General features: G+C 38.0%; 58 protein-coding genes and 1 other annotated feature (2 of these 59 running past the window's edge). Of the genes, 54 read left to right on the forward strand and 4 right to left on the reverse strand.

Features of this window, described 5'->3' with window-relative positions; genetic code table 11:
- The 3 genes from GJU32_RS01145 to coaD form a co-directional block, all read left to right on the forward strand.
- On the forward strand, nucleotides 1–8 hold the 3' end of the coding sequence (locus GJU32_RS01145; RefSeq protein WP_155590120.1) for an RNA polymerase II. It extends 1,414 nt beyond the left edge of the window; only the last 8 of its 1,422 coding nucleotides appear in the window; its start codon lies off the left edge, out of view; it ends in the stop codon at nucleotides 6–8.
- A 72-nt stretch (nucleotides 9–80) separates the two neighbouring features.
- Nucleotides 81–647, forward strand: coding sequence for a 16S rRNA (guanine(966)-N(2))-methyltransferase RsmD (gene rsmD / locus GJU32_RS01150; protein ID WP_155590121.1), 567 nt, complete (start codon nucleotides 81–83; stop codon nucleotides 645–647).
- Nucleotide 648: 1 nt separating this feature from the next.
- Nucleotides 649–1,140 (forward strand): pantetheine-phosphate adenylyltransferase, encoded by a 492-nt coding sequence (coaD, locus tag GJU32_RS01155; protein ID WP_155590122.1) that lies wholly within the window; start codon nucleotides 649–651, stop codon nucleotides 1,138–1,140.
- A 58-nt stretch (nucleotides 1,141–1,198) separates the two neighbouring features.
- Here the strand turns inward: coaD and GJU32_RS01160 are convergent, their stop codons facing one another.
- Complete coding sequence (locus GJU32_RS01160) at nucleotides 1,199–2,098, reverse strand: hypothetical protein (RefSeq protein WP_230874891.1); 900 nt, start codon at nucleotides 2,096–2,098, stop codon at nucleotides 1,199–1,201.
- 118 nt (nucleotides 2,099–2,216) lie between these two features.
- Here GJU32_RS01160 and GJU32_RS01165 point away from each other — a divergent pair, with 118 nt between their 5' ends.
- Complete coding sequence (locus GJU32_RS01165) at nucleotides 2,217–3,263, forward strand: SepM family pheromone-processing serine protease (protein ID WP_155590123.1); 1,047 nt, start codon at nucleotides 2,217–2,219, stop codon at nucleotides 3,261–3,263.
- A gap of 45 nt (nucleotides 3,264–3,308) precedes the next feature.
- On the opposite strand, the gene GJU32_RS01170 is transcribed toward GJU32_RS01165, so the two are convergent.
- Nucleotides 3,309–4,520, reverse strand: coding sequence for a nucleotidyltransferase (locus GJU32_RS01170; protein WP_155590124.1), 1,212 nt, complete (start codon nucleotides 4,518–4,520; stop codon nucleotides 3,309–3,311).
- 167 nt (nucleotides 4,521–4,687) lie between these two features.
- On the opposite strand from GJU32_RS01170, the gene GJU32_RS01175 reads away from it, so the two are divergent.
- The 31 genes from GJU32_RS01175 to ileS all read left to right on the forward strand — a co-directional run bounded on the left by GJU32_RS01175 (nucleotide 4,688) and on the right by ileS (nucleotide 35,040).
- Nucleotides 4,688–5,221 (forward strand): YceD family protein, encoded by a 534-nt coding sequence (locus GJU32_RS01175; RefSeq protein ID WP_155590125.1) that lies wholly within the window; start codon nucleotides 4,688–4,690, stop codon nucleotides 5,219–5,221.
- Nucleotides 5,222–5,245: 24 nt separating this feature from the next.
- On the forward strand, nucleotides 5,246–5,419 hold the full coding sequence (rpmF, locus tag GJU32_RS01180; RefSeq protein ID WP_010858320.1) for a 50S ribosomal protein L32: 174 nt from the start codon (nucleotides 5,246–5,248) through the stop codon (nucleotides 5,417–5,419).
- A 163-nt stretch (nucleotides 5,420–5,582) separates the two neighbouring features.
- Nucleotides 5,583–6,350: an enoyl-CoA hydratase/isomerase family protein gene (locus GJU32_RS01185; protein ID WP_155590126.1), complete on the forward strand. Its 768-nt coding sequence runs from the start codon at nucleotides 5,583–5,585 to the stop codon at nucleotides 6,348–6,350.
- Nucleotides 6,351–6,460: 110 nt separating this feature from the next.
- Entirely contained in the window at nucleotides 6,461–6,838 is a 378-nt protein-coding gene (locus GJU32_RS01190) for a transcriptional regulator (RefSeq protein WP_155590127.1), read from the forward strand.
- Between the two features lie 261 nt (nucleotides 6,839–7,099).
- On the forward strand, nucleotides 7,100–8,002 hold the full coding sequence (locus GJU32_RS01195) for a ketopantoate reductase family protein (RefSeq protein ID WP_155590128.1): 903 nt from the start codon (nucleotides 7,100–7,102) through the stop codon (nucleotides 8,000–8,002).
- Nucleotides 7,999–8,394: a DUF3397 domain-containing protein gene (locus tag GJU32_RS01200; protein ID WP_155590129.1), complete on the forward strand. Its 396-nt coding sequence runs from the start codon at nucleotides 7,999–8,001 to the stop codon at nucleotides 8,392–8,394. Before GJU32_RS01195 ends, GJU32_RS01200 begins: the two co-directional genes overlap by 4 nt.
- Nucleotides 8,395–8,639: 245 nt before the next feature.
- Nucleotides 8,640–10,256 (forward strand): bacillithiol biosynthesis cysteine-adding enzyme BshC, encoded by a 1,617-nt coding sequence (bshC, locus tag GJU32_RS01205; RefSeq protein ID WP_155590130.1) that lies wholly within the window; start codon nucleotides 8,640–8,642, stop codon nucleotides 10,254–10,256.
- A gap of 254 nt (nucleotides 10,257–10,510) precedes the next feature.
- Nucleotides 10,511–10,942, forward strand: coding sequence for a division/cell wall cluster transcriptional repressor MraZ (gene mraZ, locus GJU32_RS01210; RefSeq protein ID WP_155590131.1), 432 nt, complete (start codon nucleotides 10,511–10,513; stop codon nucleotides 10,940–10,942).
- Between the two features lie 62 nt (nucleotides 10,943–11,004).
- Complete coding sequence (rsmH, locus tag GJU32_RS01215) at nucleotides 11,005–11,955, forward strand: 16S rRNA (cytosine(1402)-N(4))-methyltransferase RsmH (RefSeq protein ID WP_155590132.1); 951 nt, start codon at nucleotides 11,005–11,007, stop codon at nucleotides 11,953–11,955.
- A complete protein-coding gene (ftsL, locus tag GJU32_RS01220) occupies nucleotides 11,956–12,327 on the forward strand; it encodes a cell division protein FtsL (RefSeq protein WP_155590133.1) in 372 nt (123 codons plus the stop codon).
- On the forward strand, nucleotides 12,324–14,546 hold the full coding sequence (locus GJU32_RS01225) for a penicillin-binding protein (protein WP_155590134.1): 2,223 nt from the start codon (nucleotides 12,324–12,326) through the stop codon (nucleotides 14,544–14,546). Before ftsL ends, GJU32_RS01225 begins: the two co-directional genes overlap by 4 nt.
- Nucleotides 14,547–14,603: 57 nt before the next feature.
- Nucleotides 14,604–16,520, forward strand: coding sequence for a stage V sporulation protein D (locus GJU32_RS01230; RefSeq protein ID WP_155590135.1), 1,917 nt, complete (start codon nucleotides 14,604–14,606; stop codon nucleotides 16,518–16,520).
- A 125-nt stretch (nucleotides 16,521–16,645) separates the two neighbouring features.
- Nucleotides 16,646–17,617 (forward strand): phospho-N-acetylmuramoyl-pentapeptide-transferase, encoded by a 972-nt coding sequence (mraY, locus tag GJU32_RS01235; RefSeq protein ID WP_155590136.1) that lies wholly within the window; start codon nucleotides 16,646–16,648, stop codon nucleotides 17,615–17,617.
- On the forward strand, nucleotides 17,617–18,966 hold the full coding sequence (murD, locus tag GJU32_RS01240) for a UDP-N-acetylmuramoyl-L-alanine--D-glutamate ligase (RefSeq protein ID WP_155590137.1): 1,350 nt from the start codon (nucleotides 17,617–17,619) through the stop codon (nucleotides 18,964–18,966). Before mraY ends, murD begins: the two co-directional genes overlap by 1 nt.
- 40 nt (nucleotides 18,967–19,006) lie before the next feature.
- Nucleotides 19,007–20,086: a putative lipid II flippase FtsW gene (gene ftsW / locus GJU32_RS01245; RefSeq protein WP_155590138.1), complete on the forward strand. Its 1,080-nt coding sequence runs from the start codon at nucleotides 19,007–19,009 to the stop codon at nucleotides 20,084–20,086.
- A 21-nt stretch (nucleotides 20,087–20,107) separates the two neighbouring features.
- Nucleotides 20,108–20,941, forward strand: coding sequence for a cell division protein FtsQ/DivIB (locus GJU32_RS01250; RefSeq protein ID WP_155590139.1), 834 nt, complete (start codon nucleotides 20,108–20,110; stop codon nucleotides 20,939–20,941).
- Nucleotides 20,919–21,647, forward strand: coding sequence for a DUF881 domain-containing protein (locus GJU32_RS01255; protein ID WP_155590140.1), 729 nt, complete (start codon nucleotides 20,919–20,921; stop codon nucleotides 21,645–21,647). Before GJU32_RS01250 ends, GJU32_RS01255 begins: the two co-directional genes overlap by 23 nt.
- Nucleotides 21,648–21,754: 107 nt before the next feature.
- On the forward strand, nucleotides 21,755–22,474 hold the full coding sequence (locus tag GJU32_RS01260) for a DUF881 domain-containing protein (protein ID WP_155590141.1): 720 nt from the start codon (nucleotides 21,755–21,757) through the stop codon (nucleotides 22,472–22,474).
- A 3-nt stretch (nucleotides 22,475–22,477) separates the two neighbouring features.
- Entirely contained in the window at nucleotides 22,478–22,849 is a 372-nt protein-coding gene (locus tag GJU32_RS01265; protein WP_155590142.1) for a small basic family protein, read from the forward strand.
- Between the two features lie 94 nt (nucleotides 22,850–22,943).
- A complete protein-coding gene (ftsA, locus tag GJU32_RS01270; RefSeq protein WP_155590143.1) occupies nucleotides 22,944–24,227 on the forward strand; it encodes a cell division protein FtsA in 1,284 nt (427 codons plus the stop codon).
- A gap of 53 nt (nucleotides 24,228–24,280) precedes the next feature.
- Nucleotides 24,281–25,438 carry a cell division protein FtsZ gene (gene ftsZ, locus GJU32_RS01275; protein WP_155590144.1) on the forward strand — a complete coding sequence of 386 codons (1,158 nt, stop codon included), beginning with the start codon at nucleotides 24,281–24,283 and terminating at the stop codon, nucleotides 25,436–25,438.
- Nucleotides 25,439–25,625: 187 nt separating this feature from the next.
- A complete protein-coding gene (locus tag GJU32_RS01280; RefSeq protein ID WP_155590145.1) occupies nucleotides 25,626–26,459 on the forward strand; it encodes a sigma-E processing peptidase SpoIIGA in 834 nt (277 codons plus the stop codon).
- Nucleotides 26,460–26,472: 13 nt separating this feature from the next.
- The gene (gene sigE, locus GJU32_RS01285) at nucleotides 26,473–27,180 is read left to right on the forward strand and encodes an RNA polymerase sporulation sigma factor SigE (protein ID WP_009373518.1); all 708 of its coding nucleotides are present in this window, start codon (nucleotides 26,473–26,475) and stop codon (nucleotides 27,178–27,180) included.
- A 114-nt stretch (nucleotides 27,181–27,294) separates the two neighbouring features.
- Nucleotides 27,295–28,068: an RNA polymerase sporulation sigma factor SigG gene (gene sigG, locus GJU32_RS01290; RefSeq protein ID WP_155590146.1), complete on the forward strand. Its 774-nt coding sequence runs from the start codon at nucleotides 27,295–27,297 to the stop codon at nucleotides 28,066–28,068.
- Nucleotides 28,069–28,200: 132 nt separating this feature from the next.
- Nucleotides 28,201–28,443, forward strand: coding sequence for a PRC-barrel domain-containing protein (locus GJU32_RS01295; protein WP_230874892.1), 243 nt, complete (start codon nucleotides 28,201–28,203; stop codon nucleotides 28,441–28,443).
- Nucleotides 28,444–28,562: 119 nt separating this feature from the next.
- Nucleotides 28,563–29,267 (forward strand): YggS family pyridoxal phosphate-dependent enzyme, encoded by a 705-nt coding sequence (locus GJU32_RS01300; RefSeq protein WP_338016786.1) that lies wholly within the window; start codon nucleotides 28,563–28,565, stop codon nucleotides 29,265–29,267.
- Nucleotides 29,251–29,751: a cell division protein SepF gene (locus GJU32_RS01305; protein ID WP_155590148.1), complete on the forward strand. Its 501-nt coding sequence runs from the start codon at nucleotides 29,251–29,253 to the stop codon at nucleotides 29,749–29,751. The genes GJU32_RS01300 and GJU32_RS01305 overlap by 17 nt, the downstream gene beginning before the upstream one ends.
- Nucleotides 29,752–29,771: 20 nt before the next feature.
- On the forward strand, nucleotides 29,772–30,053 hold the full coding sequence (locus GJU32_RS01310; RefSeq protein ID WP_155590149.1) for a YggT family protein: 282 nt from the start codon (nucleotides 29,772–29,774) through the stop codon (nucleotides 30,051–30,053).
- Between the two features lie 375 nt (nucleotides 30,054–30,428).
- Entirely contained in the window at nucleotides 30,429–31,217 is a 789-nt protein-coding gene (locus GJU32_RS01315; RefSeq protein WP_155590150.1) for a YlmH family RNA-binding protein, read from the forward strand.
- 95 nt (nucleotides 31,218–31,312) lie between these two features.
- The gene (locus GJU32_RS01320) at nucleotides 31,313–31,837 is read left to right on the forward strand and encodes a DivIVA domain-containing protein (RefSeq protein ID WP_155590151.1); all 525 of its coding nucleotides are present in this window, start codon (nucleotides 31,313–31,315) and stop codon (nucleotides 31,835–31,837) included.
- 94 nt (nucleotides 31,838–31,931) lie between these two features.
- Nucleotides 31,932–32,156: a binding site (T-box leader), on the forward strand.
- Between the two features lie 115 nt (nucleotides 32,157–32,271).
- Nucleotides 32,272–35,040: an isoleucine--tRNA ligase gene (ileS, locus tag GJU32_RS01325; protein ID WP_155590152.1), complete on the forward strand. Its 2,769-nt coding sequence runs from the start codon at nucleotides 32,272–32,274 to the stop codon at nucleotides 35,038–35,040.
- 109 nt (nucleotides 35,041–35,149) lie between these two features.
- Here the strand turns inward: ileS and GJU32_RS01330 are convergent, their stop codons facing one another.
- Nucleotides 35,150–36,355, reverse strand: a complete 1,206-nt coding sequence (locus tag GJU32_RS01330) for an AraC family transcriptional regulator (protein ID WP_155590153.1) — start codon at nucleotides 36,353–36,355, stop codon at nucleotides 35,150–35,152.
- A 204-nt stretch (nucleotides 36,356–36,559) separates the two neighbouring features.
- Here GJU32_RS01330 and GJU32_RS01335 point away from each other — a divergent pair, with 204 nt between their 5' ends.
- The 14 genes from GJU32_RS01335 (at nucleotide 36,560) to pyrE (ending at nucleotide 51,938) form a co-directional block, all read left to right on the forward strand.
- Nucleotides 36,560–36,895, forward strand: a complete 336-nt coding sequence (locus GJU32_RS01335; RefSeq protein WP_155590154.1) for a DUF485 domain-containing protein — start codon at nucleotides 36,560–36,562, stop codon at nucleotides 36,893–36,895.
- A gap of 23 nt (nucleotides 36,896–36,918) precedes the next feature.
- Nucleotides 36,919–38,487, forward strand: coding sequence for a sodium/solute symporter (locus GJU32_RS01340; protein ID WP_155590155.1), 1,569 nt, complete (start codon nucleotides 36,919–36,921; stop codon nucleotides 38,485–38,487).
- Nucleotides 38,488–38,652: 165 nt separating this feature from the next.
- Entirely contained in the window at nucleotides 38,653–39,132 is a 480-nt protein-coding gene (gene lspA, locus GJU32_RS01345; protein WP_155590156.1) for a signal peptidase II, read from the forward strand.
- Nucleotides 39,129–40,040, forward strand: coding sequence for an RluA family pseudouridine synthase (locus GJU32_RS01350; protein ID WP_155590157.1), 912 nt, complete (start codon nucleotides 39,129–39,131; stop codon nucleotides 40,038–40,040). Before lspA ends, GJU32_RS01350 begins: the two co-directional genes overlap by 4 nt.
- A 240-nt stretch (nucleotides 40,041–40,280) precedes the next feature.
- Entirely contained in the window at nucleotides 40,281–40,829 is a 549-nt protein-coding gene (pyrR, locus tag GJU32_RS01355; RefSeq protein ID WP_155590158.1) for a bifunctional pyr operon transcriptional regulator/uracil phosphoribosyltransferase PyrR, read from the forward strand.
- A 14-nt stretch (nucleotides 40,830–40,843) separates the two neighbouring features.
- On the forward strand, nucleotides 40,844–42,154 hold the full coding sequence (locus GJU32_RS01360; RefSeq protein WP_155590159.1) for a uracil-xanthine permease family protein: 1,311 nt from the start codon (nucleotides 40,844–40,846) through the stop codon (nucleotides 42,152–42,154).
- A 316-nt stretch (nucleotides 42,155–42,470) separates the two neighbouring features.
- A complete protein-coding gene (locus GJU32_RS01365) occupies nucleotides 42,471–43,349 on the forward strand; it encodes an aspartate carbamoyltransferase catalytic subunit (protein WP_155590160.1) in 879 nt (292 codons plus the stop codon).
- Between the two features lies 1 nt (nucleotide 43,350).
- Nucleotides 43,351–44,628, forward strand: a complete 1,278-nt coding sequence (locus GJU32_RS01370) for a dihydroorotase (RefSeq protein ID WP_155590161.1) — start codon at nucleotides 43,351–43,353, stop codon at nucleotides 44,626–44,628.
- The gene (locus GJU32_RS01375) at nucleotides 44,628–45,728 is read left to right on the forward strand and encodes a carbamoyl phosphate synthase small subunit (protein ID WP_155590162.1); all 1,101 of its coding nucleotides are present in this window, start codon (nucleotides 44,628–44,630) and stop codon (nucleotides 45,726–45,728) included. Before GJU32_RS01370 ends, GJU32_RS01375 begins: the two co-directional genes overlap by 1 nt.
- The gene (gene carB / locus GJU32_RS01380; RefSeq protein ID WP_155590163.1) at nucleotides 45,721–48,918 is read left to right on the forward strand and encodes a carbamoyl-phosphate synthase large subunit; all 3,198 of its coding nucleotides are present in this window, start codon (nucleotides 45,721–45,723) and stop codon (nucleotides 48,916–48,918) included. The genes GJU32_RS01375 and carB overlap by 8 nt, the downstream gene beginning before the upstream one ends.
- Before the next feature lies 1 nt (nucleotide 48,919).
- Entirely contained in the window at nucleotides 48,920–49,693 is a 774-nt protein-coding gene (locus GJU32_RS01385) for a dihydroorotate dehydrogenase electron transfer subunit (protein WP_155590164.1), read from the forward strand.
- The gene (locus tag GJU32_RS01390) at nucleotides 49,690–50,601 is read left to right on the forward strand and encodes a dihydroorotate dehydrogenase (RefSeq protein ID WP_155590165.1); all 912 of its coding nucleotides are present in this window, start codon (nucleotides 49,690–49,692) and stop codon (nucleotides 50,599–50,601) included. Before GJU32_RS01385 ends, GJU32_RS01390 begins: the two co-directional genes overlap by 4 nt.
- Complete coding sequence (gene pyrF, locus GJU32_RS01395; RefSeq protein ID WP_155590166.1) at nucleotides 50,601–51,305, forward strand: orotidine-5'-phosphate decarboxylase; 705 nt, start codon at nucleotides 50,601–50,603, stop codon at nucleotides 51,303–51,305. The genes GJU32_RS01390 and pyrF overlap by 1 nt, the downstream gene beginning before the upstream one ends.
- A gap of 3 nt (nucleotides 51,306–51,308) precedes the next feature.
- Nucleotides 51,309–51,938 (forward strand): orotate phosphoribosyltransferase, encoded by a 630-nt coding sequence (gene pyrE, locus GJU32_RS01400; protein WP_141903423.1) that lies wholly within the window; start codon nucleotides 51,309–51,311, stop codon nucleotides 51,936–51,938.
- 77 nt (nucleotides 51,939–52,015) lie between these two features.
- On the opposite strand, the gene GJU32_RS01405 is transcribed toward pyrE, so the two are convergent.
- The gene (locus GJU32_RS01405) at nucleotides 52,016–52,804 is read right to left on the reverse strand and encodes an MBL fold metallo-hydrolase (protein WP_155590167.1); all 789 of its coding nucleotides are present in this window, start codon (nucleotides 52,802–52,804) and stop codon (nucleotides 52,016–52,018) included.
- 759 nt (nucleotides 52,805–53,563) lie between these two features.
- Between GJU32_RS01405 and GJU32_RS01410 the strand changes: the two genes are divergently transcribed.
- The 5 genes in view from GJU32_RS01410 to GJU32_RS01430 are tightly spaced (at most 35 nt apart) and all read left to right on the forward strand, a layout consistent with a single transcriptional unit that may run on beyond the window.
- Complete coding sequence (locus tag GJU32_RS01410; protein WP_155590168.1) at nucleotides 53,564–54,577, forward strand: ABC transporter ATP-binding protein; 1,014 nt, start codon at nucleotides 53,564–53,566, stop codon at nucleotides 54,575–54,577.
- Nucleotides 54,574–55,509, forward strand: coding sequence for an ATP-binding cassette domain-containing protein (locus tag GJU32_RS01415; protein WP_155590169.1), 936 nt, complete (start codon nucleotides 54,574–54,576; stop codon nucleotides 55,507–55,509). Before GJU32_RS01410 ends, GJU32_RS01415 begins: the two co-directional genes overlap by 4 nt.
- A gap of 1 nt (nucleotide 55,510) precedes the next feature.
- Entirely contained in the window at nucleotides 55,511–56,473 is a 963-nt protein-coding gene (gene opp4B, locus GJU32_RS01420; RefSeq protein ID WP_155590170.1) for an oligopeptide ABC transporter permease, read from the forward strand.
- A 35-nt stretch (nucleotides 56,474–56,508) separates the two neighbouring features.
- Nucleotides 56,509–57,408 carry an ABC transporter permease gene (locus GJU32_RS01425; RefSeq protein ID WP_155590171.1) on the forward strand — a complete coding sequence of 300 codons (900 nt, stop codon included), beginning with the start codon at nucleotides 56,509–56,511 and terminating at the stop codon, nucleotides 57,406–57,408.
- Between the two features lie 17 nt (nucleotides 57,409–57,425).
- Nucleotides 57,426–57,671 carry the start of an oligopeptide ABC transporter substrate-binding protein gene (locus GJU32_RS01430; RefSeq protein WP_155590172.1) on the forward strand. It continues 1,590 nt past the right edge of the window, so the window shows 246 of its 1,836 coding nt (coding positions 1–246); the start codon lies at nucleotides 57,426–57,428; the stop codon falls past the right edge of the window.

A 57,671-nucleotide genomic window follows, 5' to 3' on the forward strand; every position in this document is an offset into this window, starting at 1 on the left:
AACAATAACTTTTGCAGCGGAGGGCCATCCTTTCGCTGCAAAAATATTTTATATGGATGAAAGTACGGTGATATGCTGATATGAGAGTTGTAGCAGGAGAGCGCAAAGGAATGCCGCTAAAAGCAATAGCTGGGAATACGACAAGACCTACGACTGACAAAGTAAAGGAATCGATATTTAACATTATTGGACCGTTTTTTGATGGAGGTATCGCGCTTGATTTGTTTGCTGGAAGCGGTGGTTTGGGTATTGAATCCCTAAGTCGTGGAGCAGAGCGCGCTATTTTTATTGAAAAAGATGCAAAAGCATTCCAGGTGCTACAAGAAAATATTAAAAAATGTCGCTATGAAGAGGATACAGAGCTTTTTCGCATTGATGCAAAGCGTGCTGTGAAAGCGCTATTAAAACGTGATATTACGTTTAAACTAGTTTTTTTAGATCCACCTTATCATCAACAAGAATATTATGACTTAGTACAGATTCTCGTTGACAACGATAAAATTCAACAAGATGGTATTATTTTATGCGAACATGCGAAAGAGGTACAATTACCTCAAAATTTTGGTGAGTTCGTTTTAACAAGACAAGAAATGTATGGCGGAACAATTATTTCTGTTTATCGCTGTACAGAGGAAGAGGGAGAATAAGTTGCCTGAGAAAATTGCTGTAGTTCCTGGAAGTTTTGACCCTGTAACATTCGGCCATTTAGATATTATTAAACGTGCGGCGGATGTGTTTGATATAGTCTATGTAGCAGTATTAAACAATTCATCTAAGAATCCTTTGTTTTCTGTAGAAGAACGTATGGCTTTAATGGCTGAAGTAACAAAAACATTACCGAATGTTCGTATAGAGAGTTCTTCGGGCCTTCTTATAGACTATGCGAAGGAGAAAAAGGCAAAGGCAATTGTTCGTGGCTTACGAGCGGTTTCAGATTTTGAATATGAGATGCAAATTACTTCCATGAACCGTTTTCTAGATGAAACAATTGAAACATTTTTCATTATGACGAAAAACCAATATTCTTTCCTAAGTTCCAGCATAGTAAAAGAGGTTGCAAAATACGGTAGTGATGTTCGTGAGCTAGTTCCTGAATGTGTCGTAAAGGCTTTAAAAGATAAATATGATTTTGCGCAATAAGTTTGTAGAGGATGTCAATTTAAAGGTGACATCCTCTTTTTGGTATTTAGAGCTATCATTATTTCAGAAAAAATAGAGCATAAATAGTCGGAACAATGATTATGCTAAGGAGGCGAAATTTTATATAGGGTCTGACAGAAAGTTTTGCAGATTTTGCGATAACAAAGATTTGCAAGTGAATACTTATACTTTGCATGGTCAACAAAATCACAACTAACAACGTGATATACGGATGATCTGGAAAGGCTGTGACCGTCATTTTAAGGCCGTTTGTGACCTCAAGAATGGCTGCTATGGAAAGTTCAATCGTAGAGGGGAGTTTTGGTATTAGTTGATCTAAGCCCTGTTGGACAATGGTTTGAATCGTTGTGAAAAAGATAATGGTTGTACCAACTAACAGAATTGTTGGAGCTGTTTCTTTAATACTTTCTGAAAAAGGAGCACTATATAGTGGCGTGTTGTGTACAGAGATACTAGGTGGGTCTGTTTTGCGAAATAAAAAGTAACCAGTTACTAAGCAACAAATATTAAACATATGTAGTAAACATAAAAACAACCATCCGAACGTATTACTGTGTAGTAAATCAAGGCTTACAAAACCTAAAACGAACAGTGGACTTGGTGCATGACAAACAGCAAGTAGAAAATTTGCCTCTTTGGGGTGTAATTGACCACTATTTTTTAAATAAACAATGGTCGTTGCCCCTGTTGGATAGCCTCCAAGTGCGCTAATGATGTAGGCTTGTACGTATAATGAGGCCCTTTTCGTTTTTGTACGCATAGGGGCAGTTAAACGCAAAAGCCATTGTGTTAATACCAGATACGGCAATAAATACGGAAAAAGTGCTTCCATAAAAAGATTTACGCCTAAATCAGTACCACTATGAGCGGTTTGTGGGAATAACAAGAGTAAGAGAATTAGAATTACGCAGAGCACTATTTGAATTGTAGCAAACATGTTATCAACTCGTTTCAACTTTTTGTCATTCACATAGGCAAATGCTAAAATCAATATATGTGAGAAAGGCAAAAACAAGAACGTATGGTTTTGCAAGCGTCCTAGGAGGTGTTTTCAAGTGAAGAAAAAAATTGGTATTTATGCAGTGTTAATAGTCGTGATTTGTTTTATGATGTTATACCGACTAGACGCGTATATTATGAAACCAGGAAGTGCGTATGATGTCAGTAAATTTGTTACTGTTGATAGCAAAGAGGCAGATAGTATAGGGTCTTTGAGTTTAATGACTGTTGCGATGCAGCAAGCCACACCATTTTCGTATTTATGGGCTAAAGTTCAAAAATATCAAAAGTTAATGGATATTGAACAAGTACGTAATCCTTTAGAGGATGACGAGGAATATAATATTCGACAGTTAAAATTAATGTCTGATTCCCAATTTAATGCGAAATATGTAGCTTTCCAAAGAGCTGGACTAGAGACAAAGGTTCTTTTTAATGGTGTATTTATATTAAACGTGTTAGATGGTGGAGCATCAGATGGTATCTTAAAGGCTGGAGATGAAATTATTGAGGTTGATGGTCAAAAAATAACGAGTCAGCAAATGCTAGTAGACCTTTTAAAGCCTAAACAGCTTGGAGATAAGGTAACCATTCAATTTATACGTAATGAAGAACAACAACAGGAGACTATTACTTTACAGGAGATTCCGAATGCGCAAGAACATAGGGCAGGTCTAGGTATTTCATATACAGAAAACAAGTCAATTGAAACAAATCCAAAAGTGACAATGAAAACAGAGGATATCGGAGGTCCATCTGCTGGTTTGATGTTTACACTTGAAATATTAGATCAACTTCTTGATGAAGATTTAACGAAAGGCTATGCCATTGCGGGTACTGGTGAAATGCTAATAGATGGCTCTGTTGGTAGAATTGGCGGAATTGATTATAAGGTCATAGCTGCTGATCGTGACGACATGGAAATCTTTTTTGCACCAGATGATGAAATATCTCAAGAAATGAAAGCAAAGTATCCGGAGCTAGAATCAAATTATGCGACTGCAGTTAAAACGGCAAAAGAGATTAAAACAAAAATGAAAATCGTTCCAGTGAAAACAGTTGACGATGCCATTAGCTACTTAAAGCAACTACAACCGAAATAACATGAAAGGGATACTAGAGAGGTTCTAGCATCCCTTTTAATGCATTTAACAACGGATAGGTGGTGTTTGATAATCCTTAGGTAGTGTCAGATCTTTTGTTCCTTGTTCAACACTTAAATTGTATAGCTCTGCAGCATGAATATCGATTGCTAACATCGCATCATTAGTGGCTGCAACTCGGCTAATTAAAGGCAATTCGATATCCTTTTTTCGCTTTCCTAAATAAGCTTGACCCATAGAGCTCATACCTAGCAGCCGAATAAAAGTGGGTGCTTCAAAACTTTGTAGCTGCTCTTTTGTAAACCCTGTGTAGATGTGTGTGATCATGCGTTGAAGGCGAGTCCATGTATAACGTTTAGATTTTATTTTTTCCATAAAGCTATTGAATGAGGAACTGGTTTTGGCTGCCTTCACAATCGCGTTTTCAATTCCCTCAGTTACTTCTGCATAACGAGTAAGTTCTGAAGGGGTGTGTCTTATGATGGTGAACTGTAATAAAGGCCAAAACGCTTCCCAACTTGCAAATTGGTTATACTTATTGTGCCAGTCTGTTAAATAGTCAAAAGTTGTCTCAGGGACAACTTTTTGAACACTCTGTAAAGAACTTGTAGCTACAAGGGCCTTACGTATTCCAGTGGCACTTGCGATAGATGCGTCTTCCTTTAGTGCATCATGGTAACCTGCTGCAATCCGAGGAATTGTTAGTGGTTCGATGTTACGGTCAAGTGACTTCGCTGCTTCAAGATAATGAAAGCCAAGTATATTATTTGGTTGTGCAAGATCGATGTATGGAGCAGGGAATTTCTGAGAAAGCTGTTCGTAAGCATAATGTAAGCTTTTAGGATAGCTTGTACCTGTTTTGAGACTGTCTTTAATGAGATTGTCATATTCTGCACGGTGATTGTCAATCAGCTCAAAAGTGTTCAAAAAGGGTTGAATAGAACCATCTTCACTTCCAAAGGCAAAAGAGTCACAGCCAACAGCGCTTAGTAAGGAAATGGCTCCTTTTGCGAAATCTGTAGCAGGTGCTGTACTATAGATATAAGGTAACTCAATAACAATATCCACACCGCCAGCAAGAGCCATTTTGGTACGTGTCCATTTATCCACCATGGCAGGTTCTCCACGTTGTAAAAAGGTTCCACTCATGACGGCGATGACGATATCCGCTTGTGCTACTTTTTTAGCCTGTTTTAAATGATAAGCATGTCCGTTGTGAAAAGGATTATATTCAACAACAATTCCAACTGCTTGCATGCTTTCCCCCCTTATAATTTTTGTCTTTATTTTAAACTGTTAGGAGCAAATATACTTCTCATAGTATATAATTATAAGTGGGTTTTAAAGTGGTGACAAGAAATTATCTTGACATCTATTTTTACACATTATATAATCAACAGTGTTGTCTCGAGGTGATTAAACGAATGAAATGGTCAATTCATCAATTATCTAAATACCGCCAAAACGGGATGCCGATCGATGCCTTTGTCCAGCTGGACGAGGTGATGGAGCGAAACCAGGATATTCGAGCAATTTCGCCCGTTCATGTAAAAGGGCTATGTACTTTCGGTGCATCGCAAATGACTTGTCAGCTAACCGTGACAGCGACGTTAACACTTCCATGTGCACGCACGTGGGAAGATGTTGAGTTTCCTATCGATGTTGAGACAGTTGAAATATTCAGCTGGATTGACGAAGAAAAAAGAGGGGAAGATGACGGAGATATTCACTATCTTGATGGTGAAGTCATCGACATGAAACCAGTTCTTGAGGAGTTAGTACTTCTTGAGGTGCCTTTGCAAGTATTCAAAGAGAATACCGAAGGACAAGTGCATGGTGGTAAAAACTGGTCTTACGCAACAGATGAAGACGTGCAGCTACACAAAAAAGCTGACGAACCAAAAGTGGATCCAAGACTAGCTGATTTAGCTAAGTATTTTGATCAAACAGACGAATAGACGATCTGTAAGGAGGTGCCATCAATGGCTGTACCATTTAGAAGAACTTCTAAAACTGCAAAAAGAAAGCGTCGTACGCATTTCAAACTATCTGTACCTGGTATGGTAGCTTGCCCAAACTGTGGTGAAGCAAAATTATCACACCGTGTTTGCAAAGCTTGCGGACAATACAAAGGTAAAGAAGTAGTAAGCAAATAATACAGTGTTTGCTCACTTAAAAGGCTAGTAGAGAGACCATGGCTCTTTACTAGCCTTTTTGTTAGATATAAAAGACGGAATATTTCGTCGATTGCTTAGTTCTATACAATAGTGAAATAATTATGTGATACAATTTATTCATTGAGACAAAGGGGGGATAGGTGTGTCTTATACAATTGATAATCATGATGGCATTATGACGTTTACGATTAATCGTGAAGAGAAACGAAATGCTGTCAATGATGAGGTGATGGATGGTCTTCAAGAAGTCATCACATATATTCGTAAGCATGAAGATGTGCGTTTCTTAGTAGTGACAGGTGCTGGAGACAAATCGTTTTGCTCGGGTGGGGACTTATCTGAGTTTCATTCACTTGAAACAGAGGATGAGGCATTTGGTATGTTAAGTAAGATGGGAAAAATATTATACGATCTTGCAACACTATCTGTACCAACTATAGCGCTTATAAATGGTACTGCTGTAGGCGGAGGGTGTGAGATTGCAACAGCTTGTGATTTTCGTCTAGTGGCTAACCATGCGAAATGTGGTTTTATTCAAGGGACCTTAGCGATTACAAGTGGCTGGGGTGGCGGTACATATCTGTTCGAACGAGGCTTACGTCATGACCGTGCAATGAAGATGCTAGTGGATGCAAAGCCATATCCTGCACAATTGCTATATGAAATAGGGTGGGCAATGCGTGTTTTTGAAGGCTCGAAAGAAGCAGCATTGAATGAATTTATTGAACATATGAGAAATATCCATCCTTCCGTTCATAAAGCCTATAAGGAAATTGAACTTCGAAAATGGCGTGAACGCAATATGTTTGAACGGGTGATGGAGGAAGTTCGCACCTGTGCAAAGTTGTGGGAAAGTGAAGCGCATCACCAAGCAGTTAATAATTTCTTGACGAAGAAAAATAATAAGTAATGTATAAAGGCAGTGATGAGAGAAAAACATGATCACTGTCTTTTTTCGTGCAATGATTCTATTTTGCTCGCATCTGCATATAGTAGTAAAAAATGCGAGGGTGATAGATTATGGAATTGAAAAAAAGAAAAGATCAATGGACAAAGGAAGACGATGAAAGACTAGCAGAAATTGTCTTGCATAATGTGCAAAATGGCAAAACGCAGCTGGAAGCATTTGAAATGGCAGCTATAGAACTAGGTCGTACAAAACAAGCTTGTGGTTTCCGCTGGAATAAAACTTTGCGTGGTCAATATAGTCAGTCGCTATTAGCTGTACGAAACCAGCCACAACAATCTATGCGAAGTCACTTGAAATTGGCTTTGACAAGTTTTGACGAATTAACAGATGCTTATCAAACTCTTGAAATGAAACACCGTGAATTGCAAAATGAGCATGATAAATTAGTAAAATGGCTGCAACAAGGTTATTCATTAATGAAAGATTAAAGTCGCAATTATATAGTTATTGAACGTGAAATACATTGCTTTTCTTTCCTGGAGATAAAACCCTTTTTCTATATCGTCAATAATAAGTCTATCCTGTATAATAGAAGAACCTGCATAGAAGGTGCCTTAGATGTATTCTGAGGCACCTTATTCTTATAGCTTTATCTTTGTTCGGTAAATGTTTTTTGTACTGAAAGCGAAGTGACAGCGGCAATAATGCCATGATGTAATTGATGAGTGGAGATGGAAAGGGTGTAGACGATGAAAGTAGCGGTAATTGGTGCTGGGGCAGTAGGTCAATTAACAGCGAGTTTTTTAGCGGAGTCTGGTGTGACGGTAACATTAGTTGCAAGAAGACAGGAACAGGTGGATGAATTAAATATCAATAAGTTAACACGTGTGAATGTCGATGGAACCAAAACTGTACTAAATGTTGCTTCTACCACAAATTTGGCTACTCTACCAACGCAAAATTTACTAGTGATTACCGTTAAATATGGTCATTTGCAAAAGCTCTACAAACAATTAGCCTTAATTTCAAGTGATATTCCATTGCTTTTTATGCAAAATGGCTTAGCGCATTTTGAGGAGGCACTAAACTTACCACAAACAAATATCGCTTTTTGTTCTGTGTCTTTTGGTGCTCAATTGATAGGACAAACAATGGTTCAACATAGAGGGGTGGGACTGTGTAAAATAGCGGTAGAGCGAGGGGACCAACATATCTTTCGCAAGCTCCTACAATTACAAAATTCAATGTTTCCTATTGAAATGGTTGGAAATGCTGAGCAGATGCTTTTTGCAAAAGCGGTACTTAATAGCTTAATTAATCCGTTAACTGCTGTATTGCAAGTGAAGAACGGAGAGTTAGTGACGAATAAACAAGCGTTTTTGCTTTTGGAAAATATTTATCGAGAGCTTACTGAAGCTTTTGAAGATATTGAACACACTATATCTTTTGGTGATGTGGTAGACTTATGTAGGAAAACAGCCAAGAATACCTCATCTATGCTTGCTGATCGTCTGCAAGGTAGAAAAAGTGAAATTGAAACAATTGTTGGCGTCATTCTAAACAAAGCTTTGGTAAATGGTCATAATTTGCCTACTTTGCGTACTTTATATCACCAAGTACTTGCAATAGAGGAGAGCGGTGAACGAAGTTGAAAGACCTATTACATATAGTTATTAGTATCATCATTTTTTGTCCAATTGTTCTTTTTGTCATTGTTTATCTAGTTGGCAGAAAAGTTAAAATTCCTGGTACACATGCTTTTGGAGCAGCTTCCGATGCTACGACATTGTGCTTGTTTTTTTCTGTCCCTTTAGCCATTGGAGTATTGTGGCATGTAAATGTAGGGGCACTTTTAGTCATACTTGCGATAATGATGGCTATGATTTTTACATATATTGATTGGCGTACTAAAAAAGAAATAGAAGTGAGACCATTATTAAAGAAAATTTGGCGTTTTTTATTTTTAATACTTAGTACAGCGTATGTAGTGATTTGTATAGTGGGTGTCATTCAATCCATAGTAGAATATTTACAGGTTGTCTAAGCATTTTCTTTTCATGTTGAAGCTATAAGCGTTAAAATAATAACATTAAAAAGAGTTAGTAAAAAATCATTCCAAATAAATGGGGATATTAATTGAATTCACGTACCTTAGTATTAGATGCATAGTTCAGTAATGCTGTGATATGGGCTAAAAACATTTATCCCATTATGTGCATAGTATGAATTGGAATCAATTTCTCGTTATTAGTAAGGAAATGATTTAGTGAGTAGAGGAGTTTATGTTAAATGAAACTGGAGTCTATCCAAGTACCTATAAAAAATCATGTGCTAGCAGATTACTGGTCACCAAATACTGCCATCCGTCAGTTTTTTGAGTACGATTATAATGATCAAGCTTTCGAGGAAAGAGCGAAGTATTTAGCACAACAAGCCAGTGGCCAAAAAGAACTAACAGCAATCATTCGTCACTTTATGGAGCCGCTTGGGCTATCTGAAAAAGCGAATGAACATTTAGAACAACTAGAGCAAGGAGCTATGGTAATAGTCGGTGGACAACAAGCAGGTATCTTAACTGGTCCTCTTTACTCAGTTCATAAAGCTATTTCAGTTATAGCATTAGCGAAAGAGCAAAGTGCAAAACTTCAACAGCCTGTTGTCCCTGTTTTCTGGATAGCTGGAGAAGATCATGATTTAGAAGAAATTAATCATACTTATACAGTACACGGAGAAATACTGAAAAAGCGCGCGTATAATGAACGCTCTAGACGTAAAACAATGGCTTCTGCAACAACTCTAAATAAAGAGTCGATGACACAATTGATTAATACCGTTATTAGAGACATTGGTGAAACAGAGTTTACAGAAGAGCTGATTAAGCAATTGGTGGACGCACTAAACGATAGTGAAACATTTACGGATTTCTTTGCCCGTCTGATGAATCAATTGTTCAAAGAGGAAGGCTTGTTGTTAATCGATGCGGCCGACTTTCAATTCCGTCAATTTGAAAGCAAATTTTTTGCACAAATCATTCAGTGCAACGAAGAAATTGCTAGAGTAGTAACAGAAAAAGAAGATGAGCTTGAGCATGCTGGCTATGGTAAGCCTATTTTGGCAACATATGAAGCAGCCAACTTATTCTATATCGAGGATGGGGAACGCCACCTTTTAGAAAGAAAAAATGAGATGTTTGTTAATTTAGCGGCGAATCTCAAATTTACACAAGAAGAGCTGTTGGAAATTGCAGACAAACACCCCGAGCGTTTAAGTAATAACGTAGTGACTCGTCCGTTGATGCAGGAAATGACATTGCCTGTGCTTGCGTTTGTTGGCGGGCCAGGTGAATTGGCGTATTGGGCAACACTGAAAAATGCATTTTCAGCATTGGATTTACAAATGCCGATTTTTGCTCCTCGTCTTCATATCACCATTGTCACACGTCATGTAGAGCAATTATTACGTGAACATCAACTAACCGTTACAGATGTTTGGGAAGGGAAAGCGTTGGAGTTGAAAGAACGCTTTATTGATGATGTCCAGGATAGCGAAGCAAAACGTCAAATTCAAGCTATGCAGCAGTTGTTAACGGAAAAATACGAGGAGCTAGCATCTTATTTAGAAAAGCAGCATCTGCATTTAGATAAGATTCTTGTGAAAAATCAAGAAAATCATGCGAAACAATTTGATTACCTACAGCAAAAAATTGAAGAAAGCGTATTAAGTAAGCATGAAACCACTATCCGCAAATTTATGACACTGCAAAATGAGTTGTACCCAAATGATGGTTTCCAAGAAAGAACCTATAATCCTTACCAATATTTCAATGAGTTTGGACCTATGCTAATTGCTGAAATGCTGAAGCAAAATTATAGTATTGGTAAACACCACTATTTACTTTATTTATAAACTCGTGAATTAGATACTTTATGCCTAAGTAATAATTTGATACCATGTGGATTTGATAAATTATGTGGAAATATATAGTATAAACGGAGCTATCCTACTAAGGGTAGCTCTTTTTTTATGTCATTTAGCATATATCGAAAGAAATTCCAAAGGTCTAATTGCACATTAAGTGATAAAATGTCAAGTTTTTTTTAAAAAAAGTGGAGGAAAGTGGGGGGATGTGGTACATTATTTAATAAAGTGGGGTGAGTAGTATGTTCATGGGAGAATATCAACACTCCGTTGATGCGAAAGGGCGATTAATCGTACCGGCAAAATTTCGTGAAGCTTTAGGCGAAACGTTTGTTGTCACAAGAGGTCTCGATAACTGTCTATTTGGCTATCCTATGAATGAATGGCGAAAACTCGAAGAAAAATTAAAAGGTTTACCGATGACCAAAAAAGATACACGTGCATTTGCAAGGTTTTTCTTTTCTGGAGCAACAGAGGTAGAAATAGACAAGCAGGGGCGCATTAATATCCCAACTACTCTTATGCAACATGCACATCTGATAAAGGAATGTGTGGTGCTAGGCGTTTCAAATCGAATTGAGATTTGGGCTAAGGATGCTTGGGAAGCTTACTTCAGTGAGTCTGAACAATCTTTTAATGAAATTGCAGAAAATATGATTGGCTTTGATTTTTAACTTTTAATAGGCATTACAATGCAATAGTTGAATGAGGTTAGAGCCTGAAAGGAGCGTGTGGTATGTTCGATCATACAACCGTGTTATTAAAAGAAACTGTTGATGGGTTGAACATCGATCCTGATGGTGTTTATGTGGACTGTACACTAGGTGGTGCAGGGCATAGTGAATATTTAGTACAACAATTATCAAACAAAGGCCGTTTAATTTGCTTTGACCAAGATATGACGGCTATCGAAAATGCGAAAATTCGATTAGCGCCCTATATTGAGCGTGTCACATTTATCCATTCGAATTTCCGTTATTTAAAAGAAGAGCTATTGGCTCATGGTATCGAGCAGGTTGATGGCATTTTATATGACTTAGGCGTATCTTCCCCACAATTAGATACACCTGAACGAGGCTTTAGCTATCACCATGATGCACCACTTGATATGCGTATGGATCAAACGGCGACACTTACAGCATTTGATGTTGTCAATAAATGGGCATACGAAGATCTTGTTCGTATATTTTTCCGTTACGGTGAAGAAAAGTTTTCAAAGCAAGTTGCTCGTAAAATTGAAGAAGCACGTAAATTAGCATCGATTGAAACAACTGGTCAACTTGTAGAACTAATTAAAGAGGGTATTCCAGCAGCGGCACGTCGAAAAGGCGGACATCCGGCAAAGCGCATTTTCCAAGCAATACGAATTGCTGTCAACGATGAGTTAGGCGCAGCAGAGGATTCATTAGTCGATGCAATTGATATGATTAACGTAGGGGGGCGCATTAGTGTCATTACGTTCCATTCATTGGAGGACCGCCTATGCAAGACAATCTTTAAGGAAGCGTCATCATTACCAGAATTACCACCAAATTTACCTGTAATTCCTGATGACATGAAGCCAACTTTAAAGCTTATTTCTCGAAAGCCAATTATTCCTTCTGATGAAGAATTGGCAGTCAATAATCGTGCGCGTTCAGCAAAGCTTAGAGTGGTGGAGAAAATTAACGACAAAGGGCGTGAGTAAATGGCAGCAGTTCGTGTAAGGCAACAGCACCAACATCAACAAGTGCAACAACCGACAACACCACCTAGTCCACAACCCACTATCATACGTCGTAAAAAAACGAACCAGAAATTTGAAAAGACAATGCTAATTGTTTTTATTGGCATTATTGCTGTATTAGGAGTACTAGTGCTAAATAAACAAGCAGCTATTCAAACAACGAGTATGGACATTCAAAAAATCGAATCAGAAACAGAAGAGATTGCGAAACAGAATGTTGACTTAACGGTTCGTGTAAGTGAACTTTCTACATACGAAAACATATGGAAAAAAGCCAAAGAACTCGGTTTAACTCAAAATGAGAAAAATGTAAAGGTAGTGCCGGGAGAATGAAAAAAAAGAGATTTCGATTCCAATGGGGAGCCTTTCTATTATTAATTTTTTATGGAGGGCTCTTTTTTCTATTATTCACAAGAATGTTGACGATTCAGGTAACAGGCGAAGCAGAAGGACAAGAGCTTGCAGCCAGAGCAGCAGCCAAGTATGGTAAGGAAAGTGTTATTACAGCAAATCGTGGGAAGATTTATGATCGAACTGGTCAAGTTATTGCGGAAGATACATTAAGTTATCGCATGATTGCTATCGTAAGTGAAGCGGCTACAACAAATCCAAAGAAGCCAAGACATGTTATAGATGCCGAAAAAACAGCAAAAGTTCTTGCTGAAAATATACCAGCCTTGAAGGAAGAAGATATCCTTAAGAAATTGAATAACCGATATAGAAGTGACGGTGAACCTTTATACCAAGTTGAGTTTGGGAGCGCAGGCCGTGGCATTAGTCACGAGGTCATGAGTAAAATAAAGGAAGAAAAATTGCCTGGAATCCTATTTATTAGTGATTTAAAGCGTTATTATCCAAATGGTGTATTTGCCTCTCATCTAATAGGTTATGCACTGAAAAAGGACAATGATGATGGAACGGTTACAACAAAAGGAGAGATGGGCCTAGAATATACGTATGATAAAGAATTGACAGGTGTCAACGGTAAAGTTGAATATGAGACGGACGCATATCATTACTTACTGCCGAACAGCGAGAAAATGATAACGCCTGCTAAAAATGGGGATGACATTTATTTAACGCTCGATAAAACAATTCAAAGCTTTTTAGAGGAAAAGATGACAGAGGTTGAAAAGGAATATAATCCTGAATCCATGACAGCGGTCGTAGCGGACCCAAAAACAGGAAAAATTTTAGCGATGTCTCAGCGTCCAACGTTTAATCCAGAAACACGTGATAACCAAAACATGAAATGGCTGAACGAGGTAATTGAAGAAACGATTGAGCCAGGTTCAACGATGAAAATATTCACGCTTGCGTCAGCTATTGATACAAATACATGGGCACCAAATGAGAAATTCCAATCGGGTTCTTATACAGTACATGACCGAACAATTCGAGACCATAATCAAGTCGGCTGGGGACGTATTAGCTATTTGCAAGGTTTCCAACGATCTTCGAACACAGCAATGGCAAATCTATTAAAATTGATTGGCGATGATGTCTTCATTGAATATTTAGATCGATTCGGCTTTGGTCACAAAACAGGCATTGATTTACCGAATGAAGCAAAAGGTACAATATTATCTAAGTATCCAATCCAACGAGTGACAACAACTTATGGACAAGGATCAACCGTAACACCTATCCAAATGATCCAAGCGATGACTGCTATTGCGAATGAAGGTAAGATGATGCAGCCATATGTTATCGACCGTATTGTCGATTCCTCAACGGGTAAAGTTATTCAAAATCATGAACCAGTTGAAAAAGGACAACCAATTAAAGCTGATACAGCGAAACAAGTACGAGAAATCCTTGCCTCCACATTAACATCAGAATTTGGTACGGCGAAGGATTTCGTCCTGGAGGATTACGAGGTTGCAGGAAAAACAGGGACAGCGCAAATTCCAAGAGCAGATGGTACTTATTCTTGGGGTGCTAACCAATTCCTATATTCATTTTTAGGAATGGCTCCTGTTGATGATCCACAGTTAATCATGTATGTCTCAGTGAAAAAACCTAAGTTAAACAATGAGCTTGGATCTGTGCCAGTGTCAAAAGTATTTAATCCAGTTATGTTAAATAGCTTAAAGCACCTTAATATTAATCCGGATGATGTACAGCATGTGAATAATATAAGCATTCAGGACTATACAGGTCAAAATGCTGAGGCGATTCAAGTAGAGTTAACGAATGACGGATTACAACCAATCGTTGTTGGCGGTGGTGGTAAAATTATTGATCAATATCCAAAAGACACAAAAAAACTAGTAAAAGGTAGTTTAGTATTTTTAAAGACGGATGGTGATATTACATTACCCGACTTCACGAATTGGTCATTACGAAATTTACTAGTGTTCAAATCCATGACAGGGCTAGAGATGGAAATATTCGGTGAAGGTTTTGTGGCGAGTCAAAGTGTATCAGTAGGAACGGTTATCACTGATAGTTCACCGATTGTTGTCAAGCTCAAAACGCCTGCGGAAAGTTTTGTACAAGACGTTGAAGCTGCCTCGGAGGGTGAAATAGAACAAGTAGAGGATGAATAATACTGAATAGAAGTCCACTTTATTTCATACGTTGTAAAAAACAAGGTGTGATGTCGAATGAAGTGGATTTCTATCCATTCTAAAAAACGTTTACGTATTTTATATGTGTTGTTTATGTGTGTAGCAGTGGCGATTATTGTTAGGCTGTTCTTTTTGCAAGTATTGGATCAAAGAGAACTGACAACGAAGGCTGAAGAGAATTGGGACCGAGAAATTCCGTTTGCGAATGAGCGGGGGCACATTACGGATCGAGATGGTGAAAGCATTGTAACTAATAAGTTAGCACCAACTTTATATTTCATGCCCTCACAAAGTAATGATATCGAAGGAGCTGCCGAAAAAATTGCGCAAGTTCTGGAAGTAGATAAAGGGAAACTATTAGAAAAAATGAAGAAAAAAGCTTATTTGGTAAAGCTAGCGCCTGAAGGGAAAAACATCCCTTATGAGAAAGCGGTAGAATTACAAGGTATGCAAATTGAAGGGTTATATAGTGGTGTTGACTATTCTAGGGATTATCCTTATGGCACAATGTTATCTCGATTTTTAGGCTTTACTGGCTATGATGCACAAGGCTTAGCTGGAATTGAATATGAATATGATAAATTTTTGCAGGCTAATTCTTCTGCTATCCGTCTATTTACAGATGCAAAAGGTAATAATTTACCAAATGTTTCAAGTGCTTGGAAAGCAGGCGAGGATGGCGCAACAATTGAGCTAACAATCGATGTCGATGTGCAACAGGTCGTTGAGCGCGAATTGTCACAAGCCATGAAACGCTATGAAGCTGACCAAGCATTGGCCATTGCGATGAATCCAAATAATGGTGAAATTTTGGCATTATCTTCCTATCCGACTTTCAATCCAGCTGAATATCAATTAGTGGAGCCTGCAATCTACAATCGAAATTTACCTGTATGGATGACGTATGAGCCAGGTTCGACCTTTAAAATTATTACGCTTAGTGCGGCCTTGGAAGAAAATTTAGTGGATTTAGAGCACGAAACTTTTTACGATCCAGGTTATACGATGGTTGCTGGAGCAAAACTTCGATGCTGGAAACGTGAAGGACATGGGCATGAAACGTTTTTAGAGGTAGTTGAAAACTCCTGTAACCCAGGCTTTATAGAATTAGGGCAACGACTAGGTAATGAGCGGTTGTTGCAGTATATTAAAGATTTTGGCTTTGGTCAAAAAACAGGTTCTAATATTGCTGGTGAAGCTTCAGGGATTTTATTTTCTAAGGAAGCTTTTGGACCAGTAGAGCAGGCCACAACCTCATTTGGCCAAGGAGTAGCTGTGACGCCAATTCAACAAGTTCAAGCGGTAGCTGCTGCTATCAATGGAGGCAAGCTGTATACGCCATATGTTGTGAAGAAGGTATTTAACCCGAATACAGGGGAAGTTATACAAGAGACTGAACCGGTTGTAAAAAACCAAGTAATTCGTGAGGAAACTTCAGCTAAAGTTCGAGGTGCTTTGGAATCAGTTGTGGCGAATGGTTCAGGTCGACAAGCCTTTAGAGATGGTTTACGAATTGGCGGTAAAACAGGAACAGCACAAAAAGTGGAAAATGGTCGTTATAAAAGTGGAGAATATATCGTATCTTTTATTGGCTTTGCACCAGCGGATAATCCGCAAATTGTTGTCTATGTGGCAGTAGACAATCCGAAAAAGACGACACAGTTTGGTGGCGTTGTAGCAGCACCTATTGTTGGGCAAATTATTGAGGATGTTGCACCTTTTGTAGGTATTGAAAAATCGAAGGAACAGCTTGAAAAGGATTATCGTTATGGTGATCCAATTACTGTGAAGGTACCGAATTTTATTGGTCAAACGAAGGATGATATTGCCAAGCAATTTTATCCATTCCGAATAGAATGGCATGGTGAAGGGACTAAAATTGGTAACCAATTACCTGAAGTGGATAGTGTTATCAAACAAGATGGTACCATTCATTTATATTTGGAGAACTAAAATAACTTTACCTTTAAAAAATGGGAAAGAACCACTATTATTATGAAGGGTAGTAATAAATAAATGAAAGTTTATGCTTTTTTCTTAAAGAAGAAAGTGAAACAAGATTTAAAGGAGATTTTTCAATGAAACTCGCAACAACACTTACCATTTTAGCTCTTGCTTTTATAGTAACAGTTATCCTGGCACCAATTAGCATTCCACTTCTTCGTCGTCTAAAGTTTGGGCAAAGTATTCGTGAAGAGGGACCAAAATCACATATGAAAAAAGCTGGTACGCCAACAATGGGAGGTATCATTTTCTTAATTTCTATCCTCCTGACAACTGTTGGTGTAGGTAGCTTTTTAGATTTATTAACAACACAAACAGTAGTACTTTTATTAGTATTAGCAGGGTTTGGTTTAATAGGCTTGTTGGATGATGGTTTAAAAGTTGTATTTAAAAGAAATTTAGGGTTAACCTCTCTTCAAAAGTTGATTGGTCAAATTGTTATTGCTATTCTTGCTTACTTCTTACTGCATGTAGGTTCGTTTGATACAACGCTCGCAATTCCATTTACAGAGTGGACAATTGATCTTGGGGTATTTTATGTAGCCTTTTTAATTTTCTGGTTAGTGGGCTTCTCCAATGCGGTAAATTTAACAGATGGATTAGACGGACTAGTGGCAGGTACTGCTTCAATAGCTTTTGCGGCATTTGGTGTTATTGCGCTATTCCAAAGTCAAGCAGATATTGCACTATTTACATTTGCTGTAACAGGTGCTCTATTAGGGTTTTTACTCTTTAATGCCAATCCTGCAAAGGTATTTATGGGGGATACGGGTTCATTAGCATTAGGTGGAGCATTAGCTATGGTATCTGTGTTAGTAAAAGAAGAGTTCTTGCTTTTACTAGTTGGCTTGGTGTTTGTAATCGAAACATTATCCGTTATTTTACAGGTAGGTAGCTTTAAGCTTCGTAAAAAGCGTATTTTTAAAATGAGTCCTATCCATCATCATTTTGAATTATCAGGTTGGTCAGAATGGAAAGTTGTGCTTGTCTTCTGGTCAACTGCCCTAGCAGTAGCATTGATTGCAGTCTTATCGGAGGCGTTCTAATGAAAAACTATACAGAATTACAACATAAAAAAGTACTTGTGTTAGGTCTAGCAAAAAGTGGTGTGGCAGCTGCTGAAATTTTACATGAGCTTGGCGCCTTTGTTACAGTCAATGACTCTAAACCATTTGATGAAAGCCCAGATGCACAAGGGTTATTACAAAAGGGGATTACCGTGATTTGTGGTCGCCATCCCGAAGATTTACTTGATGAGGGCTTTGAACTAGTAGTCAAAAATCCTGGGATTCCTTATAGCAATCGAATTGTGGCAGATGCCATTAGTCGTGAGATTCCTGTCTGGACAGAGATTGAGCTTGCTTATTTAATTAGCGAAGCACCATTCATTGGTATTACTGGATCAAATGGTAAAACAACGACGACTACTTTAATATTTGACATGTTAAACAACGGAAGTAAAAATCCATTGATTGCTGGGAATATTGGAACAGTTGCTTGTGGTGTCGCAAAAGATGCCACTATAGATGACATTATTGTAACGGAATTGTCTTCGTTCCAATTGATGGGGACAAAAACATATAAACCTAAAATCGCTATTTTAACAAATCTTTATGATGCACATCTTGACTATCATGGAACTTTTAACAATTATGCAGAAGCTAAATTTGGTGTTACTCGTAATCAAGATGACAGCGATTATTTTATTTATAATGCTGACCAGCCAATTGTGGTTGGATATGCGGCACAATCAAATGCTCAAAAAGTTCCATTCAGTTCAAAGGGACGTACTGCAAACGGCATCAGTGCAGATGATACAACAATTTATTGGCAAGGTGAACCGTATATGGATCGGGCCAATATTGCATTGCCTGGTAAGCATAATTTAGAAAATATTTTAGCAGCAGTAGCAGCTTGTATTTTAGTTGGCTGTGATAAAGGGAAAATGGAAGAGGTTTTAGCGACTTTTGGTGGAGTTCGACACCGTACTCAATTCGTACGTGAATGGAATGGAAGAAAGATTTACAATGACTCGAAGGCAACAAATTGCTTAGCGACAAAGAGTGCTTTAGATGCTTTCCAAGCACCTATTATTTTACTCGCAGGTGGCTTAGATCGAGGACATTCTTTTGAAGAACTTCGCCCTTGCATGAATCATGTAAAAGGTGTTGTTGCATTTGGAGAAACTGGCTTACGCTTTGTAGAATTTGCAAAATCGTGTGGTGTCCAAAAAACAGTCATTGCTCAAAATGTAGAAGACGCTGTACACTATGCAGCACCGATGTCTGCAGAAGGAGATATTATTTTATTATCTCCAGCATGTGCAAGTTGGGATCAATATGACAGCTTTGAAATACGCGGAGATGTTTTTATTGATGCTGTAATGAAGCTGTAATGAGCCTGTAACTATTTTAGAATATACTTGACTTGGAAGGATGGCATTACTGAGAGGTAAAGAAAGCTACTTATTGCTCGTCACAACTTTGATGCTATCAATAATCGGCATTATTTTCGTCTATTCTGCAGGTACCTATTGGAGTGCTGTTCATTATAGTGGAAAAATGCCGTTTTATATGAAGCAAAGCGTATACTTTGTGGTAGCCATTGTCGTGTTTTTAATCACGATTCGATTAAATATTTTGAGAGAGCAGTCCTTTTGGAAAATGGCCTATATATTTTCGTTAGTTTTACTCGTTCTCGTATTGATTCCAGGTATTGGTCTTGTGCGAAATGGTTCTCAAAGCTGGATTGGTTTAGGTCCATTAACAATTCAGCCAGCGGAACTAACGAAAATTACAGTCATTGTGTACTTGAGCCATATATTAGCGCAACATAAGACAGGCACACCGGTTGTTAATTGGCGTCACGGGTTCATCCTGCTATTACCTGTTGCTCTTATCATGTTGCAGCCAGATTTTGGCTCGGTATTTATTCTTGTTGTATCTGTGTTTTTATTATTTTTTGTCGCGGGCTATCCTTTAAAACTTTATGCCATGATTATGTTTGCTGGTGTTGCTGGATTGGCAGGACTCATTGCGACAGCCCCATATCGTCTAAAGCGTATAGAAGCATTTCTTGATCCATGGGCCGATCCCTTGGTGAGTGGATTCCAAGCGGTGCAATCCTTAATGGCAATAGGTCCAGCAGGGATATTTGGTCATGGTTTTGGACAAAGCCGTCAAAAGTTTTTGTACTTACCAGAACCTCAAAATGATTTTATTTACGCCATTATTTTAGAAGAAGTCGGATTGATTGGTGGTCTCGCTATTTTAGCGCTTTTTGTACTGACAATTTATGCAGGTTATAAATTTGCTGTACAGGCTAAAAATCGAACATCCTATTATGCGATTATAGGGCTTGTCACGATGCTAATGGTGCAAGCATTTCTTAATATAGCTGTAGTTATAGGTTTAGTGCCAGTAACGGGTGTTACACTACCCTTCATTAGCTACGGAGGAACATCTTTAGTAACAATGTGGTTAATAATAGGTATTATTTATCAATTAGCGAAATAAATATAAAGGAGGAGTACTTTTATGGAGAAAGTAATTGATATAGAAGATCGCATACCTACGCTAAAAAAGCGACGAAAAAAGCGTACAAATCGGAAATTTATAGTGCTAATATTACTTTTCTTTATTGTGTTAGCAGTACTCCTTTATTTTCAATCTCCATACAGTAAAATCGATAGCATAACGGTCAATGGTGCTAAGCTTTCCAATGATCAATATTATTTGGAGGCAAGTACTCTTACATCAGGGAAGTCAATGTGGGGTTTTAAAGTAGAAGATATTGAGAAGATTTTATTAAAGGATAAATGGGTAAAAGAAGCGCATGTTAAACGTAACTGGCTGCAAGGTGTAACGATTGATATTAAAGAATGGAAAAAAGTTGCCTATTTAGCTGGGGACGGCACCTATTATCCATTATTAGAAAACGGCAAACGCTTTGAACAAGCGGGAAATGATACGCCAATTGATGCACCTGTTTTTATTGGTATAACTGGAGAAAAAACAATTAATAAGCTTGTTGAACAGTTAGCGCAATTAAAGCCAGAAGTATTAGCTTTAATTTCTCAGGTTAACACAAATAGTAATGATGCCAATCCGAATGCAGTAAAGCTTTATATGAATGATGGCTATGAAGTACGTGCTGTCATTCAGACGCTAGCGGAAAAGTTAAATTATTACCCCTCAATAGTAGCGCAAATTGCCAACTTAGAAAAAGGTGTGATCGATTTAGAGGTTGGTTCATATTATCGTCCTTTTAACGAGGAGTACAACAAGATAAGTATTGACATGGAAGCGAATGCAGATGGGGAAATGGTTAACCAGGAAGTGACAGAAGATGAACAACAAGAAGACGAATAGCAAAGGGAGTTTTATTACTAGAAAACAATTTGAATTACTAATTGTTTGTATAACAACAGGGTTTATTATTGGCTATTCATACAACCAAGCGAAAGATAATCGGGAAGCAGGTACTATTGATTCAGAGCTTTTTGAGCAAGAAGATTCCTATCGTGAAGAATTAATCACACAACAAGAACGCAATAAAGAGCTCTCAGATGAACTAAATAATTTACAAGAACAGATCCGAAAGTACGAAAAATCGTTTGCCTCAAACGAGAAGGACTATAAGAAGCTTGTTGAACATGCAGAGGATTTACGGCTATTACTTGGAGAGCTGAAGAGTGAGGGAAAAGGAATACGTGTGACTCTTCAAGATGGAGATTATGACCCGAAATCATTGAATCCAAATGACTATATCGTCCATGAAAGTCATGTTTTTAAATTGCTGAATGAACTAAAAATTTCAGGTGCTCAAGCCATTGCCATCAATGGGCAACGAGTTATGGCCAATTCCTATATTCGTTGTAATGGTCCAGTAATAACAATTGATGGTACACAGCACCCTGCTCCTTTTGTGATAGAAGCTGTAGGTGATTCAGAAACGTTAATGGCTTCTTTAAATTTAAATGGTGGTGTAGTGGATCAGTTATTAAATGACAATATTGTTGTGTCATTAGAAGAAAATCAAAAACTTTCAATGCCAAAAGTAAAAATAGAAAGTTAAGGACAAGTTCTATATTTCATGTTTAAAGTCTAGTTTATCCCCCAGGTATATAAGTCTGATAGCAATCGGATTCTGAGGGGCATACGATACGTCTAGGAGGGGCTATTTTGCAAAGAAATATGTACACCCGAATAACGATCGTGCTATTTATTATCGGTTTGATGATAGCGGTACAATACAATACCATACAAAAACCAGCTGAGCGAGATACACGAGATATTTGGGCAATAAGAGAGGAATTAGCACAAGAAAAGCAAAGACATTCCGCATTACTGGCAGAAATTCGCTCACTTCATGAAGTAGTGGATCGCTATGAGCAATCTGAAAAAGTAAATCAGCAAGCGGCCTTAAATGAAACATTGAATCGTTTAAAGCTACAGGCAGGATTATCAGAAGTAATAGGGCCAGGTGTCATACTTCGTGTTGAACCTGCACCTGAATTAATTGAAATGGGTTATGAAATAAAAGAAATTTCACCCGATTTGTTAACTCAATTATTAAATACGCTTTTTAAAAACGATGCTACTAGTGTCTCAATTGATGGTAATCGAGTAGTTCAGACAACAGCCATTCGGGATATAAATGGTAAGTCAACAGTGAACAGTATACCACTGTCTTCACCGTCTTTTGAAATACATGTTGGGACAAGCAATTTTAAAGCAGCTCAAAAATTGTATAATTCACTACAAGCCTCAACATTTATTGACTCATTTTATTTAGATAATTTTAACTTAGTGATTGAAGAACCGACCGACCAGTTACAAATTCCAGCATTTGATCAGCCATTGACAAATGATTATTTAGCAGAGGTAAAAAAAGGAGATTAATATATGTGGCTACCATTTTTAGGTTTGATATTTGGACTTGCCCTTGGTTTGTTAACAAATATACAAATCCCCTCTATGTATGAAAATTATCTGTCAATAGCTGTTTTAGCAGCTCTAGATACATTATTTGGTGGTATTCGCGCTCAATTACAGCAAGTTTACGACGATAAAGTTTTTGTATCAGGATTCTTTTTTAATATAGTTCTAGCAGCAGGCTTAGCCTTTATAGGCGTGAATTTGGGGATAGATTTGTATTTAGCAGCCATCTTCGCTTTTGGAGTACGTTTATTCCAAAATATAGCGATTATTAGGCGTATTTTACTAACTCGCTTAGATGATAAACGTCACAAGAGAAAAAAAACTTCCATAGAATGAGAGAAAAATTGACAAAATTACTCGATTTGCTTAGACATTATGCCAAATTTACAATAGAATGAAAATAAGAGCATTTTCAAGGAGGTGCAGCGAATTGAATCAGCAAGATTTATACATTTCTCTTGATATAGGGTCCTCCTCTATCAAGGTATTAATAGGTGAAATGAGTGACGGGCAATTACATGTAATTGGCGTCGGAAATGTAAAGTCGAATGGCGTTCGAAAAGGTGCAATTGTTGATATCGATGCAACAGTACAATCTATTCGAAAAGCAATTGAACAGGCCGAACGAATGACAGGTTATCAAATCCATGAAGTCGTTCTAGGCGTTCCAGCTAACCAGACGATGTTACAGCTAGTTAAAGGTGTTGTCGCTGTAAATAGTGAAAACAGAGAAATTACAGATGATGATTTAGACAGAGTGGTAGAATCTGCACAAGTCATGTCAATACCTCCTGAACGTGAATTAGTTAACATCATTCCAAGACAGTTTATTGTGGACAACCTTGATGAAATTAAAGATCCTCGTGGTATGATTGGCATCCGACTTGAAATGGATGCGACAATGATTACGACATCCAAAACTCTTTTACACAATGTACTTCGTTGTGTCGAACGAGCTGGTTTAAGTATACGAGAAATATATTTACAGCCATTAGCATCAGGCTACTTTGCATTAACAGAAGATGAAAAAAACCAAGGGACTGCCTTTATAGACTTAGGGGGCGGATCTACAACAATTACAGTATTTGAAGAGGGATTGTTAACTCATACTGGTGTCATACCAGTTGGTGGTGATCATATAACGAAAGATATTTCGATCGTTTTAAAAACACCAACAGAACAAGCAGAACAAATCAAACACCAATTTGGACATGCCTTTTATGATGATGCATCTGATGATGAACTCTTTGAAGTGCCTATCGTAGGTACAGATTCTACTGATCAGTACAGCCAGCGTTTTATATCAGAAATTATTGGTGCTCGTTTAGAAGAATTATTGGAGTTAGTTATTGATGAATTAGCGCGTTTAGGTGTTCGAGATTTACCGGGTGGCGTTGTGCTAACAGGTGGTGTTGCAAAGCTTGAGGGTATCGCCCAATTAGCACGTCAAATTCTACAAACGCGTGTAAGAATCTATACACCCGATTATATTGGCGTTAGAGAGCCATCATTTGCGACGGCAGTTGGACTTATTCGTTACGCCTATTTAGAAGATGATTTTTACGGTAAAAGTACGAATACGCAACCTGTTGAATATGCAGTTGTAGGTGCTCAAACAGCTATCAATAAAAAGCAAGAGTACTCTACACCTTCAGAACCAAAAGAAAGCGTAATCGGGAGAGCAAAAAAATTATTTGATAAGTTTTTTGATTAACTAGAATGCGTAATGATTGATACAGAGTCGAGTTACCGTGGGAGGAAAAAGAGATGTTAGAATTTGATACAAGTGTTGATGAACTTGCAGTAATAAAGGTCATAGGTGTTGGTGGCGGCGGTAACAACGCTGTCAATCGAATGATAGAACATGGTGTACAAGGTGTTGACTTTATCGCAGTGAACACAGATGCACAAGCATTAAACTTATCTAAAGCGGAAATAAAGCTACAAATTGGTGCTAAATTAACGCGTGGACTAGGTGCAGGTGCAAATCCAGAAGTTGGAAAAAAAGCTGCAGAAGAGAGCAGAGAACAGCTAGAAGAAGTTCTTCGTGGTGCAGATATGGTATTCGTGACAGCCGGTATGGGTGGTGGAACGGGCACTGGTGCAGCACCAGTGATTGCACAAATTGCACGTGAATTGGGATCCCTTACAGTAGGGGTTGTCACACGCCCGTTTACTTTTGAGGGACGTAAGCGTCAAACACAAGCAATCGGTGGAATTGGTGGTATGAAGGAAGCGGTAGATACACTGATTGTGATTCCAAACGACAAGCTATTACAAATTGTGGATAAATCAACGCCAATGTTAGAAGCATTCCGAGAAGCTGATAATGTTTTACGTCAAGGTGTACAAGGTATTTCTGACTTGATTGCAACACCTGGTCTTATTAACTTAGACTTTGCTGATGTGAAAACGATTATGTCTAACAAAGGTTCAGCATTAATGGGGATTGGTATCGCAACAGGCGAAAATCGAGCTTCTGAAGCTGCAAAGAAAGCCATTTCAAGTCCATTGCTTGAATCATCAATCGACGGTGCTAAAGGTGTCCTAATGAACATCACAGGTGGTTCAAATCTTAGTTTATTTGAAGTACAAGAAGCTGCAGATATCGTAGCTTCAGCATCAGATGAAGAAGTAAATATGATTTTTGGTTCTGTTATTAATGAAAATCTTAAAGATGAAATCATTGTTACAGTTATTGCGACTGGCTTCACAGAGGAAGCTTTACATCAACAACGTACTACAGCAAAACCGACACTCAACATGAACAGACAATCTGCTCAACAACAACAGGCGCCAATTCGTGAACAACGACAAGAAACGCATGTACAACAAGAGCAGCCACGTCAAAATCAACAACATTATGCACAGGATGACATGCTTGAAGTCCCAGCATTTTTACGTAATCGCAAAAATCGCGGATAAAACAAGCATAAAACTTCTAGAAAGCTCGTATTCTACATATGTAGGGTACGAGCTTTTTATATTTATATGATGTTCAAATGTGTAAGGAAACCATGTTTTTTGTCAAAACATTTTCAGGAAATGATGCGATTGTTTGACAATATTTGTGGGAGTAACGTGCTAACTTTGTTAGTAGGAGGCGGCTGTTATGTATGGAGAATGGCTGGTGCTCATTAATACACTTTTTAATCTAGCGATACTCACGTTTACAGCAAAAGTAACAGGGGTCTTTGTGAAGAATTCAAGATTATTAATGAGTTCATTTTGTAGTAGTTTAGTAGCTGTCATTGGTGGTCAAATGCTGTGGACGACGGTGCTTAGTTTTATTTTGCTAATTGGTATTGCTTTTCACTTCAAGATTCGAAGCTTTCAAAAACAAGGACCTATTGTGTTAACAGCAACGATCGTTATTGGCGGATTGTTAACAGCACTACAACCTTTTTTAAAAAATCTTTCTGTTACCCATTTTATAATGATTTGCTTTTTACTTGCAGTTTTAAATCTCGTTTTGTTTTATAAGCAATGGGGTTTTGTAAAGCTAGAGCGTTTAAGTGGTCAGTTTGTATTTGAAACAACTTTATCAATTTTTGGCGCAACAATACCGCTTTCTGCCTTTGTTGATACTGGAAATCAAGCCATTGAGCCATTATCAGGAAAGCCTGTGCATTTTGTTTCTTATTCAGCTTTGCGACCACATTTACCTACAGTGTTCTGTAAATCATTAATAGAATGGCAAGAAAAAGATCCGTACAATGTTTCTATGTTTTCAGAGGATTTTCAGCGTTATATACGATTTATTCATGTCAATACAGTACAGCAGCAAACGGTTGTACTTGGTTTTCGCTTTGATGAGTGGCATATAAAGGGGGAGCCTTCACAAGTGAAAAAGAATGAATATATCGTTTTAACAAAAAAAGCTAAAAATTTTCCGCATAGCACAGCAGCAATTTTACATTTTTCAGCGCTTTCAAATAACTCATAGAGGGGGAGAACTATTGCTTCTTAGGCTACTTGCTAGCTTGAAAAAATTATGGAGTAAGTTTCGGAGTCGTGAAACGTACTATATAGGGGGAAATGATTCATTGCCAGTGCCATTAAGTCGAGAAGAAGAAGTTACAGTCATTGCATCCTTTATGAACGGTGATTTACGAGCTAGAGACACACTAATTGAACGTAATTTACGTCTTGTTGTTTATATTGCTAGACGTTTTGATAATACGGGAACGCCAATTGAAGATTTAATCAGCATTGGCTCCATTGGTTTAATAAAAGCGATTGAAACGTTCAATACGGATAAAAATATTAAACTTGCAACATATGCATCACGCTGCATTGAAAATGAAATTTTAATGCATTTACGAAAAACAAGTCGTATGAAGGGTGAAGTTTCTTTAGATGAACCACTAAACTCTGATGCAGATGGAAATGAATTATTACTGTCAGATATTTTAGGAACAGAAGAGCATATTATTCTAGATAATGTGGAGAAGAAAATTGAACGTCAGCATATGTTCCATGCTATTAATTTACTAGGTGCGCGTGAGCGATATATTATGGAGTGTCGTTTTGGTCTCAATGGAAAAGTGGAAATGACACAAAAAGAAGTTGCGGATCATTTGGGCATATCGCAATCATATATTTCTCGATTAGAAAAGAAAATTATTCAAGATTTACGTGAAAATTTAAATCAACCAATATCGTAGAAAGGGAAATTTAACCTACCTAAAATTGGTCGCAGCTTTTTTGCATATTCTTGTTTCTCTCGGACAAACTGATGTCACGGTTTAGTCAGAGAATAACATCCGGAGGAATCGAATATGCGAACAAAAGTAGATCTTTGCGGCTTAGATACATCGACTTTGCCAATATTAAAGCACGAGGAAATGAAGGAACTCTTCATCCGTTTGCAAGCTGGAGAAACTGAGATCAGAGAAGAGCTTGTGATGTGCAATTTAAGGTTAGTGCTTAGTATTGTCGGTAGATTTGCCTATCGGGGTGAACAGGCAGATGATTTATTTCAAGTAGGCTGTATTGGCCTCATGAAAGCCATTGATCATTTTGATTTAAAGCATAATGTACGATTTTCGACATATGCTGTACCAATGATCATTGGTGAAATTCGTCGCCATCTGCGTGATCATCATGCTTTACGTGTATCTCGCTCTCTAAGAGATATAGCATATAAGGCAATGCAGGCGAAAGAGCAATGGATAACCGAGAATTTGCGAGAGCCAACGATTGAAGAAATTGCAGATATGATTGACATGAAAAAAGAAGATGTTTTATTTGCTTTAGATGCCATTCAAGACCCAGTTTCATTACAAGAGCCCATTTATTCAGATGGTGGAGACGCTGTTTATATGATGGACCAATTACGTGATGATGATGTATCAGAGGATCAATGGGTTGCCTACGTGTCGGTAAAGGAAAGCTTGCAAAAGTTAGATGAACGTCAGCAAATGATCGTTGCTAAACGCTTTTATTATGGAGAGACCCAAACTGAAATTGCTAAGGAATTAGGGATATCTCAAGCGCAAATTTCACGTCTTGAAAAAAATGCAATTGAAACAATGCAAAAAGATTACAAATAAAAAAGTGCGCATCGGATTATTCGGTGCGCATTTTATCTTCATTCAATGAACAAGTGATACATAAATATAAAGTGACAGCAAAGTTTGATGATAGAAATGGATGGATGCACTAAAGTAATAGATAGAGGAGGTATGACATTGCGTTTTTCGATGTTACAGCAAAAAGAAGTAATAGAAGCAGGGAATGGGCGATTTATAGGATTTGTGATAGATGCCGAAGTATCAAAAGAAACGGGCTATGTTACAGCTTTTTTGATTGCAGAGCCGCGTAAATATCTTGGTTTTTTTAAAGGGGAAGAGTCTGTAAGAAAAGTGTATATGAAAGATGTACTTGTCGTTGGCAAGGACGTCATTTTAGTCAAAGCACTTTCATAAGACATAAGATCAATAAATTTGAGGTGAATGTACGCTGACATAGGTCAGGCTATTCATTGATAAATCAAGCATTGCTTGTTACAATAAAAGAAACTATTGTTGTAAAGTTGGGAAAAACAGTGACAAAAATCTTAACAAATTTAAACAAACTACATGATTTAATAACAGCAGCAGAAAAAAAAGCCAATCGTGAGGGCAACGATGTTCAAATAATTGCCGTGACAAAAGAAGTTTCTGTTGAAAGAACGCAAGAAGCAATTGATGCCGGGCTCATTCATTTAGGAGAAAATAGACCTGAAGGCTTAAATCGTAAAATTTCAGAGATTCAAGCTAATGTACATTGGCATTATATCGGGTCACTTCAAACGCGGAAAGTAAAGCAAGTGATTAACTACATTGATTATTTGCATTCCTTGGATCGTTTGAGTTTGGCAGAAGAAATTGAAAAAAGAGCAGAAAAACCTGTTAAATGTTTTGTACAAGTAAACGTGTCAGGTGAAGAATCAAAACATGGTTTAACGATTGAAGAAGTTTTACCGTTTGTAGAAGCATTAAAAAGTTTTACAATGATTCAAGTTGTAGGTTTAATGACAATGGCACCAAATACAGAAGACGAAGCTAGTATTCGCTCTGTTTTCAAGCAATTAAAACAATGTCAACAGCAAATAGCCGAGCAAGGATTCGCACACGCACCTTGTACCGAGTTATCAATGGGCATGTCTAATGACTTTGAAATTGCGGTAGAGGAAGGGGCTACTTTTGTTCGAGTCGGAACGGCTCTTGTTGGAAATGAAAGAGGGGAACAGGATGAGCATGAAAAATAAAATTAAAAACTTCTTTTACCTTGAAGAAGAATTAGAAGAAGAAATCACGCAAGCTCCTATTCAGCAGCAACAACCCATACAACAACAGCAACCGATTCATTCCGTAAAGCCTAAAAAAACGATTAAAGAACGTAAGGCAGCTATTCATGAAATTGTGCCACAAAGTACAGCAGCAACTCCTAACAACATTGTTAGTTTGCAGGCAGCTATGAGTTCTAAAGGAGCAAAAGTGGTCTTGATAGAGCCTAGAGTCTATGCAGAAGCACAAGATATTGCAGAGCATTTAAAAAATAAGCGTGCAGCAATCGTCAATTTACAGCGTATTGAACGAGAGCAAGGAAAACGCATTATTGATTTTTTAAGTGGGACAGTTTACGCACTTGCAGGGGATATCCAACGTATTGGTAAAGATATTTTCCTTTGCACGCCAGATAATGTAGAAGTAACTGGTGAAATTACAAACTTTATTTTAGACGATAATTAATAGCGAGGATTGTAGTTTATATGACTTTTTTTATAATACTTGGTTATGTATCATTAGCATTTAAGATTTATTCATTTATGCTAATTGCATATATCTTAATGTCTTGGGTGCCTGCCGCTCAAAATTCAGCTATTGGTCGAATGCTTGAAAAAGTATGTGAACCATATTTGGGGATTTTCAGAAAGTTTATTCCGCCTCTTGGTATGATTGATATTTCACCAATTGTGGCCATCTTCATGCTGAATTTTATAGAACGAGGGCTTTATATAGTCATTCAGAAAATATACTTTATGTTAGTTTAGAAGTAAATCCTCACGCTTTGGTGGGGATTTTTTATTTATCTTGATTCCGCTATGCTTTCGGTTCAGAAGATTTCCTCCACTGTAGGAGGGGATATGAATGTTTGTTTAGCCTTTTTCAACGGGTGTTTCAATGCCTGTTGCAACGCTGGTGTGATCAACATCATGTCCAAACCCACCGGCGGATGTAGCCAATTTTAAAGAGAGGTAGATGCAGATTAGTTAACCGTTGTCACAAATGTGGTGGTTTTAGGTTAAGTTCAACTCATCAGCTCGAAAAAATTTGGACGCAATGATGCTGCGGCGTCATTGATTGGGAATACTATGTTCATCCAAGCAACAAAGCAAATAGGAACTAATGAAAGAGGAGACAACAAGATGGAACACTTAATCCAGCATTTTCGAAAAGATGAACAACCTTTTATTGAGCAGGTTATAAGCTTGCAGCGTGAAGTTGAAGATCGCTATGCGCCTAAGCTGACAGATTTTCTTGATCCGAGACAACGTTTTATTGTGTCTTCTATTATCGGACAAGATTATACCTTAAAAACAGCATGTGCAGGTTTATTTGATGTGGCAGAGAGACAGCGTATGCTCATTTTTCCTGCTTACTATGAAGCGACAGAGGAAGACTTTCAGCTGACGGCATTTACAATTCACTATCCTGTAAAATTTGTTCAACTACGACATCCAGATGTTTTAGGTGCGTTGTTATCATTAGGCTTAAATCGTGGTAAGTTCGGTGATATTCGTGTCAATGAGCATCAACTACAATTTGTAGTAGCTCAGGAGGTGGCAGATTATGTAAGGATGCATTTGACAGGTATTGGTAAAGTTAAGGTGCATGTCGAATCCCTAAAAGAAAATGAGCCACTCCTAGTTAATGAAGAAGAATGGTTTGAGGAATCACACACTGTTTCTTCCATGCGTTTAGATGTGATTATTGCGACCGTTTTAAAAGTGTCGCGTCAAAGGGCCCAAGCTTTAATTACTGGCAATAAAGTCCGTGTTAATTGGACAGAGCGGGATACAGTTGCTTTTGAATTACAAGAGGGAGATATTTTATCGATACGAGGAAGCGGTCGAGTGAAAATAATTATGACAGAAGGCCGTACAAAAAAGGATAAAATTCGTCTACAAGTCGGTCGTTTGGCCCAAAAAAGCTGAAAGTGAATTAAATTTCATTAATTTTTACTGCTAAGTTGACGGAACAATTGTATAATAGGAGATACGAATGTACATGTAAAGGAGAGAAGGATTGTATGCCATTATCACCTATTGATATACATAATAAGGAGTTTACAAAAGCCTTCAGAGGTTATGCTGAAGATGAAGTAAATGAATTTTTAGATCAGATCATTAAAGACTACGAAATTTTGTTGCGTGAAAAAAAAGAAGTCGATAAGCAATTAGAGATGTCCTTAGAACAAGCAAGGCATTTCAACTCCTTGGAAGAAACATTGCAGAAGTCCATTGTAGTTGCACAAGAAGCTGCCGATGAGGTGCGAAGAAATTCACAAAAAGAGGCAAAGCTCATTGTGAAAGAGGCTGAGAAAAATGCTGATCGAATTGTCAATGAAGCTTTAACGAAAGCTCGTAAGGTGACAATTGAAATTGATGAGCTAAAAAAGCAATCTAAGGTATTCCGTAACCGTTTCAAGATGCTTGTAGAGGCACAGCTTGATTTACTTAATGCAGATGACTGGGATCATTTGCTTCAGTATGATATTGATTTAACAGAAATTCAATCATCTGTCGAGGAAGCACAGGAATCCGAAGAAATTTAACTTTCATTTTGCTGTGAACAACCTTAAATGAAACTTGACGCGATTGTTTGAATTCCATATACTTTGTAATAGTAATTATTTTGAACAGATATGCATATAAGCAGAGACGAAGACAGTATTTGTTAGGCGTGGTGAAGCGATTTGGGGATAGTGGAAGCCCAAACAAGCAACTAACATTGAACATCACTTCTGAGCTAAATAACTGAAAAAAGTAAGTTATTTCGCGATGCACGGCGTTAATGTGCTTTTAAGTGGTAGCGCAAGCTAAATTGTGCTACAAGTAGGGTGGTACCGCGAGTAGAAGCTTCTCGTCCCTTAGTGGGATTGAGGGCTTTTTTTGTTTGTCAGCGAATCGTTTTAGTTGAGTTTGCCAATAACTGTCCTATGAGAAGAGAGTCTACATGCTGTTTGTGTAAAATAAGGGAGGAATTTTAATGGTTGAATACAAAGATACTTTATTAATGCCAAAAACAGATTTCCCAATGCGTGGAAATCTACCGGCAAATGAGCCGAAGATGCAAGAAAAATGGAATGGCGTGGATATTAACAAATTACAGATGGAACGTACTGAAAACCGTCCAGAATTTGTCCTACATGATGGTCCTCCATATGCAAATGGTGATATCCACATCGGGCATGCATTAAATAAAGTATTAAAGGATATGATTACACGACATCGTTCAATGACTGGCTACCATGTTAATTATATTCCAGGCTGGGATACACACGGATTACCAATTGAGCAAGCATTGACAAACAAAGGTGTAAAACGTAAAGAAATGTCAGTAGCTGCATTCCGTCAACTTTGTGAAGAGTATGCGTATGAACAAATTGACAATCAACGTTCTCAATTCCGTCGTCTAGGCATTCGAGGTGATTGGGAAAATCCTTATATTACATTGAAGCCTGAATTTGAAGCACGTCAAATTGAAGTGTTCGGTAAAATGGCAGAAAAAGGATATATTTATAAGGGATTAAAACCTGTTTATTGGTCGCCATCTTCTGAATCGGCTCTTGCAGAAGCTGAAATTGAATATAAAGACATCAAATCACCATCCATTTATGTAAGCTTTGCTATTAAAGATGCAAAAGGCGTTGTTCCAGCAGATGCTAAATTTATCATTTGGACAACAACACCTTGGACATTACCAGCAAACTTAGGGATTTCTTTAAACCCTGAATTTATGTACGTAGTAGTTGCAGTGGCAAATAAAAAATTCATCATTGCGAAAGAATTATTAGAGTCAGTAGCAAATGCCCTAGGATGGGAAGACTATGAGGTTGTACAGGAAGTAAAAGGTGAGGCACTGGATCGTGTTGTAGCTCAACACCCATTCTATGATCGTGAATCTCTTATTATGGTTGGTGAACACGTAACAGCTGAAGCGGGTACAGGCTGTGTTCATACGGCACCTGGACACGGGGAAGACGATTATCATATCGGTAAACAATATGGCTTAGGCATTCTTAGCCCTCTTGATAATAGTGGTTGCTATACAGATGAAGCACCTGGCTTTGAAGGCATATTTTATAATGATGCCAATAAACTAGTAACAGAAAAACTAAAAGAAGTAGAAGCATTAGAAAAGCTTGATTTCTTTACGCACTCATACCCACATGACTGGCGCACAAAAAAACCTGTTATTTATCGTGCGACACCACAATGGTTTGCATCAGTTGAAGCATTCCGTAGTGAGTTGTTAGAGGCTGTTAAAGCAACAACATTTACACCAGCTTGGGGAGAAACTCGTCTTTATAATATGATTCGTGACCGAGGTGATTGGGTAATTTCACGCCAACGTGCATGGGGTGTGCCAATTCCAATTTTCTATGCAGAAAATGGTGAACCAATTATTACACCTGAAACAATTAGTCACATCTCAGCATTATTCCGTGAGAATGGGTCAAATATTTGGTTCCAAAGAACAGCAAAAGAATTATTACCAGAAGGCTTTACACATCCAGGTAGCCCGAACGGTGAATTCACAAAAGAAAATGATATTATGGACGTATGGTTCGACTCAGGTTCATCACACCAAGGCGTACTTGTAGAACGAGGCATGAAGTATCCAGCTGATCTGTATTTAGAAGGCTCTGACCAACACCGTGGTTGGTTTAACTCATCTCTTATTACATCTGTAGCTATTAACGGCTATGCACCATATAAAGGACTTTTAACACATGGTTTCGTTCTTGATGGTGAAGGACGTAAAATGAGTAAATCATTAGGTAATGTGATTATTCCACAAAAAGTAATGGATCAGTATGGAGCAGATATTCTTCGTCTATGGGTTGCTTCTGTTGACTATACAGCTGATGTGCGAATTTCTATGGATATGTTAAAGCAAGTATCAGAAGTATATCGTAAAATTCGTAATACGTTCCGTTTCTTACACGGCAATATTGCTGATTTCGATCCTATGAAAGATCGTGTAGCCTACGCAGAACTTCGCGAAATGGACCAATACGTGTATATGCGCTTACAGGATGTTTTAAAAACTGTACGTGCTGCGTATGATCGTTATGATTTTGCTGCTGTCTATCATGTAGTCAATAATTTTGTAGCTGTAGAGCTTTCTTCATTCTATTTAGATATTGCAAAAGATGTTGTCTATATCGAAGGTCATGACAATAAAGACCGCCGTGCTATGCAAACGGTCATTTACGATACATTAATGACATTGGTTAAAATTATGACACCAATTATCCCTCATACAACAGATGAGATGTGGTCTTACTTACATGCTCAAAGTATAGTAGAGGAAGTTTCTGTTCAATTAACTGACTTCCCTTCAGTAGATGAACAAGCGAATTTTGAAAGCCTTCGTACAAAATGGGAAAAAATTATTGATGTACGAGATGATATCTTAAAAGCATTAGAGGAAGCTCGTAATGCTAAAACAATTGGTAAATCACTTGAGGCAAAAGTGACAGTATATGCGAAAGAGGATGTTGTAGCATTATTGAACGATGCGAACATTGACTTTGCACAACTTTCCATTGTTTCTGCTTTTGAGGTAGCTACAATAGATGAAGCGCCAGCCGATGCTTTGGCACTTGAGCATGTTTCAATTGTTGTAGAGAAAGCAACAGGCGAGAAATGTGAGCGTTGCTGGTCAATTTCTGAAACAGTTGGTGCAAATGAGGAACATCCAACTGTTTGTGCGCGCTGTGCAGAAGTTGTAGAAAAATATTACGCTTAAGTGATTCCTATGAATAACAAGAATCTACCTTCTATGTAGGTGAAAAGCAAGTCTCCTTTAAGGGGACTTGCTTTTTTCATGGGGGCTTTGCAGATTCTATTAGATAAAACTATTTAAATACAATTTCTTTCGTATTGCGGTAGTCTGTTGGTGAGATTCCTACATATTTTTTAAAAGTGAGACTGTAATAATTAGGTGTGTTGAATCCACAGGTGGAGGAGATTTTTTCTATGGTATAATCGAACTTTCGTAAAAAGGGTAAAGTTTTGATGATGCGAGTAAAAGCAACATAGTCAACAAAATTGCGACCAGTCTCTTTTTTAAATAGCCTACTAAAATGTGTCGGGCTAAAGTTTATATATTTTGCAACATCACTAATTGTAATTTGCTCGTCATAATGCTCTTCAATATAATGAATGGCTTTTTGAAGTTGCGCATGCTTCGTTAAATCTTCGTAATATCTTATATGAATGTTATCGATAGGTGGTTTTCTACGTGCTTTACGAGCTTGACTATAGGACTCTTTTACTTGCATAGTGTCTTGAAATACACCACCAACCCCCATAAAAAGATGGATACAATAGTCTTTTTTTAGTGTCTCGATGGCCTCCGATAGCCAAGTTTCTCCCTCTGACCAATGCTTGAAAGAGTTGTACCCACTCGGAATTCGCATGAGAAGTAGTAAGTAGCGTTCAAAATGTAAAAAGGACAATGGTGCTTTATCGGCAAAATGTTGGCGAAAAACATGTGTAATGATACTACTCGCATCATGTGGAATAGCCATCTTATCATTTCCATCGATATAGCCCTGAATTAAGAACACAATATTAGGAATACAGTTTGTTGATAAAAATGACGCAGATTGTATAATTTCTTGTTCATCGTCAATTTCTCCACGTATAAGACGTTTTAAAAAAGCTTCCCTGAACGGTGAGGTATGATGTTGGGATACTTGTTGCGATAGCTCAAGCATTGTGAGTGTACTAGCTTTTTTTTCCTGATAGGATGTGTACAGCTTTTTTACAATTCTTAAAAATTTTGATTTTTGTAATGGTTTTATGAGAAGAGCGGGCAAAAATAACTCAATTGCTATACCAGTCGAGTAGGTGAGGTGTTCTGTAACAATTGGGACAATTATACTATTAGGATAATTTCTTTTTAATCGATTAACCTTAACCCAGTCAAATAACCGATTTACTTCATAGAAAATAATGATCTCATCTTTTGGTTTTGGTACTTTACTTTCCTCTAAAGCATTTGGTAAAACCTCTTTCAACCAGTCACGCATTTGTTGTTTGTTAAATGAGCTTTCCATATACCATACCACCTTCAAAATACTACCATCCCCCTACGAATAATAAAGATAGAAATATTTTACCTTAAAATAGCATTTTTTTGTACTAATACAGCAATATTTTATATCTATATTGAAGTTGAAATAGAATAAAATAATCGTAGTGAATAATAATTAGAAATTTCAGATAATTATTTACTGATAAGAAAAAGGGGGAGTTAGCTTATGGCGGAAGTAGGCAGTCATGATTATGACTATGTAGAGGCAGGAACAATTGATGTGAAAGATCTACCACCTCTAGATGCAGCAACGAACAAAATTATGAAAGATGAATTTACAACAGGCTTAGGCTTATCGGTATTTTACTTTATTTTGATTTTTAGTATCCCTGTTATGAATTGGTTTGCTCCAGAATTTGCATTTAAGAAAATTTGGGGTGGTATAACAGTAACGTGGTTTGTGACAACGATTGTGATGATGGCTATGGCATTTATTATTGCTTATGTGCATACTGCCATGTATGAAAAACGCCTAAAAAAATACGATATTGCAAATAAGTAGTTGGACAAAGGGGGAAATGTTGAATGATGGAAGCTCTTTTAGAACCAAAGATGTTAATGACCATTGCTTTAATGGGAACGATTGTATACATTACGTATTTAACAAAAAGAAATGCAACAGCATCGGACTTCTTTGTGGGAGGTCGAAGCTTCGGATGGTTTACGAATGGTTCTGCCATTGGTGGGGATTATTTAAGTGCAGCAACATTCCTTGGTATCGCTGGTTTAACCTTTCAACTAGGCTATGATGGTGCTTATTATGCTTTCTGTTTCTCGATTGGTTTAACATTATTAGCAATATTCGTAGCTGGGCCTTTAAGACGTTTTGGCGCATTTACAGTTGCTGATTTTTTAGCTTATCGTTTTCATAGTAGAAGAGCTCGATTAGTAGCAGTTGCTGTAGTTTTAGCCATTTCAGGCTTTTATGCGGCTCCTCAATTATTAGGTGCTGCACAGATTTTAAGTATGTTTTTTGGCACTTCTTATGAATTTGGCATTATCTTTACTTGTGTTGTAATGATTTTCTATGTAGGAATTGGTGGAATGAAAGGCACAACGATCAACCAAGCTTTAGAGCTGTGGATTCGTCTTGGAGCCTTTGTTGTGATGTTAATTGCCGCGGTTTATAGTGGTTTACATTATGATAAAATTCTTGCTGCCATTAATTCATTTAGTGGGCCTATCACAGGTACTTCACCGTATGCCTTAGATGGCAAGGATGTAAATTTTGATGGTGCTGCTTGGACAGGCACAGGCTTCTATTTTCCGACATTTTGGCAAACTATTAGTATGACCATTGGTTTAGCCTTGGGAACAATTGGACTTCCGCATATATTATTACGTTTTTATACAAATCCAAGTGCGAAAGCAGCTCGTAAATCGGCGCTTATGGCTATTGGGATTGCCAGTACGTTCTTCTTGTTAGCTGTTTATTTGGGCGTTGTGGGTCGATCTATTTTCATTTCTGGAACAGCTAGTGAAGAGGTTATGCGCGATTTAGTACTAGGTGGGAATAACATGGTAATTCCTACTACAGCTCTTGCGCTAGGCGGTAAATGGCTACTTGGATTAGTTATAGCCGGAGCTTTTGCAGCGATTTTCTCAAATCTTTCAGGGCTCTTTATTACAAGCTCAGGTGCGCTAGCTCATGATTTATATGCCAACATAATGAAAAAAGATATTACGCAAAAACAGCGTGTTGTCGCTGGGAAAGTGGCTATTGTCTTATTAGGCATTTTATATGGGGCACTGGGATTACTTGTGAAGGATGCATCGATTGGTCATTTAGTCGCGCTCGCCTTTACAGTAGCAGCAAGTACATTCACACCAATATTTATTTTAGGTATTTGGTGGAGAGGTATGACAGAGAAGGGAGCCATCGCAGGATTACTAATTGGTCTTGGCGTGTCGATGTGGATGATCTTTTTACCAGGAACATTACCAAGTTTCTTGCAGTTTAAAATTCCAGGTATTGTGACAGTACCTGTTGGTTTCTTGTCTGTAATTATCGTGTCATTACTAGATCGTAAAGTACCTGCTGATGTGAATGATTTCATGAAGCGGGTGCATTCAAAAGAATCTGAAACAGTATAAAACAATAAATTATGGCTATTTCTATTACTTGATAAGTGATAGGAATAGCTTTTTTATATTAGTCAAGGGATTTGGAATCCGTCATATTTTGATGTGATAATAGTTATTGTGAATGGTGCTGTTATGGTAGAATAGGTAAGATGTTGAGTGAACGGAGGAATGTCTGTGTATAAATATTATGGATTAGCTGCTTTTGTCGTTTTATTGGACCAATGGACAAAATGGCTAATTGTGAAAAATATGGAATATGCTGAACGTATTGCTGTATGGGACCCTTGGTTTGGCATTTTGTCTCATCGAAATAGAGGCGCAGCATGGGGAATGCTTGAAGGACAAATGTGGTTGTTTAGTATTGTGACAGTTGCTGTTATCTGTGCTATCCTCTACTATTATCATAAAGAAGCAAAAGGGAAGCCCGTATTTCAAGTAGGTTTAATGCTGTTACTTGGTGGAGCATTAGGAAACTTTATTGATCGTCTATTTAGAGGTGAAGTAGTCGATTTTGTAGATGTCTTAATTCCAATTATTAATTATGATTTCCCTATTTTTAATGTGGCAGATGCTGCATTAACAATAGCAGTTGTCGTGCTTATGATTGGTTTGATTATGGAAGATAAAAAAGAGAAGAAACAGGTGAAACAATGACGCAAGTAACATACACAATAGAAGAACAGCAGAAGGGAGAGCGCATTGATAAAGCACTTTCAAGCTTACAATCAGAGTGGTCACGCTCACAAATTGGTAACTGGATTAGTGAGGGTATCATCACAGTAAACGGCGATGTTGTAAAAGCAAAATATAAGGTGAAAGCTGGTGACTTCGTTGCTATTGATGTACCAGAAGTTGAACCACTGGATGTTATTGAAGAAAATTTAGATTTGGATATTGTTTATGAGGATGCAGATGTCCTTGTAGTGAATAAACCAAAGGGCATGGTGGTTCATCCAGCGCCAGGACATTTGACTGGTACATTGGTAAATGGATTAATGTATCATTGTAAGGATTTATCAGGAATTAATGGTGTTATGCGACCTGGGATCGTCCATCGTATCGATAAAGATACATCAGGCTTATTAATGGTTGCTAAAAATGATACAGCTCATGAATCGTTAGTGAATCAGTTGGTTAATAAAACGGTTACTCGTAAATATATTGCACTTGTACACGGGCATATTGCACATGATAAAGGGACAATTGATGCGCCAATTGGTAGAGATCAAAAGGATCGTCAAAAACAAGCTGTAGTCGATAATGGTAAACACGCTGTCACACACTTCCAAGTTGTAGAGCGTTTTGGTGACTATACACTTGTAGAATGTCGTTTAGAAACGGGACGTACACACCAAATTCGTGTGCATATGAATTATATCGGTTTCCAACTGGTAGGAGACCCAAAATATGGTCCAAAAAAGACAATTGACTTTGGCGGACAAGTTTTACATGCAGCGACTTTAGGATTCGATCATCCTTCATCGGGAGAATATTTAGAGTTTGAAGCACCACTTCCTGCTGATTATGAGCAATTATTAAATGATTTACGAAATAGGCATTGACGGAATCAAAAAGAAAGTCTATACTAACGTCAGTGAATGAACAACATAACTAAATATTCACCTTTAATGACAGTCCAGAGAGGCTGAGAAGGTACATGTGATAGTGTTGCAAAAATTTGTGCTGCAAATTTTTCCAACATGCTTTTTCAACACGTATACAACCCTCTCAGGCTATTCGCCTCGAGAGGTTTTTTTATGGACACATGGCCGACAATAGATTGAAGAGAGGAGGAAACGGATATGGCACAAAATGAATTATTAGATGGCCCATCAATGGCAAGAGCATTAACACGAATTGCCCATGAAATTATTGAACGCAACAAAGGAATCGATGAATGTATTTTAGTTGGCATTAAAACACGAGGTGCTTTTCTAGCCAAACGATTGGCACAACGAATTGAAAAAATTGAAGGTAAACCAATTCGTACTGGGGAACTTGATATTACGCTTTACCGAGACGATTTAACAACAAAGCATGAAAATGAACAAGCACATGTGGAACAAGTTGATATAGAGTACGTAGTGAAAAATCAAAAGATCATTTTAGTGGATGATGTACTTTATACAGGACGAACAGTTCGTGCAGCATTGGATGCTATTATGGATTTAGGGAGACCTGCTCAAATTCAACTAGCCGTTCTAGTGGATAGAGGACATCGAGAGTTACCAATTAGAGCAGACTATGTAGGGAAAAATGTTCCGACTTCTGGCTCAGAGCGCATCATTGTCAATTTACAAGAAGTAGATGGAGAAGATTGCATCATTATTTTTAAAGAAGACGAACAATAAAGTGAGGAAACAGTATGTCAAATGCAGTTTTAGATATTCATGATAAACCGACTCCACTTCAACTAGTGACATTAAGTTTCCAGCATATGTTTGCCATGTTTGGATCAACGATCTTGGTGCCACAGTTAGTAGGTCTTAGCCCAGCAATTGCTCTTTTAACGAGCGGGATTGCTACGATATTCTTCCTATTAATTACGAAATTTCAGGTACCAGCTTATTTAGGATCATCCTTCGCCTTTATTGCACCTATCTTACTTGCTGCAGGCGGTTTAAATGAGGACGGCTCCAGTGTAAACCCAGGGCATGCTATGGTCGGCGCGATGGCTGTCGGGATTACATACGGAATAGTATCCCTAATCATCTGGAAAAGTGGCTATAAGTGGATTATGAAAATTTTGCCACCAATCGTGGTAGGTCCAGTTATCATGGTTATTGGACTTGGTCTATCGGGTACGGCCGTGAATATGGCGATGAACGTCAATGGAGAGTATAGCTTTTTACACTTCTCAGCAGCTTTAGTCACAGTCTTTACAGCCATTATCTTCACGATTTTCTTTAAAGGAATTTTAAGCACAATGCCCATTTTAATGGGGTTAATCGTAGGGTACATTTACTCGATGATTATCGATATAGTGGATTATTCACCGATTGCCAAAGCAACATTCTTCGCAATGCCAGATTTCTTAATACCAGGTATCCATTATGAATTCGAAATCACAAGTAAAATCCTTCTAATAATGGTACCAATCGTTATTGTAACGATTTCTGAACACATCGGACACCAATTAGTATTGGGAAAAGTAGTAGATCGAGATTACATTAAAGAACCAGGGTTACATCGTTCTCTATTGGGAGATGGACTTGGAACATTTGTGAGTGCTTTAATTGGGGGTCCTCCGAAAACAACATACGGTGAAAATATTGGTGTACTAGCCATTACGCGAGTGTACAGTATTTACGTTATTGCAGGTGCAGCAGTGGTTGCCATCTTACTATCATTCTTCGGGAAAGCAATGGCAGTGATAGCAACAATTCCAACAGCAGTACTTGGTGGAGTTTCCATCTTGCTCTTCGGTATTATCGCAGCTAGTGGCTTACGCATGCTAGTAGACAATCATATTGATTTTGGTAATAGCCGTAACTTAGTCATTGCCTCAGTTATTTTAGTCATTGGTATTGGCGGTGCAAAGTTCGTCATCTCAGAGTCATTAAGTGTTGAGGGGATGGCACTAGCGGCGATTATCGGTGTGCTGTTGAATGCTATTCTACCAGGTAAGAAAGAAGCCGATATACCCGTACCATCCAATCAAAATAAAAATTCATAGTAGTACCTTTTAATGAATTGTCCAGAGAGGCAAAAAAAGGGAAGTTGTGGACATGCTGAAGCGGGGATTATTTCCTGCTGTAGTTTGTCACGCCTCCTTATGCCTCGTTGATGACATCAACGGGGCTTTTTTATCTAAATTCACCCTACCTCTGAAGGTGGTGAGATGAATGAAGATAAAGTCTCCGGCGGTTGGCACGGATTTAGAAATGTGCTTGCACAATTCTAAATCCAGACGCAGTTACGCCAAGGCGAAATTGATATAGAGAACGTCAAATATAGACGTTCATGACACACAACCTAATGGAGGTCACATGATGAAGAACTTATTATCGATGGAACATTTAACAACAGAAGAGATTAATCAAATCCTAGATCTAGCGCAAGCATTTGAAAATGGTGAAACATCATCGTTATCTCGCATATACAACGTTGCCAATTTATTTTTTGAACCAAGTACTCGAACAAAAACAAGCTTTGAAATGGCAGAGTACAAAATTGGCTGTCATATAATCCCTTTCGATGCAGGGTTTTCGAGTGTTACGAAAGGGGAAACGTTGTACGATACTGTAAAAACATTAGAAATGATTGGTTTAGATGCAGTCATCATTCGAGCGTCAGAAGATGAATATTACAATGAGCTACTGGACGGCATTAACGTAGCAGTTATTAATGCAGGAGACGGTGCTGGGCAGCATCCCTCACAATCATTATTGGATCTTTATACAATCAAAAAAGAGTTTGGTTATTTTGAAGGGTTGAATGTCACAATTGTTGGAGATATCTCTCATAGCCGAGTAGCGAAATCAAATGCAACGGCATTACAGAGCCTAGGGACAAATGTTCACTTCCTTTGTCCAGAAGAGTGGACGGGAGGTTTTGAGGCGCATCATTCATGGGATGATTTAATCGAAATAAGTGATGTCATTATGTTACTACGTGTACAACATGAACGCCATAAAGAGAATAATAGCTTTTCGAAAGAAGGCTACCATCAAGAATTTGGTTTAACGATTGAACGAGAAAAACAAATGAAAGAATCCGCCATTATTATGCATCCAGCACCAGTTAATCGCGATGTCGAAATTGCTTCTGAGCTAGTAGAGTGTGAACGCTCTCGAATTTTCGAACAGGTGAGAAACGGAGTCTACACACGGATGGCTATTATGGAAACCATTTTAAAGGGGAGAGAATAACATGACAAAGGTACTTCAAAACGTACAAATGTTAAATGAGCAAGGTGAACTGCAGACAGTTAATATCGCGATGGTAGATGGGAAGATTACGGCTGTTGGACAGGATGTAAATGTAGCAGGCGCTGAAATGATTGAAGGAAATGGTTTTATTGTGGCACCAGGCTTTATCGATGTTCATACACATTTACGTGAGCCAGGCTTTGAGCATAAGGAAACAATTGCTACTGGCTCAGCATCTGCAGCAAAAGGCGGTTTTACAACAATTTGTGCGATGCCTAATACAAAACCGGTACCCGATTCAGTGGAAAACATGCAACTCATCAATGGACTAATCAAAGAAAGTGCTGTTATTCGAGTACTCCCATATGGTTCCCTTACAAAAGATATTTCAGGTGAAGTTCGGACAAATATCGAAGAATTAAAAAATCATGGAGCAGTAGCATTCTCTGACGATGGCGTAGGCATTCAGCTTGCGTCTACAATGTACGAGCAAATGAAGGAAGCAGCTCAGCACGATATGGTCGTTGTGGCACATTGTGAGGACAATTCATTAATCTATGATGGCGTGATGCATGAAGGAAAGCGTAATAAAGAGCTTGGTCTTCCAGGTATACCTTCCATTTGTGAATCAGTGCAAATTGCTCGAGATGTTCTACTAGCAGAAGCGGCAGGTGCACGCTACCATGTTTGTCATGTATCAACAAAGGAATCTGTTCGTGCGGTAAGAGATGCAAAGGCAGCTGGAATTCGTGTAACAGCAGAAGTTTGCCCACACCACCTACTACTCGAGGAAATGGATATTCCATCTGATGATGCAAACTGGAAAATGAATCCACCATTACGTGGAGCTGATGATAAGGATTCACTACATGCAGCGTTACTTGATGGCACAATCGACTGTATCGCAACAGATCATGCACCGCATACAGTAGAAGAAAAATGCTGCGGTATGGTTGGAGCACCGTTTGGTATTGTAGGCTTCGAAACTGCTTTCCCACTACTGTATACACAATTTGTTGAAACTGGAAAATGGACTTTAAAACAATTAATTGATTGGATGACAGTGAAAGCAGCTGAAATTTTTGATCTACCATATGGCACATTAGAAGTAGGTGCTTCAGCCGATATGATTTTAATAGATATTCATAAAGAACAAACAATTGATGCAGAAGGCTTTGTATCAAAAGGACGTAATACACCATTTAATGGATGGGTGGCAAAAGGTTGGCCAGTGTTAACTATTTTTGAAGGCAATATCGTATATCAGGAGGCAGAGTAATGAAAAAACGTTTACTAGTTTTAGAAGATGGCACAGTATTTACAGGTTCAGCATTTGGTAGTGAGCGCGCTTCACAAGGTGAGGTTGTATTCACAACAGGTATGACGGGATATCAGGAAACAATTTCAGATCCTTCATTCTATGGACAAATTGTTACATTGACTTATCCGTTAGTAGGAAATTACGGCATTAACCGCGATGACTTTGAATCGATTACGCCAGCTATTCGTGGATTCGTTGTCCGTGAACTAGCTAAAATGCCTTCTAACTTCCGTTGTGACTTAACGTTAGATGACTATTTAACATCAAAAGATATCCCAGGAATTGAGGGAATTGATACGCGAAAATTAACACGTATCATTCGCAGTAAAGGGTCCGTGAAGGCGATCTTAACAGCAGCTGATGAAGAAGTAAATGTCGATGACATTATTGCACAATTACAAGCAACACCAGCCATTACTCATCATGTACGTGAAGTGTCACCAAAAGCAGCCTATCCATCACCTGGACGTGGTAAACGAGTGGTCTTAATTGATTATGGAATGAAACACGGAATCCTTCGTGAGTTAAACAAACGTGATTGTGACGTGCTTGTGGTTCCTTACAATACATCAGCTGAGGAAATTTTAGCTTGGCATCCAGATGGCATCATGTTGTCGAATGGACCAGGGAATCCTGAAGATGTCCAAGAAGGTATTGAAACAGTACGTAACTTAATTGGCAAAGTGCCAATGTTCGGTATTTGTTTAGGCCACCAAATCTTTTCATTAGCTAGTGGAGCGAAAGCCTTCAAATTACCGTTCGGTCACCGTGGTGGTAACCATCCAGTAAAAGATTTACGCACAGGCCGTACAGATTTAACATCTCAGAACCATGGCTATGCAATCGACATCGAATCATTAAAAGATACTGATTTAGAATTAACACATATCGCATTAAATGATGGTACATGTGAAGGTGTCCGTCATAAGAAATATCCAATTTTCACAGTGCAGTATCACCCAGAAGCATCACCAGGACCAGAGGATTCAAATCACTTATTTGATGAATTCATCGAAATGATGGAAGTAGAAGCAGGGAAGGGGAAACAACATGCCTAAACGTACAGATATTGAAACAATTTTAGTAATCGGCTCAGGCCCAATCGTCATCGGACAAGCAGCAGAATTTGACTATGCAGGAACACAAGCTTGTCTTTCATTAAAGGAAGAGGGCTACCGTGTTATTTTAATCAACTCAAACCCTGCAACAATCATGACAGATACAGAAATTGCGGACAAAGTATATATCGAGCCAATTACACTTGATTTCGTATCCCGTATTTTACGTAAAGAACGCCCAGATGCTATATTACCAACACTTGGTGGTCAGACAGGTCTGAACATGGCGATTGAATTAGACAAATCAGGCATTTTAGACGAGCTTGATATTGAAATACTTGGTACTAAACTAGACGCTATTCATAAAGCAGAAGATCGAGATTTATTCCGTAACTTAATGTATGAGTTAGGTGCTCCTGTACCAGAATCAGATATTATCCATTCCTTAGATGAAGCGAAAAATTTTGTAGTGAAAATTGGTTATCCTGTCATTGTTCGTCCAGCCTTTACGCTTGGCGGTACAGGAGGCGGGATTTGCTACAATGATCAAGATTTAGAGGAAATCGTGACATCTGGGTTAAAATATTCTCCAGTAACACAATGTTTATTAGAAAAATCAATCGCTGGCTATAAAGAGATTGAATATGAAGTAATGCGTGATGCTGCTGACAATGCCATTGTAGTATGTAACATGGAAAACGTTGACCCAGTAGGTATTCATACAGGTGACTCTATTGTAGTAGCACCAACGCAAACACTGTCAGATCGCGAAAATCAAATGCTACGTAATATTTCATTAAAAATTATTCGTGCACTTAAAATAGAAGGTGGCTGTAACGTACAGCTTGCACTTGATCCATATAGCTTTAATTACTATGTAATAGAAGTAAATCCACGTGTATCACGTTCATCTGCATTAGCGTCAAAAGCAACTGGTTATCCAATTGCTAAGCTAGCAGCTAAAATTGCAGTTGGTTTAACATTAGATGAAATTAAAAACCCTGTAACAGGATCAACATATGCTTGCTTTGAACCTGCACTCGACTATATCGTAGCTAAAATTCCACGCTGGCCTTTCGATAAATTTGAATCGGCAAAACGTAATCTTGGTACACAAATGAAAGCTACTGGTGAGGTTATGGCACTAGGTCGTACATTTGAGGAAGCCATGCTTAAAGCGGTTCGTTCACTTGAAACAGGTCAAGTACATTTAGAACTAAAGCATGCTGAAGAAAACTCAGATTCTTGGATTGAAAAACGTATCCGCAAAGCTGGAGATGAACGTCTATTCTTCATCGGTGAAGCTTTACGCCGTGGTGTGACAATTGAGCAAATTCATGAATGGTCAGCTATTGACTTATTCTTCTTAAATAAATTTAAAAATATTGTGGATATGGAACAAACGCTTGCTGATAATGTAAATGATAAAGACGTATTGCGCACAGCAAAACGTTTAGGCTTTGCAGATAAGAAAATTGCTGAGCTTTGGGCAACAACACCAGAAGCAGTTTATACGTATCGTAAAGAGAACGGCATTATTCCAGTGTATAAAATGGTTGATACATGTGCAGCAGAATTTGAATCAGAAACACCTTATTTCTACGGCACATATGAAGACGAAAATGAATCAATTAAGTCAGAAAAACCTTCTGTTGTGGTACTAGGATCAGGTCCAATCCGTATCGGTCAAGGGGTAGAATTCGACTATGCAACAGTACATTCTGTATGGGCGATTCAAGAAGCTGGCTATGAAGCAATCATTATTAACTCAAATCCAGAAACAGTGTCAACAGACTTCTCAATTTCCGATAAACTATACTTCGAGCCATTAACAATTGAGGATGTTATGCACATTATCGACTTAGAACAACCAATTGGTGTTGTTGTTCAATTCGGTGGTCAAACGGCGATTAACCTTGCCGATAAATTAGCTTCAAATGGCGTGAAAATCTTAGGGACTTCTTTAGAGGATATCGATCGTGCAGAAAACCGCGATAAATTTGAGCAAGCTTTACGTGAATTAAACATTCCGCAGCCACTGGGGGAAACAGCAGTTTCTACAGAGGAAGCTCTTGCCATTAGTGATCGTCTAGGCTTCCCAGTACTTGTTCGTCCTTCTTATGTGCTTGGTGGACGTGCAATGGAGATTGTCTATAACAAAGATGAGTTACAACACTATATGGACAACGCAGTAGAGGCGTCTCCAGACCATCCTGTTTTAGTAGACCGTTACTTAACAGGTCAGGAAATTGAAGTAGATGCTATCTGTGATGGTGAAAATGTGTTAATTCCAGGTATTATGGAGCATATCGAGCGTGCGGGGGTTCACTCTGGTGACTCGATTTCTGTCTACCCACCACAAAAATTAACACAGGTACAAAAAGATACATTAGTCGACTATACAACTCGTCTTGCGAAAGGTCTCGGCATTGTCGGCTTAATGAACATCCAATATGTAATTTCACAAGGTGAAGTATTTGTGATCGAGGTGAATCCACGTTCATCACGTACAGTACCGTTCCTAAGTAAAATTACAAATATCCCAATGGCTAATATTGCAACAAAAGCAATTCTTGGGAAATCAATTGTAGAGCAAGGTTATCCAACAGGCTTAGCTCCTGAGCAAAAAGGTGTATTTGTCAAAGTCCCAGTGTTCTCATTTGCAAAATTACGTCGTGTAGATATCACATTAGGGCCTGAAATGAAATCAACTGGTGAAGTAATGGGGAAAGATGCAACGTTAGAAAAAGCCCTTTATAAAGGCTTAGTTGCAGCGGGTATGGAAATTCGTACGGAAGGTACAGTATTGTTTACTGTGTCAGATAAAGATAAAGAAGAAGCGATCGCATTAGCAAAACGCTTCTCAACAGTAGGGTATCGCATTGTAGCTACTGAAGGTACGGCAAAAGCATTTGAAGAAGCAGGAGTACGCACAGATGTTGTCGGCAAGATTGGTGCGAAAGGACAAACATTGATTGACCTTATCCAAAATGGTGAAGCTCAGCTTGTCGTCAACACATTAACAAAAGGTAAGCAACCAGCTCGTGATGGTTTCCGAATCCGTCGTGAGTCTGTAGAAAATGGCGTACCTTGTCTAACATCTTTAGATACAGCAGAAGCAATGGTACGTGTCATTGAATCCATGACATTTACAGCAGAACAAATGCCAAAAGCGGAGGTAGTACACTAATATGATACGTCAAGAGAAAATGACGGTCGTCTCTCAAAAGCAAATTGCGACAAACATTTTCGAACTGACACTTCATGGTGAACTGGTTCAGGAGATGACTCCTGGCCAGTTTGTCCATGTAAAGGTGTCAGATTCATTGGAGCCGCTTTTACGTCGACCAATTAGTATTGCAAATATAGATAAAGACAACAATGAATTTACCATGATTTATCGTGCTGAAGGTCGTGGTACGAAAGTGCTGGCGACGAACCGTGAAGGTCAACAGGTTAACGTACTTGGACCAATAGGGCATGGTTTCCCAGTAGATGCAGTACAAGAGGGTGGCACTGCGCTATTAGTAGGCGGTGGAATCGGTGTACCACCTTTACATGAACTATCCAAACAATTGAATGCGCGTGGTGTGAAAACCATCCATGTACTAGGCTTTCAAACAGAGGATGTCTGCTTTTATGAGAATGAATTTAGTGCACTTGGTGAAACGCATTATGTGACTGTGGACGGCTCAAAAGGCACAAAAGGCTTTGTGACAACTGTATTAGAGTCACGTGCCCCAGAGTTTGATGTCTTTTATTCCTGTGGTCCATTACCGATGTTAAAAGCGTTAGAAGGCTTTTATCCAGAAAAAGAAGGCTATTTATCATTCGAAGAGCGTATGGGCTGTGGTATTGGAGCTTGCTTTGCATGTGTATGTAAAACAACGGACCAAGTTGAAAAAGGCTATGTCAAAGTATGTTCTGATGGTCCAGTTTTCCCGAAAGGAACGGTGGCATTATGAGTCGTTTAACTATTAAATTACCAGGCTTAGATTTAAAAAATCCTATTATGCCAGCTTCAGGTTGCTTCGGCTTTGGGCGTGAATATGCACAGCTTTATGATTTGTCAAAACTAGGTGCTATAATGATTAAGGCAACAACTGTCGAAACTCGTGCAGGAAATCCAACCCCACGTGTTGCTGAGACAGCTGCAGGAATGTTAAATGCAATTGGGCTACAAAATCCAGGCATCGAAAAAGTAATGAATGAAGAATTAAAATTTTTAGAGGGCTATGATGTGCCAATCATCGCCAATGTTGCTGGTACAGAAACGGCTGACTATGTAGAAGTAGCACGCCGTATTTCAACAGCATCTAATGTCAAAGCATTGGAACTAAATATTTCGTGCCCTAACGTTAAGTGTGGCGGTATTCAATTTGGGACAGACCCAGCTACAGCACGTGAACTTGTAAAGGCCGTCAAAGCTGTATCGGAAGTACCAGTCTATGTGAAACTATCACCAAACGTTACGAATATTGTTGATATCGCTTTAGCTGTTGAAGCGGGTGGAGCAGATGGTATTACGATGATTAACACATTGGTTGGTATGCGTTTAGATGAACGTACAGGAAAGCCAGTAATTGCTAATGGTACAGGTGGGCTATCAGGTCCTGCTGTAAAGCCAGTAGCAATACGAATGGTTTACGAGGTGTACAAGGCGGTCAATATTCCGATAATTGGCATGGGTGGTGTAACAGAAGCACAGGATGTCATTGATTTTATGTCTGCAGGTGCTTCAGCTGTAGCAGTAGGAACAGCTAACTTTGTTGACCACTTCGTCTGTCCAAACATTATTGATGAATTACCAGCAAAGCTTGACGCATTAGGGGTAGAACATATAACAGATATTATCGGAAGGAGCCATCGTTGATGAATACCAAACCTATATTAGCACTAGATTTTCCAGGAGAAAAAGAAGTGTTTGATTTTCTAAAACAGTTCAATGAGCCTCTTTTCGTGAAAATTGGTATGGAATTATATATGCAAGAAGGGCCTGACATTGTTCGAAAAGTAAAGGATTTAGGTCATGATATTTTCCTTGATTTAAAATTACATGATATCCCGAATACAGTAGGTTCTGCTATGAAGGGTCTAGCGAAACTAGGAGTAGATTTAGTCAATGTTCATGCGGCAGGCGGACGTCCTATGATGGAGGCGGCACTTGGCGGGCTAGAAGCAGGGACACCTGCTGGCAAAGCAACTCCGGCATTAATTGCAGTCACACAATTAACATCAACAACTGAGGAACAAATGCAAGCGGAGCAAAAAATTGCTCTTTCTTTACAAGAATCTGTCTTGCATTATGCAAGTCTTACAAAACAAGCTGGCTTACAAGGTGTTGTTTGCTCTGTACACGAGGCTAAAGCGATTGCAGAGGTGTGTGGAGAAGATTTTCTACGAGTGACACCTGGCATTCGCCTAGCAGGTGGTGACGCACACGATCAAAAACGTATTGCAACACCAGATGGTGCGAAACGTGACGGTTCATCACTCATCGTTATTGGGCGTGCCGTAACAGGAGCCCAGGATCCAGTAGCAGCATATAAAATCGTAAGTGAATTATGGGAGGCATAAAGAATGACATTACAAAATGAAATTGCACACGCTATGTTAAAAGTAGGTGCAGTAGAATTAAACCCAACAGAATTATTTACATGGGCATCTGGTATTAAATCACCTATTTATTGTGATACACGTCTAACAATCTCAGACCCTGTTATTCGTAAGCAATTAGCGAATGGCTTAGCAGCAGTGATCAAAGAGAACTTTGGAGCGACAGAAATCGTTGCAGGAACAGCTACAGCAGGCATTCCACATGCAGCATGGGTAAGTGATATTTTAGAATTACCAATGGTGTATGTGCGCTCTAAAGCGAAAGAACATGGCCGTGGCAATCAAATCGAAGGAAAATACGCAGCAGGTCAAAAAGTGGTTGTAGTGGAAGATATCGTTTCTACAGGCGGTTCATCGATTACAGCAGTAGAAGCATTACGTGCAGCTGGCTGTGAAGTTTTAGGGGTTGTTTGTGTTTACACTTATAATCTTCCACGTGCAGAACAGGCTTTTGATGAGGCTGGCATCCAATATGTATCGTTAACAAACTTCGATTATTTAATTGAAGCGGCAAATGAATCAGGTGCTATTAAAGAAGAAGATATTCCATTCTTAAAAGAGTGGCATGGAAAGTTAAAAGCTGGAGAGCTATAATTGAAAGCTGTTCTATAGGTCATGATAAGCGACCTGTGGAACAGCTTTTTTCTTTCTATTAAATAGGAAGAGAGTATTTAAAATTGAATACTAAACCCTTTAAAACGATGAATGCCTGTACCAAATTGTACAAGATTATTTTCCCGTAGCGTAATAACTGCCTTTTTTATTTCTAATAAAATAGCAGGATCAAGACCTACTGTGTGATGGGAACCGAAAATTTTTGTAACAGAAGTTAATTGCGCTATTCTTTCTAAAGAATGAACTAAATCTTCAGGGCTGGTAGTCGGGAAAAAAGCATAAATAGGTGCTTGATCATACAATAAATCTCCAGTAAATAGATAACCATATTTCGAATCCAAAAGAGCAATATGCCCAGGAGAATGGCCTGGCGTATGCAGTACAGTCAATTTTCGGTTCCCGATATCAATGATATCTCCATCTTCTAAAACGCCTGAGGGCTGTCCCTGAAAAGGTTTGTAGTTGATTGGATCAAATGTATGTGGTGTAGGTAATGTAATATCACGCCCAACATCTTTTCTAATCTGATCAATAGATAATTTGGGTATTCCATGAACTAACCAATCAACTTCATCTCTGTGTACATAAATATCATCAAACTGTTCATGACCACCAATATGATCCCAGTGAACATGTGTTGTGAGGACAGTAATAGGCAGCGAAGTTAATTGTTTAGTAATTCTTCTAATATTATCAATCCCTAACCCCGTATCAATCAGAACAGCTCGTTTGTCCCCTAATAATAAAAAGGAATGTACTTTTTCCCAATGACCGTATTCACTTATAGCGTATGTTTCTGCGTTTATTTCTTCTACTGTAAACCAAATATCATCAATTTTTACCATGACGGACAACCTTTCTGTGTATAGTGGTTCTCATACAATATTTAATAAAACTTTGTTGTAGAAAATTTTAACATATAAACAGGTAATTTACTTATTTAATATTCTAAATAGTATTTCTATATCGAAAATTAAGGCAAAAAGTATACAACTAGGAATACTAAAGAAGTATGGTTTAAAATTATATAATTTTAGACATAAATTATTTTTTCAAAGTAATAATATTTAATTTAAAATACTAGCACTTCAACGCCCGAAATTATTTATTGAAAACAAAAATGAGTTAGATATAACATTTTCATAAAAAGCATTTATTTAATAATTTAGTTAAAAATGCAGAATTAATCGAATTTTACGTCATTTTACAAATGTGAAAAATTATAAAGTAAAATACAATTTAATATATTTGTATAATATTTTTTTGTGAGATTTGTAACTTTGTAAAGAAAAAGTAAAATATTTCTTAAATCTAAAAAATAAAATTTATAGTTTCTTGATGGAGATGTACGGTGGGAATTTATACTTTGGTTTGTAATAATTTGAAAAAGACACTTGCGTTTATACATGTTTTCTAGCTAAAATAATATTACAGTTTAATTTTCAGATAATTCTATCAGTGATTTAATGATTTAAAGCAAAAAAATTATTAAAATCACACTTGTCAAAAAAGAAGAGGAGAGGATAGGAGAGAAAAGTTAAATATGATTCTGATATAAGTAATGAATATATTTTCAGAATATTGAATAACAAAGGAGAGATTGTTTGAATACAGCAAATGACTTATTAACAATTCGAAATTTAACAACTAGTTTTCGCATCAAAGATACATACCACGCTGCTGTAGATGATGTCTCACTCTCGCTTAACAAAAATGAGGTATTAGCAATAGTTGGAGAATCAGGTTGTGGTAAAAGTACATTAGCAACTACAGTTGTAGGCTTGCACAATGAAGTCAATACAAAAGTTTCTGGTGATATTTTTTATAATAATCAAAATTTAGCTAAATTGAATGAACAACAGTTTAATAACTTGCGTGGCAATGACATAGGATTTATCTTTCAGGATCCACTTTCGGCTCTTAACCCTTTAATGAGAATTAGTGAACAAATTGAAGAGGGGTTAATCTATCATACTAAGTTTACAAAACAACAGCGAAGTGAAAGAGTATTAGAACTATTAAATCATGTTGGAATTGCGAACCCAAAACGTGTTGCTAGACAATTTCCTCATCAGTTATCGGGTGGTATGCGTCAGCGTGTCATGATTGCTATTGCCTTATCATGTAAACCTGCAATATTAATTGCTGATGAACCGACAACGGCTTTAGATGTTACGATTCAGGCACAAATTTTGGACCTGTTAAAAACATTACAGACTGAAACTGAAGCAGGCATTATTCTTATTACGCATGATTTGGGTGTTGTAGCAGAGATGGCTGATCGAGTTGTCGTTATGTATGCAGGTGAAGTAGTAGAAGAGGCACCTGTTAAGGAATTATTCAATAATCCAAAGCATCCATATACGCGTTCATTATTAAATTCAATTCCACAAACACATAGTGAAAATGAAAGACTCGAGGTCATTCAAGGTATGGTTCCATCTCTAATAAACTTACCTCGAGAAGGTTGTCGTTTTTCAGGACGAATTCCGTGGATTGATGCATCTTCACATGAGACAAAACCTCAGTTACATGAAATTGCACCAGGACATTTTGTGAGATGTACCTGCTGGAAACACTTTCATTTTGAAGGTGAAGAAGGGGGCGGGACTGTATGAGCTTTATGCAAATTAAGGATTTAAGTGTTCATTATCCAATACGTGGAGGATTTTTTAATACCATTGTTGACCACGTATATGCAGTGGACGGTGTGACGATGGAGTTCGAAAAAGGAAAAACGTATGGATTAGTAGGAGAATCAGGATCTGGTAAATCGACTACAGGAAAAGCGATAATTGGTTTAGAAAAAATCACCTCTGGTCAAATTTTTTATGAGGGTGAAAATGTGACAAATCAACAGAGAAAGCGTGATTCTGCCTATAACAGAGATATTCAAATGATTTTCCAAGACTCTCATTCTAGCATGAATCCTAGAAAACGCGTTCTTGATATTTTAGCAGAACCAATTCGAAATTTTATGAAGCTTAGTGACCAAGAGGAACGCAAACGTATTAAAGAGCTACTAGCTATTGTCGGGATGTCAGAGGATGTTTTACTCAAATATCCACATGAATTTTCGGGTGGGCAAAAGCAACGCCTAGGTATTGCGCGAGCGGTTGCATGTAACCCTAAAATGATCATTGCCGATGAGCCTGTTTCAGCACTAGATTTATCTGTACAAGCACAGGTATTAAATTTTATGAAAGATATTCAAAATGAATATGGTCTTACTTATTTATTCATTTCCCACGATTTAGGTGTTGTTAAACATATGTGTGATCATATTTCTATTATGTATAAAGGACGCTTTGTAGAAACGGGTACAAGACATGATATTTATAAGAATCCACAGCATATTTACACGAATCGACTTTTATCAGCCATTCCAAATATCGAGCCAGAGACGAGGAATGAGCGTAAAATAATTCGACAAAAAGTAGAAGAAAATTATCAACAAGAGCAACATAAATATTATGATGAGCATGGAAAAGTCTATCCACTGAATTCCATTTCAGACACACATATGGTTGCAATGTCGGGGGGAATGTGAAATGTGGAAAACGATTGTTAGAAGAATAATTTTAATGATTCCTCAAATGTTTGTGCTCAGTTTAATTATTTTTATCTTAGCAAAGCAAATGCCAGGTGATCCTTTTACAGGGTTAATTACGCCAGAAACAGACCCTGCACGAATTGAAGAACTAAGAATTCAAGCGGGTTACTATGACCCTTGGTATATACAATATTACAATTGGGTAATCAATGCCTTTCAGGGTGATTTTGGACAAAGCTATACATATAAGCTTGCAGTGTCCTCATTGATTGGCGAGCGTGCATTGAACACATTCTGGCTTGCTCTACTTAGTACCATTCTCGTTTATGTGATAGCTATTCCATTAGGAATGATAGCTGGACGTAAGCAGGATACATTGTACGATAAGTCGATTACTCTATATAGCTTTATAAGCTATGCCATACCGACCTTTGTATTAGGTTTAATTTTCTTATATATCTTTGGTTACCGTTTAATGTGGTTCCCAACGAGTGGAACAGTCGATGTAGGTGTAGAGCCTGGAACGCTCGAATATTATTGGAATCGCTTGTATCATTTAATATTACCTGCAATGACCTATGCAATTTTAGCTACAACGACGATTATTCAATATTTACGTTCAGAAATTATCGATGCCAAGACACAGGATTATGTTAAAACAGCACGTAGTAAAGGTGTACCGATGAAAAAAATCTATAGAAGACATATTTTCCGTAACTCCTTATTACCAATCGCAGCCTTCCTTGGCTTTACAATTACAGGTTTGTTAGGCGGTTCGATATTCATAGAGACAATTTTTGGCTTCCCGGGCATGGGGCAATTATTCATCCATTCCGTAACAAGTCGCGATTATAGTGTTATTACGGCTCTTGTTATGCTTTATGGCTTCTTAGCATTATTAGGTAGTCTATTGTCAGATATAATCATGAGCATTGTTGATCCACGTATCCGCATAGACTAACAGCTAAATTGAATGCATAAGGAGAGGTGAATAAATTGGAGCAAAAAAATGATGTAGTGAAAGTTGAAAGTACTCCACCAACAGGAATTCAAGTTGTTATACGTGAATTTAGAAAAGATAAATTAGCGTTATTTTCATTCATTGGAATAACATTACTTATCATTGCGATATTAATTATGTCTGCGTTTATGAATCAGGATGAAATATTACGAATAAAATTATTAGAGCGTTTTACAGAACCTGGTGTTAATGGATATATTCTTGGGGCTGATGAAGCTGGTCGTGATATGTATGGACAGCTTATTATCGGTGCGAAAAATTCTATTTTAATTGCAATTGCTATCACCCTTATTGCCAATGCTTTAGGGATCGCACTAGGAATAATAATGGGCTATTATGGTGGCTTTATTGATAATTTATTTATGCGTATCATTGATTTTCTTATGACATTACCGACATTAATGATTATCATTGTATTAGTTACAATTATTCCAAAATATGGAGTTTTTGAGTTAATTTTGATTTTAAGTGCCTTTCAATGGATAAGTACTGCGCGTCTAGTTCGAAGTAAAGCTTTATCTGAAGGACGCAGAGATTATGTTAGTGCCTCGAAGACAATGGGGACTAGTGATTTTGCCATTATGTTTAAAGGGATACTACCAAATTTAAGTTCGTTGCTAATAGTAGAGTTAACGTTAAACTTTGCAGGGAATGTTGGTATTGAAACAGGCTTATCGTTTTTAGGCTTTGGCTTACCACCATCTACACCTAGCTTAGGGACATTAGTAAGCTATGCAACAAACCCGGTTGTATTATCTACAAAATGGTGGATTTGGTTGCCCGCATCATTATTAATTTTAGTATTGATGCTTGGTATAAATTATGTTGGTCAAGCGCTAAGACGTGCGGCTGACGCAAAACAACGATTAGGATAAAAGGGGAGGATTTACACATGAAGAAGAATTGGTTATTCTTATCTGTACTTTTTGCATTCATGCTAATTTTAGCAGCCTGCAATGGTGGTGGTGGCAGTGATTCTGAAAAAGGCTCAGAAACTGATAACACAGAAAAGTCAGGTGAAACAGAAAAGTCAGGTGAAACAGAAACAACGCAAGAAGATAGTTTATTACCAACAGAGGTAACAAATGAGGGAGATGCAATCCAGGGTGGAACATTACGAGTAGGACTTGTAACAAGT

It is taken from the genome of Lysinibacillus cavernae (genome assembly GCF_009724685.1).
GTDB classification, from domain to species: domain Bacteria; phylum Bacillota; class Bacilli; order Bacillales_A; family Planococcaceae; genus Lysinibacillus; species Lysinibacillus cavernae.

Coding starts and splice junctions, on each gene's coding strand:
- rsmD (WP_155590121.1), top strand. CDS start 81: ATGAGAGTTGTAGCAGGAGAGCGCAAAGGAATGCCGCTAAAAGCAATA.
- GJU32_RS01160 (WP_230874891.1), bottom strand. CDS start 2,098: ATGTTTGCTACAATTCAAATAGTGCTCTGCGTAATTCTAATTCTCTTA.
- GJU32_RS01170 (WP_155590124.1), bottom strand. CDS start 4,520: ATGCAAGCAGTTGGAATTGTTGTTGAATATAATCCTTTTCACAACGGA.
- GJU32_RS01175 (WP_155590125.1), top strand. CDS start 4,688: ATGAAATGGTCAATTCATCAATTATCTAAATACCGCCAAAACGGGATG.
- rpmF (WP_010858320.1), top strand. CDS start 5,246: ATGGCTGTACCATTTAGAAGAACTTCTAAAACTGCAAAAAGAAAGCGT.
- GJU32_RS01190 (WP_155590127.1), top strand. CDS start 6,461: ATGGAATTGAAAAAAAGAAAAGATCAATGGACAAAGGAAGACGATGAA.
- GJU32_RS01195 (WP_155590128.1), top strand. CDS start 7,100: ATGAAAGTAGCGGTAATTGGTGCTGGGGCAGTAGGTCAATTAACAGCG.
- bshC (WP_155590130.1), top strand. CDS start 8,640: ATGAAACTGGAGTCTATCCAAGTACCTATAAAAAATCATGTGCTAGCA.
- mraZ (WP_155590131.1), top strand. CDS start 10,511: ATGTTCATGGGAGAATATCAACACTCCGTTGATGCGAAAGGGCGATTA.
- rsmH (WP_155590132.1), top strand. CDS start 11,005: ATGTTCGATCATACAACCGTGTTATTAAAAGAAACTGTTGATGGGTTG.
- ftsL (WP_155590133.1), top strand. CDS start 11,956: ATGGCAGCAGTTCGTGTAAGGCAACAGCACCAACATCAACAAGTGCAA.
- GJU32_RS01225 (WP_155590134.1), top strand. CDS start 12,324: ATGAAAAAAAAGAGATTTCGATTCCAATGGGGAGCCTTTCTATTATTA.
- GJU32_RS01230 (WP_155590135.1), top strand. CDS start 14,604: ATGAAGTGGATTTCTATCCATTCTAAAAAACGTTTACGTATTTTATAT.
- mraY (WP_155590136.1), top strand. CDS start 16,646: ATGAAACTCGCAACAACACTTACCATTTTAGCTCTTGCTTTTATAGTA.
- murD (WP_155590137.1), top strand. CDS start 17,617: ATGAAAAACTATACAGAATTACAACATAAAAAAGTACTTGTGTTAGGT.
- ftsW (WP_155590138.1), top strand. CDS start 19,007: ATGGCATTACTGAGAGGTAAAGAAAGCTACTTATTGCTCGTCACAACT.
- GJU32_RS01250 (WP_155590139.1), top strand. CDS start 20,108: ATGGAGAAAGTAATTGATATAGAAGATCGCATACCTACGCTAAAAAAG.
- GJU32_RS01255 (WP_155590140.1), top strand. CDS start 20,919: ATGAACAACAAGAAGACGAATAGCAAAGGGAGTTTTATTACTAGAAAA.
- GJU32_RS01265 (WP_155590142.1), top strand. CDS start 22,478: ATGTGGCTACCATTTTTAGGTTTGATATTTGGACTTGCCCTTGGTTTG.
- ftsZ (WP_155590144.1), top strand. CDS start 24,281: ATGTTAGAATTTGATACAAGTGTTGATGAACTTGCAGTAATAAAGGTC.
- GJU32_RS01280 (WP_155590145.1), top strand. CDS start 25,626: ATGTATGGAGAATGGCTGGTGCTCATTAATACACTTTTTAATCTAGCG.
- sigG (WP_155590146.1), top strand. CDS start 27,295: ATGCGAACAAAAGTAGATCTTTGCGGCTTAGATACATCGACTTTGCCA.
- GJU32_RS01295 (WP_230874892.1), top strand. CDS start 28,201: ATGACATTGCGTTTTTCGATGTTACAGCAAAAAGAAGTAATAGAAGCA.
- GJU32_RS01305 (WP_155590148.1), top strand. CDS start 29,251: ATGAGCATGAAAAATAAAATTAAAAACTTCTTTTACCTTGAAGAAGAA.
- GJU32_RS01310 (WP_155590149.1), top strand. CDS start 29,772: ATGACTTTTTTTATAATACTTGGTTATGTATCATTAGCATTTAAGATT.
- GJU32_RS01315 (WP_155590150.1), top strand. CDS start 30,429: ATGGAACACTTAATCCAGCATTTTCGAAAAGATGAACAACCTTTTATT.
- GJU32_RS01320 (WP_155590151.1), top strand. CDS start 31,313: ATGCCATTATCACCTATTGATATACATAATAAGGAGTTTACAAAAGCC.
- ileS (WP_155590152.1), top strand. CDS start 32,272: ATGGTTGAATACAAAGATACTTTATTAATGCCAAAAACAGATTTCCCA.
- GJU32_RS01330 (WP_155590153.1), bottom strand. CDS start 36,355: ATGGAAAGCTCATTTAACAAACAACAAATGCGTGACTGGTTGAAAGAG.
- GJU32_RS01335 (WP_155590154.1), top strand. CDS start 36,560: ATGGCGGAAGTAGGCAGTCATGATTATGACTATGTAGAGGCAGGAACA.
- GJU32_RS01340 (WP_155590155.1), top strand. CDS start 36,919: ATGATGGAAGCTCTTTTAGAACCAAAGATGTTAATGACCATTGCTTTA.
- GJU32_RS01350 (WP_155590157.1), top strand. CDS start 39,129: ATGACGCAAGTAACATACACAATAGAAGAACAGCAGAAGGGAGAGCGC.
- pyrR (WP_155590158.1), top strand. CDS start 40,281: ATGGCACAAAATGAATTATTAGATGGCCCATCAATGGCAAGAGCATTA.
- GJU32_RS01360 (WP_155590159.1), top strand. CDS start 40,844: ATGTCAAATGCAGTTTTAGATATTCATGATAAACCGACTCCACTTCAA.
- GJU32_RS01365 (WP_155590160.1), top strand. CDS start 42,471: ATGAAGAACTTATTATCGATGGAACATTTAACAACAGAAGAGATTAAT.
- GJU32_RS01370 (WP_155590161.1), top strand. CDS start 43,351: ATGACAAAGGTACTTCAAAACGTACAAATGTTAAATGAGCAAGGTGAA.
- GJU32_RS01375 (WP_155590162.1), top strand. CDS start 44,628: ATGAAAAAACGTTTACTAGTTTTAGAAGATGGCACAGTATTTACAGGT.
- carB (WP_155590163.1), top strand. CDS start 45,721: ATGCCTAAACGTACAGATATTGAAACAATTTTAGTAATCGGCTCAGGC.
- GJU32_RS01385 (WP_155590164.1), top strand. CDS start 48,920: ATGATACGTCAAGAGAAAATGACGGTCGTCTCTCAAAAGCAAATTGCG.
- GJU32_RS01390 (WP_155590165.1), top strand. CDS start 49,690: ATGAGTCGTTTAACTATTAAATTACCAGGCTTAGATTTAAAAAATCCT.
- pyrF (WP_155590166.1), top strand. CDS start 50,601: ATGAATACCAAACCTATATTAGCACTAGATTTTCCAGGAGAAAAAGAA.
- pyrE (WP_141903423.1), top strand. CDS start 51,309: ATGACATTACAAAATGAAATTGCACACGCTATGTTAAAAGTAGGTGCA.
- GJU32_RS01405 (WP_155590167.1), bottom strand. CDS start 52,804: ATGGTAAAAATTGATGATATTTGGTTTACAGTAGAAGAAATAAACGCA.
- GJU32_RS01415 (WP_155590169.1), top strand. CDS start 54,574: ATGAGCTTTATGCAAATTAAGGATTTAAGTGTTCATTATCCAATACGT.
- opp4B (WP_155590170.1), top strand. CDS start 55,511: ATGTGGAAAACGATTGTTAGAAGAATAATTTTAATGATTCCTCAAATG.